The following is a 57,671-nucleotide window of genomic DNA, read 5'->3' as shown; positions in this document are numbered from 1 at the left end:
ACCGCGTTGAATGGCGGTACAGTAATGGTGATTAATGGCGACCACATTGAGTTGACAAACGAGGGTAAAACAGAGGCTGTTGGCGAAGGTTCAGTGGTCGGTATTCTGACCGGCGATAATATAACCATTAATAATAACGGTGAGACGGTTGTCGATGGTGGCACGGCGGTTATCGTCAATGGCGATCGTACAATATTTAATAACACCGGCGACTCCACTGTCATTAATGGTGGAACAGGGGCGGTTATCACCGGTAATGATGTCAGAGTCAATAATAAAGGCAATATGTCTGTTGATGGGGAAAATTCAACAGGCAGTAAAATCACTGGTAATAACGCGACGGTTAAACAGGAAGGGGATTTATACGTTAGTAATGCTGCATTGGGCATTTATATTGACGGCGATGACGCGATAGTCAGCAACAAAGGCAATATAACGGTGGTTGATGAAAAATCGACCGGCGTTTCTCTTAGCGGCGATGCGTCGACGTTTATTAATATGGGGGATATATCTGTTAGTAATGGCAGTTCAGAGGCCAATGCGACAGGGATTCTGATTGAGGGCAATCATTCTACCCTTATCAATGTGGGTGACATTATTTCGAATAATTTCAGTACCGGGATTCGCGTCGCTGGAGATGACGGTCAGATTTCTCTGGCTGGCCGTATGGATGTAGGGAATTATTCAACCGGTCTGGATGTATCTGGAAATAATAACGCCATGAAGCTGGCGACGAATGAGCTTAATGTGACCGGCAATATGGCTACCGGAGTAAATATTTCGGGTGATGGTAATAATATCGACATTACCGGAAATATTCTGGTGGATAAAGATCAGACGGCTGATAATGCAGCAGATCACTTTTTCGACCCTTCCGTGGGCATTCGTGTTTCGGGAAACAGTAATGACCTGATGCTTGATGGTCAGTTAACTTTGAAGGTTGATAGCGAACTTGCGCAACACGCCTATGGTAATTTCAGTGGTAGTCAGGAAAACATCAGTGGGTTGGTGGTTTCGGGAGATGACAATAGCGTTACCTTACGGGGTGGTATTCAACTGATTGGTGAAGCATCGTCCATGACGGACGGTTCAGCCCCTGCCGCCAGTCGTACAGGCTATGGTGATATTCCGCTCATACAGGTCGATGGTCATTCGTCGGTTTATCTGGGGGGAGACTCCGTAATCAGCGGTGAATTTCCTGTGGGCTATACCGATATTATTCAGACAAGCAATAATGCCTTTCTTGAAATCACGGATGATGCGACCTTCAGTATGAAGGACATTGATGTTTATGCGCATTATAACAATTCGACATCAGCAATACTTAGCGCCAGTTCAGGATCGCAAGTCATCAATAACGGGTTTGTTGAACTCTGGAATATTGGGTTTGCCGAAATATCGGGTACGGGATCCGTTGCGACGAATAACGGCACTGTTTTACTTGAACAATATGATTACTCATCCGAAATCGATGTATCGCCGGAATCCTCCAGTAGGGCCTTTTTTAGCTACGTAGGCGGAACTGCGGTGAATAACGGTACCATCACGGCTAAAGTGATGGAACAGTATAGCGTTTTGAATATGTTCAATGCTTTGTCATTGAGCGACCCCTCAGTTTTTAATAATAGCGCTATTAGTATGACGGGCATGACTGCTCAGGATGATGGTTCAGCACTGAATGGTGCGAATGGCGTAATTGATATGTATGGCCGGGGTAATGTCGGCATGCTGGCGATTAATAATTCAACTGTAAATAATGCGGGCCAGATTACCCTGGATACGCTCTGGGTAGATGAAAACGACACCACTACCTTACGCAACGATATCGGCAGCGGCAATGCGAGAAAGTATGGTGTCGGCATGGCGGTAGGAACGGACAGTTATGATGGGGCAAGGAAAAATGCCACCGCGTTTAATCAGCAGCCAGGCACGATCACTATCTACAATGCCGGGGCCGGGATGGCGGCATACGGTACCGATAACACCGTGGTTAATCAGGGTACCATCAACCTCGAGAAGAATGAGAACTTTGATGACAGCCTGGGGGCGAATAAACTCGTCGGTATGGCAGTTTATAATGGCGGTACCGCAGTTAATGACCAGACAGGCATCATCAATATCAATGCTGAAAACGGGCAGGCGTTCTATAACGATGGCACCGGGACTATTGTTAACTACGGAACTATCTGTACTTTTGGTATATGCCAGGATCAAAACGCCTATAACCCGACTGATGGGTTTGTTTCATTAAGCTGGAGAAACGGCGATATCATTACGGTCGAGGGGGAAACGCTTAACCTGTCTTCATATGGCGGTACTACTGATATCACGGCAACAGCCGAAACCCTGGTAACCAACGCGGGTACGGTTACCGGGGGGCCTGTCACCGTGGCTGGCTTTGGTCATCTGGTCAATGAAACCACGGGCAGTATAAACGAGGTTGATATTGCAACGGGTGGGGAATACACCAACCAGGGCACGACAAAAACCGTTTCTGTGGATGGCGGCGTGTTTACTAACGAAGGTGTAGTGACCGGGCAGGTAGGTACAACCGTTGCGGGTTCTGTTATCAACAACTCCGGCACTATCAACACTGTTGAACAATGGGCCAGTACATTTTATAACGCCGGGACGGTAACCGCCTGGAAAGGGGCCTCTGCTTCTACCGTGATGAATAACGAAGCGGATGGAACGGTCAATAAAGTGAATTTTTCTGCCGCAGCCACCTTCAATAACGCAGGAACGGTTCACAGTGGTTCGGTTGATAAAAACGCGACATTCAATAACCTGGACGGTGGTGTTGTCGATCTTCTTGATAACGGACTTTGGGCTGGGCATTTCAACAACTGGGGTACAGTGAATGGTGATGCTGATATCGCTACCGGCGGTAATGGGCATACGTTGTATAACGGTACGACAGGTGTGATTAACGGCCAGGTTACGACGTCAAATAATAACGCCGGTAGCCGGGCAATTAACGATGGCACTATCAATATTGATAGTGCCATCGCCATGAATGCGCACGGCAGCGCAAAAATGGTTAACAATGGCACCATCAATGTCGGCAGCGAAGGCACGACACAAACAGGCATGATTGGGATGCAATTAGCATCGGACGCCAAAGCGGATGGTGTGGTTGAAAACAACGGTACGATTAATATCTACGCCAATAACTCCTGGGCTTTCAGCAAGCTCGGGAGCAATGGTCACATTGTTAACAACGGCACTGTTTATATTGACGACAGCGTGAATGGTTCCGGATTGATTAAACAATCTGGCACGGCGATAGAGGGCAGTGGCGAAGGGGGAGACGGTACGGAAGTACACTATGTCGACTTTACCGCGCCGGAAGAACCCACCATTACGCCATACGACGGCAGCCATTCTTCTTCCGTTAGCCGTAACGATGGCATGAACAACCTCAATGGTTACGTGGTGGGAACGAACGCCGACGGTAGCGCCGGTAAGCTGATGGTCAACAACGCCAGTATGAAAGGCGTGGAGATCAACACCGCTTTTGCGGCGGGAACGGCGGACAAAACCGTCAGCTTTGATGATGTGGTGCAAGGCAGCAACCTGACTGATGCGCAAGCGATCACTTCGACATCTGTTGTCTGGCAGGCGACAGGCAGTACCGACGCCAGCGGCAACGTTGATGTGACCATGAGCAAAAACGCCTACACCGATGTGGCGACGGATGCCTCAGTGAATGACGTGGCAAAAGCGCTGGATGCGGGTTACACCAACAACGAGCTGTATACCAGTCTGAACGTCGGCACCACTGCAGAGCTGAACAGCGCGCTAAAACAAGTCAGCGGGAGCCAGGCTACCACGGTATTCCGTGAGGCGCGCGTGTTAAGTAACCGCTTCAGCATGTTGGCGGACGCAGCACCGAAGATGGGCAACGGTCTGGCATTTAACGTGGTGGCGAAAGGCGATCCGCGTGCTGAGCTGGGTAACAATACCGAGTACGACATGCTGGCGCTGCGTAAAACCCTCGACCTGAGCGAAAACCAGACCATGAGCCTGGAGTACGGTATCGCCCGTCTGGACGGCGACGGTGCGCAGAAAGCGGGTGATAATGGTGTTACAGGCGGCTACAGCCAGTTCTTTGGCCTGAAGCATCAGATGTCCTTTGACAACGGTATGAGCTGGAATAACGCGCTGCGTTACGATATCCACCAACTGGACAGCAGCCGTTCGGTGGCTTACGGCGACATCAGTAAGACGGCAGACACGAATGTGAAACAACAGTACCTGGAGTTCCGCAGCGAAGGGGCGAAAACCTTTGAACCGCGCGAAGGGCTGAAAATCACGCCATATGTGGGTGTGAAACTGCGTCACACGCTGGAAGGCGGTTATCAGGAGCGTAATGCCGGAGACTTCAACCTGAGCATGAACAACGGCAGCGAAACGGCGGTGGACAGCATCGTTGGGCTGAAACTGGACTACGCAGGGAAAGACGGCTGGAGTGCGAACGCCGCGCTGGAAGGTGGGCCGAACCTGAGCTACACGAAGAGCCAGCGCACGGCAAGCCTGGCAGGCGCAGGCAGCCAGCACTTTAAGGTCGATGATGGGCAGAAGGGCGGCGGTATCAACAGCCTGGCAAGCGTCGGCGTGAAGTACAGCAGCAAAGAGAGCTCGCTGAATCTGGATGCCTATCACTGGAAAGAAGACGGCGTCAGCGATAAAGGCGTGATGCTCAATTTCAAGAAAACGTTCTAATTTTTAGTATGTGATGCATAAACCGCAACGCTGATACAGGTTGCGGTTTTTTATTGCCGGATGCGGCGCTTGACGCGTTTTGTTTTGGTGTTTTTCAGGACAATAGAGGAACTCATCCAGTAATCTTGTTTACGCCTTCGCATTATTTATCTCTTTTCATTTCTATACTGATTTTTCTGAATTCGTTTTATTACAGGGCAGGGTGCGATGAGCAGCAACACATTTACTCTCGGTACAAAATCCGTTAACCGTCTTGGTTATGGCGCGATGCAACTGGCAGGTCCTGGGGTTTTCGGCCCGCCCAGAGATCGCCACGTCGCTATAACCGTTCTGCGCGAGGCGCTAGCATTGGGCGTCAATCACATTGATACCAGTGACTTTTATGGTCCGCACGTCACCAATCAGATTATCCGCGAAGCGCTTTATCCTTACTCTGACGACCTGACCATTGTTACTAAAATTGGGGCGCGGCGTGGAGAGGACGCCTCCTGGTTGCCCGCATTTTCTCCGGCAGAGTTGCAAAAAGCGGTACACGATAATCTACGTAATCTCGGACTGGACGTACTGGATGTGGTTAACCTGCGCGTTATGATGGGGGATGATCATGGCCCAGCGGAAGGATCGATTGAAGCCAGCCTGACCGTGCTGGCAGAGATGCGACAACAAGGCCTGGTAAAACATATTGGCCTGAGCAACGTCACACCGACGCAGGTTGCAGAGGCGCGTAAGATTACCGAAATTGTCTGTGTGCAAAACGAATACAACATTGCTCATCGTGCTGATGACGCAATGATTGATGCTTTGGCTCGTGACGGCATTGCCTACGTGCCGTTCTTTCCGCTCGGGGGCTTTACGCCGCTGCAATCCTCCACGCTTTCCGATGTTGCTGCGAGCCTTAATGCGACACCAATGCAGGTGGCGCTGGCGTGGCTGTTACAACGTTCACCGAATATTTTGCTGATCCCAGGAACGTCTTCTGTTGCTCATTTACGGGAGAATATGGCCTCAGAAAAATTGCATCTTTCTGCGGACGTGTTGTCTACGTTGGATGGTATTTCGCGAGAATAACGAATATACAAAAGGGAAAGATGCATTTCCCTTTTGTTTCTTTTTTAATGGCATGGAGTGCATATGTTTAAGGCCAGGATTTGCGGCTGGATACGTTTACTTCCCCTGTTTATCCTGAGTCTTCCAGTACAGGCGGAACTTCGATGTGTTGCAAATGCAGTTGATATTAATCCATTTTTATCTGCGGCTACCGCTGAAGATAAACAGCAAGTTGAACAAGCTATCAACAGTAGCGTGAATCTTGTCCCCTTCGGTTTATCTGCATCGGACTGGAAAGTGCATCGTGGCGATTTAGTGGTAGACGGTAATATAGAAAGTAATGAAAAGTTGATTGTCCTTGGTAATTTGACAGTCAAAGGAAATATTTCCACTTTCTCACTTTCTAATCCATGGGTTATTCTCGGTAACGTGACGGCAACGAATATAGTTACAGATTCGCCACTGTTAATTACCGGTTCGATAAATGCAAGTGGACTGGTATTCATCGACTCATATTACGATAATCCGTCTACGATTAAGGGGAGTATTAATGCGCGTGGGATATTTATCAATGACATAATTGCACCTGTTATTGCGTCTTCGACAAATAGTGAATTCATGGTCCGTGCGAGTGATAAAAATGACACTGAAAATGTCAAAAAAGCGCTGATGATAATAAATCCTGATGCATATTATTGGGGTCTAATAAATGATGAAGATGCTCTGAAAGAAATTTTTAAGCGAAGCAATATTCGCATGGCAGGGAATGTCTGTAATCAGATGAAAAAAGAAGCGCTGTTTCGCCCTAAGCCTTCTCCTGAGTTAGTGCAGGAATTGCAAATGCTGGATGAAGGCAACGTTGCTGCATTTGAAGGACGAGATATTGCGACATTTGATCTTGCCATAATGCGAACTCTCCCAAGGCTTAAAGGAATTTCAGCTAACCTACGCAAACAACTTATTAATAGCAATGATGGACAAACGATTGCAAGTATGGCGAGATATATGCCTGACAATGAGATTCTGGAGTTGACCGATCAGCAATTGGGTTACCAGCCTGTTGTTCTGGGGTTGCTCGACCGTGAACCGCTCTCTGTCGAAATAATGACGCGAATGAGTCATCTACCTGATGGTGTCGGTCCGTTGAATCTTGCGCTACGTGAAAATCTCCCTCTGGATATCGTCATGACTCTGGCGAAAAGAGATTGGGATATGATCATTCAGGAGCTTTATAAAGATGCGTGGTTATTGCCCGAATCCATTATTGATGGCTATATCCGCAGTGATGATCCCTCTATTCGTCAGGTCGGTGCTGGAGGACAACTCACCTACAATCAGGCAATGCAGTTGGCGAACGATTCATCAAACAATGTTGTCACAAGCTTAGCGTTCAAGCTGGCAGAGATGAAACACCATGGTCAATTATTGCGGATGACGCCACAAGAGAGTGACAAAGTTGCAGTATATTTATACCAAAAATTCGAGAATGACGATGATCTAATACGTGTGTTATTTTTAGCATTGCCAGATAACTTACAGTTTAATTTTGTTAAAAGGATGGAGAAAAAATCCCCTGCCTACTTTTGCTGTCGGGATATGCAGGTAATTCACTCTGACGCTGCTCTACAACGGTTATTGACACGTTTCAACGATCCTGAGGGGTGGAGTAATCTGGCGAAAAATCAGTATCTGAGCACGTCGATGAAACAAAAAATTTGGCAACGTGCTTTATCGCATCGGAAAAATAATCCCAAAGCAGATTCAGATGCATATGAAACCAGCGCTGATATGATTTTGTCTGAGCTTATCAGCTACGGTGAAGTTGATGACCAGATGCTATTAAATGCCACCTCTCTGATACGTTCGGACGACTGGGACTTTTTAGAGAGTGCATTAATTAGTTGGGATAATTTACCCGCTGTTGTTCTCAAGGAATTACAGCAAAACACGCCACGCAATGATATTTGGGCGAAGTTTTTTCTGAGGCAGGAAAACAGTTCCCGTGCGCAGGTTAACGAAGCGTTACGTGTTTATTATGCACTCGACCCCGATGCGTTAGCACAACTGGATGTACTGGCAAAACAACCGGATCGTATATGGTGGAGTACACTGGCGAAAAGCAATCTCACATTTTTCAAGTTCGGCGCACTTAGCAACCGCCACACCCCCCCTGCGGCACTGGCGGCAGAAATTGATCCCGAGTGGTGGATTGTGGCGATGAATAATCCCCGCTTTCCAGTTGATGTATTGAAGGCGAGGCTGAAACGTAATCCTTTGCTGGCGTTAGAGCTTGTTAACCCTGAACTAGATTTAGTTCGCCAGCTGGCGCTTAACGGTAAGACGCGCGCAATACGGGAACAAGCGATGAGAAAACTTGATGAGTTGTATTGATCCACAACGTAATGTTTCTTAACCATTTGATTAATTGGGGATAATCATTCCTGGCAGTGAGTCCCCAATACCTTGATATATTCTGAATTTTTAATGAAGCGGCGTGTTGCGATATCTCCGTCAGGGGAATTGATGCACCATAGCGCAAACCGAATTATCAAGGATTGATAATGACGCTCTACCAGATAAAACCGCTCTTTCAGTCGCTGTTAAGGCCGACGATGTTTTGGCTTTATAAGCACCATGTTACAGCGAATCACATCACTCTTGCTGCACTGGCGCTTTCTCTTCTTACCGGATTGCTGTTGATGTTGGTGGCACGACCCATCCTCTTTTTGCTATTGCCCATCGTGCTTTTTGTCCGTATGGCACTCAATGCGCTGGATGGCATGATGGCGCGTGAGTGTAATCAGCAAACACGTCTTGGGGCGATTTTGAATGAAACTGGCGATGTTATTTCCGATATTGCGCTCTATTTACCGTTTTTATTTTTACCGGAAAGTAACGCATCACTCGTAATACTCATGTTATTTTGCACCCTATTGACTGAGTTTTGCGGTTTACTCGCGCAGACGATTAACGGTATTCGCAGTTATGCCGGTCCATTTGGCAAAAGCGATCGTGCGTTAATATTTGGTTTGTGGGGGCTGGCCGTTGCCATTTATCCACAGTGGATGCAATGGAATAATCTTTTATGGAGCATTGCTTCAATTCTGCTTCTCTGGACTGCGATTAATCGTTGTCGAAGCGTGCTCCTTATGAGCGCTGAAAAGTAATGCTGGAAAAATCTCTGGCAATACTTTTCGTGTTGTTAATTTTAGCAACGCTGATAAACCGTTTTCTGGTATGGCGGTTACCGGAGAGAAAAGGAGATGAAGTTACATTACGTATTCGTACCTGGTGGAGCATCGTTATTTGTTTTTCACTAGTGATTTCAGGTCCACGCTTGATGACATTGACGTTTTTTGCGCTGATAAGTTTTCTGGCATTGAAAGAATATTGTACGCTTGTATTCGTACATTTTCCGCGTTGGTTATATTGGGTTATTCCTCTTAACTATTTGCTTATCGGTTTTAATTGCTTTGAGCTGTTTCTGTTATTTATACCTTTGGCTGGGTTTCTGATATTAGCCACCTGGCGAGTTTTTGTGGGTGACCCCTCCGGTTTTCTGCATACCGTGAGCGCCATTTTTTGTGGCTGGATAATGACCGTTTTCGCCTTGAGTCATGCCGCCTGGTTATTAATGTTGCCAACCACAAATATCCAGGGCGGGGCGTTACTGGTGTTATTCCTTTTGGCATTAACCGAGTCAAACGATATTGCACAGTATTTATGGGGAAAATCCTGCGGCAGAAGAAAAGTGGTCCCTAAAATCAGCCCGGGAAAAACATTGGAAGGTCTGATGGGCGGCGTAATCACCACCATGATTGCGTCACTGATTATTGGACCGTTGCTGACACCGCTAGATACATTACAGGCATTATTAGCGGGTTTGTTAATTGGTATTAGTGGTTTTTGCGGCGATGTAGTGATGTCAGCCATCAAACGAGATATTGGTGTTAAAGATAGTGGAAAACTATTACCAGGACATGGCGGACTCCTTGACAGGATTGACTCATTAATTTTCACCGCTCCGGTATTTTTTATTTTATTCGCTACTGCTGTTACTGAAGGAAAATAGAGAAAATGGAAAATTCACGCATCCCTGGGGAACATTTTTTTACCACCAGTGATAATACAGCGTTGTTTTATCGGCACTGGCCCGCTTTACAGCCAGGGGTGAAAAAGGTCATCGTCTTATTTCATCGCGGTCATGAACATTCTGGTCGTCTACAACATATCGTTGATGAACTGGCGATGCCAGATACTGCTTTTTATGCATGGGATGCCCGAGGGCATGGACAAACTTCGGGGCCGCGTGGTTATAGCCCATCTCTTATGCGCTCTGTGCAGGATGTCGATGAATTTGTCCGTTTTGCTGCCAGCGACAGCCAGGTTGGACTGGAAGAGGTGGTTGTGATCGCGCAAAGTGTCGGCGCAGTGCTGGTTGCCACATGGGTTCATGATTATGCGCCTGCAATTCGCGGGCTGGTGCTGGCTTCTCCTGCCTTTAAGGTTAAATTGTATGTGCCGCTGGCACGTCCTGCGCTGGCGTTATGGCATCGTCTGCGTGGTCTGTTTTTTATTAATTCCTATGTGAAAGGATGCTATTTGACCCACGATTGGGAACGGGTAGCGAGTTTCAATAATGATCCGCTGATCACACGGGCGATTGCCGTCAATATCTTGCTCGATCTCTATAAAACGTCTGAACGTATTGTTAGCGATGCGGCGGCGATTACGCTCCCCACGCAACTATTGATATCGGGCGATGACTATGTGGTACATCGCCAACCGCAGATTGATTTTTATCAGAGATTACGTAGCCCTCTGAAAGAGCTGCATCTGCTGCCGGGCTTTTATCACGACACGTTGGGTGAAGAGAACAGGGCGCAGGCATTTGAAAAAATGCAAAGTTTTATCAGCCGTTTATATGCTAACAAGTCGCAAAAATTTGATTATCAGCATGAAGACCGCACAGGACCATCTGCGGATCGATGGCGGCTCCTTTCTGGTGGACCCGTGCAATTATCGCCAGTTGATTTGGCGTATCGCTTTATGCGAAAGGCGATGAAACTGTTCGGGGCGCAATCTGCGGGCCTGCATCTCGGAATGAGCACCGGCTTTGATTCAGGCAGTTCGCTGGATTATGTTTATCAAAATCAACCGCAAGGCAGTAACGCATTCGGGCGTTTTATCGACAAAATCTACCTGAACAGTGTTGGCTGGCGCGGTATTCGCCAGCGCAAAGCCCATTTACAAATGCTGATTAAACAAGCCGTTGCCGATCTCCACGCCAAAGGTTTAGCCGTCCGCGTGGTTGACATTGCCGCAGGGCATGGGCGCTATGTACTGGATGCGCTGGCAAACGAGCCTGCCGTAAGCGATATTTTGTTACGTGATTACAGTGAGTTAAATGTTGCACAGGGGCAAGAGATGATTGCCCAAAAGGGAATGTCTGGGCGGGCGCGTTTTGAACAGGGCGATGCGTTTAATACGGCAGAACTCAGCGCGTTAACTCCGCGGCCTACGTTGGCGATTGTCTCTGGCCTGTATGAGCTTTTTCCCGAAAACGAGCAGGTAAAAAACTCCCTCGCTGGTCTTGCCAATGCCATCGAACCGGGTGGCATTCTTATCTACACCGGGCAGCCGTGGCACCCACAACTGGAGCTGATTGCCGGGGTGTTAACCAGTCATAAAGATGGTAAACCGTGGGTAATGCGCGTGCGTTCGCAAGGGGAGATGGATTCGCTCGTGCGTAATGCAGGATTTGATAAATGCACACAACGGATTGATGAGTGGGGTATTTTTACGGTTTCGATGGCGGTGCGTCGTGATAACTGAACGCCGGAGCGTATTGCTACAAGGAGCTGGCTGGTTATTGGTGCTGGCCCCGTTTTTCTTCTTCACATATGGATTTCTTAATCAGTTCACCGCGTTTCAGGATCTTAACAATCATGATATCCCCAGTCAGGTATTCGGTTGGGAAACGGCGATCCCTTTTCTTCCCTGGACTATTGTTCCTTACTGGAGTCTGGATCTTTTATATGGATTTTCGCTGTTCGTTTGTCGCTCGACATTCGAACAGCGCCGACTGGTCCACCGGCTTATTCTGGCAACGGTAATGGCCTGTTGCGGTTTTTTGCTCTATCCGCTGAAGTTTAGTTTTATCCGCCCTGAAGTGAGTGGGGTGACGGGATGGCTATTTTCGCAACTTGAACTGTTTGATCTGCCTTATAACCAGTCCCCTTCGCTGCATATTATTCTCTGCTGGCTACTTTGGCGTCACTTTCGTCAGCATCTGGCTGTGAGGTGGCGTAAAGTCTGTGGCGGATGGTTTTTACTCATCGCCATTTCGACGCTGACGACCTGGCAGCATCATTTTATTGATGTCATCACAGGGCTGGCAGTAGGTATGTTGATTGACTGGATGGTGCCCGTCGACCGTCGCTGGAATTATCAGACACCTGATCAACGTCGAATCAAAATAGCACTGCCATATGTCGTAGGCGCGTGTTCGTGCATAGTATTGATGACGCTAATGATGATGAATCAGTTACGGTGGTCAGTCTGGTTATGTTGGCCAGTATTATCGCTACTCATTATTGGCCGTGGGTACGGTGGGCTTGGCGCGATAACAACAGGGAAAGATAGTCAGGGGAAACTCCCGCCTGCCGTTTACTGGCTGACGTTGCCCTGGCGCATCGGTATGTGGATATCGATGCACTGGTTTTGTCGTCGGCTGGAGCCGGTGAGCGAAATTACTGCGGGTGTTTATTTAGGGACGTTTCCACGACATATTCCGGCACAGAATGCAGTTCTGGACGTCACCTTTGAATTCCCTCGCGGACGCGCGACAAAAGATCGACTCTATTTTTGTGTACCGATGTTGGATCTGGTGGTTCCGGAAGAGGGGGAGCTCCGACAGGCCGTGGCGATGCTGGAAACATTACGCAAAGAGCAAGGCAGCATTCTGGTCCATTGCGCGTTGGGATTATCGCGCAGTGCGCTGGTGGTGGCCGCATGGCTGTTATGTTACGGACACTGTAAAACCGTTGATGAAGCGATTAACTATATTCGCGTCAGACGCCCGCAGATTGTGCTGACAGACGAGCACAAAGCGATGCTGAGATTGTGGGAAAACAGGTAAGTGGATTGAGATGTGGACTGAATATCTACAGTCCACATCAAAATAGTGTCCGGTTATGCAGCAACAATACTGTCGATGGCTGCTTTCGCGTCAGACTGCGCTTTCGCTGCCATTTCCGGGCCGTACGCGATCCCTTCGGCGAAGACAAATTTCACATCGGTAATGCCGATAAAGCCCAGGAATGTGGACAGATACGGCGTTACCAGATCCGTTGGGCCATCTTTATGGATCCCACCGCGGCTGGTAATCACGATGGCTTTTTTACCCGTTACCAGACCTTCCGGACCGTTCTCGGTATAGCGGAAAGTAACGCCTGCACGTGCCACCAGGTCAAAATAGTTTTTCAACTGAGTTGAGATGTTGAAGTTATACATCGGTGCCGCAATAACGATAACGTCGTGGGCTTTCAGCTCGGCAATCAGCTCATCGGAAAGCGCCAGAGCTTCCTGCTGACGCGGAGTCAGCGGCGCATCGCTCGGACGCAGTGCACCAACCAGTTCGCCATCCAGTACCGGAATCGGATTTGCAGCCAGGTCACGCACGGTGATTTCATCAGCGGAGTGCTTTTCGCGCCATTGTTCAACAAAATAATCGGACAACTGATTAGACTGAGAGTACCCTGCCAGGATGCTGGATTTAAGAACTAATACCTTGCTCATGGTGTTTCCTTATAGATGTTTGAATGGGCGATGCCCCGTTGCTTGTTGACACTTTATTCACAATCCTGCCACAGAGATAGCGCAATAAATCGAAGCCTATGTTCGAATTTATTGAACAACGCATAGAAAGCCGCGATGTGGTACTCTATATCTATCATTTAAAAGAAAATTAATCAGGCAGCCTACTGCCCACTAACGTTATGACAGAACAACAAAAATTGACCTTTACGGCCTTGCAGCAACGGTTGGATTCGCTGATGCTGCGTGACAGACTGCGTTTTTCCCGCCGTCTGCACGGCGTGAAGAAGGTTAAAAATCCTGATGCACAACAGGCCATTTTCCAGGAGATGGCGAAAGAGATTGACCAGGCGGCAGGGAAAGTCCTGCTGCGTGAAGCAGTACGACCGGAAATCACTTATCCAGACAATTTGCCGGTTAGTCAGAAAAAGCAGGACATTCTCGAAGCAATCCGTGATCACCAGGTGGTGATCGTCGCCGGGGAAACGGGTTCCGGTAAAACGACTCAGCTACCGAAAATCTGTATGGAGCTGGGCCGCGGGATTAAAGGGCTGATCGGCCATACCCAGCCGCGTCGTCTGGCGGCACGAACGGTGGCGAACCGTATTGCGGAAGAGCTGAAAACGGAGCCGGGCGGTTGCATCGGGTATAAAGTGCGTTTCAGCGATCACGTAAGTGATAACACGATGGTCAAGCTGATGACCGACGGTATCCTGCTGGCGGAGATCCAGCAAGACCGCCTGCTGATGCAGTACGACACCATCATTATTGACGAAGCGCACGAACGCAGCCTGAATATCGATTTTCTGCTCGGCTATTTGAAAGAGTTGCTGCCGCAGCGTCCTGACCTAAAAATCATTATCACTTCCGCGACTATCGACCCGGAACGCTTTTCGCGCCACTTTAATAATGCGCCGATTATCGAAGTCTCCGGTCGGACCTATCCGGTGGAGGTGCGCTATCGCCCGATTGTTGAAGAAGCTGATGACACCGAGCGCGACCAGTTGCAGGCGATTTTCGATGCCGTAGATGAACTGAGCCAGGAAAGCCCTGGCGACATTCTGATTTTTATGAGCGGCGAGCGAGAAATTCGCGATACCGCCGATGCGCTGAACAAGCTGAACTTACGCCATACGGAAATTCTTCCGCTTTATGCACGGCTTTCGAACAGCGAGCAGAACCGCGTCTTCCAGTCGCACAGCGGACGGCGCATTGTGCTGGCGACTAACGTCGCTGAAACGTCGCTGACCGTGCCGGGGATTAAATACGTTATCGACCCAGGTACGGCGCGTATCAGCCGCTACAGCTATCGCACCAAAGTGCAGCGTTTGCCGATTGAGCCCATTTCGCAGGCTTCAGCTAATCAGCGTAAAGGCCGCTGTGGTCGTGTGTCAGAAGGGATCTGCATTCGTCTTTATTCCGAAGACGATTTCCTCTCGCGCCCGGAGTTTACCGATCCGGAGATTCTGCGTACCAACCTGGCCTCGGTTATTTTGCAGATGACCGCGCTGGGGCTGGGCGATATCGCCGCGTTCCCGTTTGTCGAAGCGCCGGATAAACGCAATATCCAGGATGGCGTGCGTCTGCTCGAAGAGCTGGGCGCGATCACCACTGATGAACAGGCCAGCGCCTATAAACTGACGCCGCTCGGTCGCCAGCTCTCGCAACTGCCTGTCGACCCACGTCTGGCGCGAATGGTGCTGGAAGCGCAGAAACATGGCTGCGTGCGTGAGGCGATGATTATCACGTCCGCGCTCTCTATTCAGGACCCGCGTGAGCGGCCAATGGACAAGCAGCAGGCATCGGACGAAAAACATCGTCGCTTCCACGATAAAGAATCCGACTTCCTGGCGTTTGTAAATCTGTGGAATTATCTCGGCGAGCAGCAAAAGGCGCTCTCTTCAAACGCCTTCCGTCGCCTGTGCCGTACCGATTACCTTAACTATCTGCGCGTGCGCGAATGGCAGGATATCTACACCCAGTTGCGCCAGGTGGTGAAAGAACTTGGCATTCCGGTTAACAGCGAACCGGCGGAGTATCGCGAAATTCACATCGCCTTACTGACAGGTTTGCTTTCGCATATCGGCATGAAAGATGCCGATAAACAGGAATATACCGGCGCACGTAACGCGCGTTTCTCCATCTTCCCCGGTTCTGGTTTATTCAAGAAGCCGCCGAAATGGGCAATGGTGGCGGAACTGGTAGAAACCAGCCGCCTGTGGGGGCGCATTGCGGCACGTATCGATCCGGAATGGGTAGAGCCAGTTGCCCAGCATTTGATTAAACGCTCCTACAGCGAACCGCACTGGGAACGGGCGCAGGGCGCGGTGATGGCAACGGAAAAAGTCACCGTTTACGGGTTGCCGATTGTTGCTGCGCGTAAGGTCAACTACAGCCAGATTGATCCTGCGTTGTGCCGTGAACTTTTTATTCGCCACGCGCTGGTGGAAGGTGACTGGCAGACGCGTCACGCATTCTTCCGTGAAAACCTGAAACTACGGGCAGAAGTGGAAGAACTGGAACACAAATCACGTCGCCGCGATATTCTGGTGGATGACGAAACGTTGTTTGAGTTCTACGACCAGCGCATCAGCCATGATGTGATCTCTGCACGTCACTTTGATAGTTGGTGGAAAAAAGTCAGCCGCGAAATACCTGATTTGCTCAACTTTGAAAAGAGCATGTTGATCAAAGAAGGGGCGGAAAAAATCAGCAAGCTGGATTACCCGAACTTTTGGCATCAGGGTAATCTCAAGCTGCGTTTAAGCTATCAGTTTGAGCCGGGGGCGGATGCTGACGGTGTGACCGTGCATATTCCGCTGCCGTTACTTAACCAGGTTGAGGAAAGCGGGTTTGAGTGGCAGATCCCCGGCCTGCGCCGTGAACTGGTGATTGCTCTAATCAAATCGTTGCCGAAACCGGTACGGCGTAATTTTGTGCCCGCGCCAAACTACGCCGAAGCGTTTTTAGGTCGCGTCACGCCGCTGGAACTGCCGTTGCTCGACAGCCTTGAGCGCGAGCTACGGCGGATGACCGGCGTTACCGTTGACCGCGAAGACTGGCACTGGGATCAGGTGCCCGATCACCTGAAAATCACCTTCCGTGTGGTGGATGACAAAAATAAGAAGCTAAAAGAAGGGCGCTCATTACAGGATCTGAAAGACGCCCTGAAAGGCAAAGTGCAGGAAACGCTTTCCGCCGTTGCCGATGATGGTATTGAGCAAAGCGGGTTACATATCTGGAGCTTCGGTAATTTACCGGATCACTACGAGCAGAAACGTGGCAACTACAAAGTGAAGGCCTGGCCTGCGCTGGTGGATGAGCGTGACAGCGTAGCGATTAAGCTTTTTGATAACCCGCAGGAACAACAGCAGGCTATGTGGCGTGGTTTGCGTCGCTTGCTGCTGCTGAACATTCCGTCGCCAATTAAATATCTGCATGAGAAACTGCCGAACAAAGCAAAGCTGGGTCTCTACTTTAACCCGTACGGTAAAGTGCTGGATCTCATTGACGACTGCATCTCCTGCGGTGTTGATAAATTGATTGATGAGGCGGGCGGCCCGGTCTGGACGGAAGAAGGCTTTGCTGCGCTTCATGAAAAAGTGCGCGCTGAACTGAACGACACGGTGGTGGATATTGCGAAGCAGGTAGAGCAAATCCTTACGGCGGTGTTCAATATCAACAAACGCCTGAAAGGGCGGGTGGATATGACCATGGCGCTGGGGCTTTCTGACATTAAAGCGCAGATGGGCGGGCTGGTGTATCGCGGTTTTGTCACTGGCAACGGTTTTAAACGGCTGGGCGACACGCTGCGTTATTTACAGGCGATTGAAAAACGTCTGGAAAAACTGGCGGTTGATCCACATCGCGACCGCGCCCAGATGCTGAAAGTTGAAAACGTCCAGCAGGCGTGGCAGCAATGGATCAACAAACTGCCGCCCGCACGTCGTGAGGATGAAGACGTGAAAGAGATACGCTGGATGATAGAGGAGTTGCGCGTCAGCTATTTTGCCCAACAACTCGGTACACCTTATCCGATTTCAGATAAGCGTATTCTACAGGCGATGGAGCAGATTAGCGGTTAACGCTGCTATTTGCCTGATAAATCTAAAACCCGGTAAGCATTTAGCGCCGGGTTTTTTATTAATTCTAAAACGGTAAGGGCAAAAATTCAGGAATTCAGAAAAATACAATTCTCAGCTGCAAGATGAATAATGTTTATCTACAGCATTTCCTTAAAAGATATGTCAGGCTTGCGGAGTGGCGGTTAAGTAAATACGACTTCCTCCTTTCAGAGGTCTCCGCTTCTCATTATTATCTCACGCAGTATTCTTAAGGGAACGATAAGGAGGAACCATGAACATTACCCCGTTTCCCAAACTTTCGACTGCAACCATAGATGCCATAAATGTTATCGGTCAGTGGCTGGCGCAGGATGATTTCTCCGGTGAGGTGCCGTATCAGGCCGATTGCGTGATCCTTGCAGGCAATGCGGTTATACCGACTATCGATGCGGCATGTAAGATTGCCCGCGATCAGCAAATTCCTCTACTGATTAGTGGTGGTATCGGTCACTCGACAACTTTTTTGTATAGCGCCATCGCACAGCATCCGCACTACAACACTATCCGCACCACTGGCAGAGCAGAAGCTACCATCCTGGCGGATATCGCTCATCAGTTCTGGCACATTCCGCATGAAAAAATCTGGATTGAAGACCAGTCAACAAACTGCGGTGAAAACGCACGCTTTAGCATTGCTCTACTGAATCAGGCCGTAGAAAGAGTTCATACGGCTATCGTTGTTCAGGACCCCACCATGCAGCGGCGCACAATGGCGACGTTCCGTCGTATTACCGGTGACAATCCAGACGCACCTCGTTGGTTAAGTTATCCCGGATTCGTTCCTCAGTTGGGAAATAACGAAGACAGTGTAATCTTTATTAACCAGTTAGAAGGATTATGGCCGGTTGAGCGTTATCTATCACTGCTTACCGGTGAGATGCCACGTTTACACGATGATAGTGATGGCTATGGTCCCCGTGGGCGAGATTTTATCGTTCACGTTGATTTTCCTGCAGAAGTCACCCAGGCATGGCAAAGGCTGAAACACGATGCTGTGCTTATCGAGGCGATGGAAAGTCGCTCGTTACGTTAAAAATTGCCCGTTTGTTAACCATTTGTTTGCAAACGGGCATGACTCCTGACGTTTATTTCTGCCTTTTATTCCTTTTACACTTGTTTTTATGAAGCCCTTCACAGAATTGTCCTTTCACGATGCCGTCTCTATGATGATTGATGTTAATTAACAATGCATTTACCAAAAACAAACATATAAATCACAGGAGTCTCCCATGTCAGTACCCGTTCAACATCCTATGTATATCGATGGACAGTTTGTTACCTGGCGTGGAGACGCATGGATTGATGTGGTTAACCCCGCAACAGAGGCGGTCATTTCCCGCATTCCCGATGGTCAGGCTGAAGATGCCCGTAAGGCAATCGATGCAGCAGAACGTGCACAACCAGAATGGGAAGCGTTGCCTGCCATTGAACGCGCCAGTTGGTTGCGCAAAATCTCCGCCGGGATCCGCGAACGCGCCGGTGAAATCAGTGCGCTGATTGTTGAAGAAGGGGGCAAGATTCAGCAGCTGTCTGAAGTCGAAGTGGCTTTTACTGCGGACTATATCGATTACATGGCGGAGTGGGCACGGCGTTATGAAGGCGAGATTATTCAAAGCGATCGTCCAGGAGAAAATATTCTTCTGTTTAAACGTGCACTTGGCGTGACTACCGGCATTCTGCCGTGGAACTTCCCGTTCTTCCTCATTGCCCGCAAAATGGCTCCCGCTCTTTTGACCGGTAATACCATCGTCATTAAACCCAGTGAATTTACGCCAAACAATGCGATTGCTTTTGCCAAAATTGTCGATGAAATAGGCCTTCCACGCGGTGTGTTTAACCTTGTGCTGGGGCGTGGTGAAACTGTTGGGCAAGAACTGGCGGGTAACCCAAAGGTCGCAATGGTCAGTATGACAGGCAGCGTCTCTGCAGGTGAAAAGATCATGGCGACTGCAGCAAAAAATATCACAAAAGTGTGTCTGGAATTGGGTGGTAAAGCACCAGCTATCGTAATGGACGATGCCGATCTTGAACTGGCAGTCAAAGCCATCGTTGATTCACGCGTCATTAATAGTGGGCAAGTGTGTAACTGTGCAGAACGTGTTTATGTACAGAAAGGCATTTATGATCAGTTCGTCAATCGGCTGGGTGAAGCGATGCAGGCGGTTCAATTTGGTAATCCCGCTGAACGCAACGACATTGCGATGGGGCCGTTGATTAACGCCGCGGCGCTGGAAAGGGTCGAGCAAAAAGTGGCGCGCGCAGTCGAAGAGGGGGCGAGAGTGGCGTTGGGGGGCAAGGCAGTAGAGGGGAAAGGATATTATTATCCGCCGACATTGCTACTGGATGTTCGTCAGGAAATGTCGATTATGCACGAGGAAACCTTTGGCCCGGTGCTGCCAGTGGTCGCATTTGACACGCTGGAAGAGGCTATCGCAATGGCTAATGACAGTGATTACGGCCTGACCTCATCACTCTATACCCAAAATCTGAACGTCGCGATGAAAGCCATTAAAGGGCTGAAGTTTGGTGAAACTTACATCAACCGTGAAAACTTTGAAGCTATGCAAGGCTTCCACGCCGGATGGCGTAAATCCGGTATTGGCGGAGCAGATGGTAAACATGGCTTACATGAATATTTGCAAACCCAGGTGGTTTATTTACAGTCGTAATGAGAGAAAGAGGCGGAGGTATTTTCCTCCGCCTGTGCGCGTCAGAGTTTAGCGAATTTTTCGAGGGTGCGAATAAGCTGTGTGACGAAGCCATATTCGTTATCGTACCAGGCGACCGTTTTCACCAGTTGTAAATCGCCCACGGCGGTAATTTCCGTTTGCGTGGCATCAAACACCGAACCGAAATGGCTGCCAATGATATCGGAAGAAACTATTTCTTCATCGGTATAACCAAATGACTCGTTATTATTTGTCGCCTTTTTAAGCGCGCTGTTCACCTCTTCGGCAGTCACTTTTTTTCCGAGAATGGAAACCAGCTCAGTGACCGAACCTGTTTTCACGGGTACGCGTTGCGCATGACCTTTCAGTTTGCCGCTCAGTTCTGGGATCACCAGACCAATGGCTTTTGCCGCGCCTGTAGTGTGGGGAATGATATTTTCTGCCGCTGCACGTGAAGCTCGTAGATCTTTACCTCGCGGGCCATCCACCAGTGACTGGGTGCCAGTATAGGCATGAATGGTCGTCATCGTGCCGACTTCTATTCCGAAACTGTCGTGCAAGGCTTTGGCCATCGGTGCAAGACAGTTAGTGGTGCATGACGCCACGGAAACAATGGTGTCGTTGCCATCCAGTGTGTCGTCATTGACGTTATAAACGATGGTTTTCATTTCACCGGCAGGGGCGGAAATCAACACCTTCTTCGCACCAGCATCAAGGTGCGCCTGCGATTTCTCGGCGGAGGTATAAAAGCCAGTACATTCGACAATGATTTCTGCGCCTTTCGCTTTCCATGGAATATTTTTAGCCTCTTTTTCGGCGTAAACCGCGATACTTTTTCCATCAACGATAAGTGAATCTTCCGTAAAATCAACGCTCCAGGGGAACGGTCCGTAGTTTGAATCATGTTTCAGCAGGTAGGCGAGAATTTTTGGGGAAGTGAGATCATTAATAGCGACAATGTCTATGTTACTTTTGACTTCAAGTAATCGACGCAACACCAGTCGACCGATACGACCAAAACCGTTAATACCAACTTTACTCATGGTCTTCTCCTGTCAGGAACGTTCGGATGAAAATTGATCCTTTCCAGGCTTAGACCAGGATGGCGGGATGGGCAATCTACATTCTTGCCGTGGAACGTAACGTACTGAAAACGGGTGAACAATATTTAATGAAATTTTAAGAAAAGCTCGTTATGTTAACGGCAAATTGTTTTAAAGCAGGAAATGTTATGGAAAATAAATACTCAAGGTTACAAATCAGCATTCACTGGCTGGTCTTTTTGTTGGTTATCGCAGCGTATTGCGCAATGGAGTTTCGTGGTTTCTTCCCACGTAGCGATCGGCCGCTCATCAACATGATTCATGTTTCCTGTGGCATCTCAATTCTCGTGCTGATGGTTGTTCGTCTTTTGTTAAGGCTTAAAAACCCGACTCCGCCGATTGTACCTAAACCAAAACCGATGATGACGGGACTGGCACATTTGGGACATTTGGTGATCTATCTCCTGTTTATTGCGCTGCCAGTGATTGGTTTGGTCATGATGTATAACCGGGGCAACCCGTGGTTTGCGTTTGGTATGACAATGCCTTACGCAGCAGAGGCCAATTTCGAACGGGTTGATAGCTTAAAGTGGTGGCATGAGACGCTGGCGAATCTGGGATATTTTGTCATCGGGTTGCACGCTGCAGCTGCACTGGCACACCACTATTTCTGGAAGGACAACACACTTCTACGCATGATGCCGCGTAAACGTTCCTGAAGGATCTTTAAAGAAAACGCCTGTACTAAAACCGACCCGCGGTACAGGCGAAGAGTACGGGCCTACATCGGAAGCGCCTATTATATTTATTTGTATGACAAATAAAACCATAATCCTTGTCCATACGTCCATCTGGCTTATCTTTAATCAATTCACCCGATCTTTGATCTCATCACGGTATCAAAATAAACCAGCGTATAATGTTCAAATCGAACATAAGATTCGATAAATCATGGAGGTTATATGAAAAAACTGGCACTTATCTTGTTTATGGGAACGCTTGTTTCCTTTTATGCCGATGCCGGGCGCAAACCCTGTTCTGGTTCGAAAGGGGGGATCTCTCACTGTACAGCAGGCGGCAAATTTGTCTGTAATGATGGTTCTATTAGTGCATCGAAAAAAACATGCACTAACTGAAGTATAAAAGGGGTGCCATGAGAAAATGAATCTGCTAGTCAGATGCGCGGGGAAAATCCCCGCGCTTGCCCTTACCTGGACGTGCAGGCCATGAGCGCAGCAACCTCCTTATCACCGTCCCGGAACCGCAGTTCGTAGAGCGTTTGTCGGGTCAGGAGTGTGAATGTCAGAATCGTAATGCAGATAATGAGCAGACACACCACCAGAGGGTTGCGCTTCATAGCCTTTCTCCTTGCCGGATGGCGGGTAAGAGGCTAACATCTGAATTGCTTGGTTCATTCGTTGGCCTCGGTTGATAGAAATATCGGTCGGGGCCTTCGTCTTTCTGATTCCCGGTTAGCCTGAAAACAGAAAGTCTCAGGCACCCGCAGGCATCCTATGTGGTTTCCTTAGGGACGAAAATAATCACTTGACGAAATTGCGTGCTGTTTTCCAGAATTTTTCGTCATTCGGTTTAGCCGTTCGTTACTCTCTTCATTCCAATGGCATTATTCTTCTCTGCCATAATTGTTGTAAAAATGTGACGCAAAGAGGTTTTTGGTCATAAGTAATTACCGTCAAGTGCCGATGACTTTCTATCAGGAGTAAACCTGGACGAGAGACAACGGTAATGAATACAACTCCCTCACAGCGATTAAGTTTTTTGCATCACATCAGGCTGGTTCCGTTATTTGCCTGCATTCTTGGCGGTATCTTACTTCTGTTTGCCTTGAGTTCAGCCCTGGCTGGCTATTTCCTCTGGCAGGCCGATCGCGATCAGCGTGATGTGACTGCGGAGATTGAGATTCGGACCGGGTTAGCGAACAGCTCAGATTTTTTGCGTTCGGCCCGGATCAATATGATTCAGGCCGGGGCGGCGAGTCGTATTGCGGAAATGGAAGCAATGAAGCGAAATATTGCGCAAGCCGAATCGGAGATTAAACAGTCGCAGCAAGGTTATCGGGCTTACCAGAGTCGGCCGGTGAAAACACCTGCTGATGAAGCTCTCGACGCTGAATTAAATCAACGTTTCCAGGCTTATATCACGGGTATGCAACCTATGTTGAAATATGCCAAAAATGGCATGTTTGAAGCGATTATCAATCATGAAAGTGAGCAGATCCGACCGCTGGATAATGCTTATACCGATATTTTGAACAAAGCCGTTAAGATACGTAGCACCAGAGCCAACCAACTGGCGGAACAGGCCCATCAGCGTACCCGCCTGGGTGTGATGTTTATGATTGGCGCGTTTGTGCTTGCCGTGGTCATGACGCTGATAACATTTATGGTGCTACGTCGGATCGTCATTCGTCCACTGCAACATGCCGCACAACGGATTGAAAAAATTGCCAGTGGCGATCTGACGATGAATGATGAACCGGCGGGTCGTAATGAAATCGGTCGCTTAAGTCATCATTTACAGCAAATGCAGCATTCACTGGGGATGACAGTCGGGACTGTTCGACAGGGCGCGGAAGAGATTTATCGTGGCACCAGCGAAATTTCCGCTGGCAATGCGGACCTTTCATCTCGCACCGAAGAACAAGCGGCGGCAATCGAACAAACTGCCGCTAGCATGGAGCAACTCACTGCGACGGTGAAACAGAATGCGGATAACGCGCATCATGCCAGCAAACTGGCGCAAGAGGCTTCCATTAAAGCCAGCGATGGCGGGGAGACGGTTTCCGGTGTAGTTAGAACGATGGGAGCAATCTCCACGAGTTCAAAGAAAATTTCCGAGATCACCGCCGTCATCAACAGCATTGCTTTCCAGACAAATATTCTAGCGCTGAATGCTGCCGTTGAAGCCGCGCGAGCGGGTGAGCAAGGACGTGGATTTGCCGTTGTCGCCAGCGAAGTACGGACACTCGCAAGTCGCAGCGCCCAGGCGGCGAAAGAGATTGAAGGCTTGATCAGTGAATCAGTCAGGTTAATTGATCTGGGGTCGGTTGAAGTGGCAACGGCAGGGAAAACCATGAGCACGATTGTTGATGCCGTCGCGAGTGTCACACATATCATGCAGGAGATTGCCGCCGCCTCGGATGAACAAAGTAGAGGCATAACGCAGGTGAGCCAGGCGATTTCCGAAATGGATAAGGTGACGCAACAGAATGCTTCTCTGGTAGAAGAGGCTTCTGCGGCGGCGCTATCCCTTGAAGAACAGGCTGCACGATTAACTGAGGCGGTAGACGTTTTCCGCCTGAACAAACATTCTGTGTTGGCAGAACCACGCGGAGCTGGTGAGTCTGTTAGTTTCGCAACAGCGTGAAAATATCAAAGAAGGGATCGAAAGATCCCTTACTTTTCAGAACGGCATTGATTTTCGAATAGCGTTAATCATCAATTGGCAACCGGAAGAGAACGTCGCATCTACGCGGGTCAATATTCCGATCGGTTCGCCTGCACCATGCCCCGGAACAGGCAGGGCCACCAGCGTGGCATGACGCAGGTCGTCTTTTACAGCGCCAGATGGAACAAACCACACGTAGTCGTATTCAACCGTAAGCTGGCGAGATAGCGAAGCAGACAGCGTTTCGATACAGCCCGAAGGAATTTTACAGCCCTGGCTCTGCACTAATGCATCTGAATGCTGGCGTGGTGCAGTACCTTCTGGTGATACAACGACCGGCCATTCCAGCACCCGACTTAGCGTTACGTTCTCTTGAAGCAGTGGGTGATTGGGACGAACGACCAACTTCAGCGATTCAAGAAACAGCAATTCATAATTAAGCCCGGTCATCAGTTCGGGATCTGACATTCGACCAATCCCGATATCGATTTCGCCGGTCTTCAAACCCGCCAGAATCATAGGGTTACTCATTGTCGCAACTTGCAAGGTCGTCTCTTTTTGTTGCTGATGAAACTGACCTATAACTGAAGGTAATATCCCCAGCGCCGCGGTAGGTAATGCACCTACCCTGACGACATCATTGTTAAGACCTTCTTTACGATGAAGCGACTGTCCGGCAGTGTTAATAGCGTCAAGAACTCTGACTGCATGAGTTAAAAATTGTTCGCCGGGTAAGGTAAGTTGCGCCCCCTGACGACCACGCTCAAACAAGCGAGCACCTGTCAATTGCTCTAGTTCATTCAATGTCTTGGAGAGCGCAGGTTGACTCAAATTAAGGGTTTCAGCTGCGCGCCCCAAAGTTCCTTGTTGTGCAACAGCTACGAATGTATGAAGGTGGCGCAAACGGATGCGCTGACTAAACAGACTATTTTTTTCCATAAGCGATGTTAAAAACGAAGCGGTGTCGCTGACAAGTGAAGTTGTTTGATTATGATAACTTGATTGCAAAATATTATTAACAATTAAAGCAATTGCGTTACAGGAAAATGGATAATATTGATGTTTTCGCGGCGAGATCACAGTTTGTAAATTCTTCCCGCCAGAGTGAATGTGGTTACCTACACTCCAGATTACTGACCAATGGAGGCAGACATTATGGCGAACAGCATCACGGCGGATGAGATTCGGGAACAGTTTTCGCAGGCAATGTCAGCCATGTACCAGCAAGAAGTTCCGCAGTACGGCACGCTGCTGGAACTGGTAGCTGATGTGAATCTGGCTGTGCTGGAAAACAATCCTCAACTGCACGAAAAAATGGTAAATGCAGACGAGCTGGCGCGACTGAATGTTGAACGTCATGGGGCAATTCGCGTTGGGACTGCACAAGAGCTTGCTACTCTTCGGCGGATGTTTGCCATTATGGGGATGTACCCGGTGAGCTATTACGATCTCTCGCAGGCGGGCGTGCCGGTACATTCCACGGCATTTCGGCCCATTGATGATGCTTCTCTGGCGCGTAATCCCTTCCGCATTTTTACCTCATTACTCCGCCTTGAGCTTATCGAGAACGAAATCTTGCGTCAGAAAGCGGCGGAGATTCTATGTCAGCGCGATATCTTTACCCCACGTTGTCGACAACTGTTAGAGGAGTATGAGCAGCGGGGCGGTTTTAACGAAACACAGGCACAGGAGTTTGTGCAGGAAGCCCTGGAAACGTTTCGCTGGCACCAGTCAGCAACGGTGGATGAAGTAACCTATCGCGCCTTGCATAACGAACATCGGCTGATTGCTGATGTGGTCTGTTTTCCTGGATGCCATATCAACCACCTGACGCCACGCACGCTGGATATTGACCGGGTGCAGTCGATGATGCCTGAATGCGGAATTGAACCCAAAATTCTGATCGAAGGGCCACCGCGCCGCGAGGTACCGATTTTACTACGCCAGACCAGCTTTAAAGCACTGGAAGAGACGGTGTTGTTTGCGGGGCAGAAACAGGGCACGCATACCGCGCGCTTTGGTGAAATAGAGCAGCGTGGCGTGGCATTAACGCCGAAAGGACGACAACTGTATGATGATTTACTGCGGAACGCTGGAACCGGGCAGGATAATCTCACTCACCAAATGCATTTACAGGAAACCTTCCGCACTTTTCCTGACAGTGAGTTTTTAATGCGTCAGCAAGGGTTGGCATGGTTCCGGTACCGTCTGACGCCTTCAGGTGAGGCGCATCGTCAGGCGATTCATCCCGGAGACGATCCACAGCCCTTAATTGAACGTGGTTGGATAGTGGCGCAACCCATTACCTATGAAGATTTCTTGCCCGTTAGCGCGGCGGGGATCTTCCAGTCAAATCTGGGTAATGAAACGCAGGCACGCAGTCACGGTAATGCCAGTCGCGAAGCATTTGAGCAGGCGTTGGGCTGCCCGGTTTTGGATGAGTTCCAGCTTTATCAGGAAGCGGAAGAACGCAGTAAACGTCGCTGTGGTTTGCTTTAAATTCTGACCATCCGCCTTTGCAAAAATTTGCCTGATTTTACAAACGAATCAGGCTCATCCCATCGACATAAAAAAATTGCCGATTAATGCATATTCTCTGAGTTCAACAATTGGATTATTAATAAATATTGTCTAGAGTGAGCGGTCATAAATAAGCACTTTCTTGCCGCTGAAAACGACCAGCGCGGGACCATTCACAACACCAGAAGGACTCACTTTCAGGTATGGATCGTAGACGATTTATTAAAGGTTCAATGGCTATGGCCGCCGTGTGCGGTACCAGCGGCATTGCTTCTCTTTTTTCTCAGGCGGCATTCGCGGCAGATTCTGATATTGCCGACGGGCAAACCCAGCGTTTTGACTTCTCCATTCTACAGTCAATGGCGCACGACTTAGCGCAAACCGCGTGGCGTGGTGCGCCGCGTCCGTTACCTGACACTCTGGCGACAATGACGCCGCAGGCTTATAACAGTATTCAATACGACGCCGAAAAATCGCTCTGGCATAACGTTGAGAACCGTCAACTGGACGCTCAGTTCTTCCATATGGGAATGGGATTCCGTCGCCGCGTTCGTATGTTTTCTGTTGATCCCGCAACACATCTGGCGCGTGAAATTCACTTTCGCCCGGAGTTGTTCAAATACAACGATGCGGGTGTTGATACCAAACAATTAGAAGGGCAAAGCGATCTCGGTTTTGCCGGTTTTCGCGTGTTTAAAGCCCCCGAACTGGCGCGCCGTGATGTCGTATCATTCCTCGGTGCGAGTTATTTCCGCGCGGTTGATGATACATATCAATACGGTTTGTCGGCTCGCGGCCTGGCGATCGACACTTACACCGACAGTAAAGAAGAGTTCCCCGACTTTACCGCCTTCTGGTTTGATACGGTAAAACCGGGGGCAACCACCTTTACCGTTTATGCGTTGCTCGATAGCGCCAGCATTACTGGTGCCTATAAGTTCACTATCCATTGTGAGAAAAGTCAGGTGATTATGGATGTGGAAAATCACCTGTATGCGCGCAAAGACATTAAACAGCTGGGCATTGCGCCGATGACCAGCATGTTCAGCTGCGGCACTAATGAACGTCGGATGTGCGACACCATTCATCCGCAAATCCATGACTCTGATCGTCTGTCCATGTGGCGGGGCAACGGCGAGTGGATTTGCCGTCCGCTGAATAATCCGCAAAAATTGCAGTTCAATGCTTACACCGACAACAACCCGAAAGGGTTTGGTTTATTGCAACTGGATCGTGATTTCTCTCATTATCAGGACATTATGGGCTGGTATAACAAACGCCCAAGTCTGTGGGTGGAACCGCGTAACAAGTGGGGTAAGGGCACCATCGGCCTGATGGAAATCCCAACAACGGGCGAAACGCTGGATAACATTGTCTGCTTCTGGCAGCCAGAAAAAGCTGTAAAAGCGGGTGATGAGTTTGCATTCCAGTATCGTCTGTACTGGAGTGCGCAACCGCCTGTTCATTGCCCATTAGCGCGCGTTATGGCAACGCGTACCGGCATGGGCGGTTTCCCGGAAGGTTGGGCGCCTGGTGAACACTATCCCGAAAAATGGGCGCGTCGTTTTGCCGTCGATTTCGTTGGTGGTGATCTGAAAGCTGCCGCACCAAAAGGCATTGAGCCGGTGATTACGCTTTCTAGTGGGGAAGCGAAGCAAATCGAAATTCTCTATATTGAACCCATTGATGGTTATCGTATTCAGTTTGACTGGTATCCGACTTCGGACTCCACTGATCCGGTCGATATGCGGATGTATCTGCGTTGTCAGGGGGACGCTATCAGTGAAACATGGCTGTATCAGTATTTCCCGCCAGCGCCGGATAAACGTCAGTATGTTGACGACCGCGTGATGAGTTAATCGTTTTTTCTTCGGCACCTTCTTCGGGAGGTGCCGTCTGGTTAAACACGATCCCGCTCGCATTTTTCCCTAAGTTAAATGAGTAATCTGATAGTGTGTATTTCAGATACACCTTGTCAGCCACTAACAGGGAGTGCGTATGTTTCCAGAATACCGAGATTTAATATCCCGTCTGAAAAACGAAAATCCTCGCTTTATGTCCTTGTTCGATAAACACAATAAACTTGATCATGAAATTGCCAGAAAGGAAGGTTCCGACGGTCGAGGATACAATGCGGAAGTGGTCCGCATGAAAAAACAAAAGCTACAGTTAAAAGATGAGATGCTCAAAATCCTGCAGCAGGAGAGCGTCAAAGAGGTGTAAACTTTCCTAAGCCGCCAGCCAGGCGGCTTTTTTAACAACTGCATGGATTGACTGGAGATAAGATGGCTGAAACGATAAAAGTAAGTGAATCACTTGAATTACATGCTGTTGCAGAAAGTCATGTCACACCTCTTTATCAGTTAATCTGTAAAAATAGAACCTGGTTACAGCAGTCGCTAAACTGGCCGCAGTTTGTTCAAAGTGAAGAGGACACGCGAAAAACGGTGCAGGGCAATGTAATGTTGCATCAACGCGGCTATGCCAAAATGTTCATGATTTTCAAAGAAGATCAACTTATCGGCGTTATCTCGTTTAATCGTATTGAACCACTGAATAAAACCGCTGAAATCGGCTACTGGCTGGACGAATCTCATCAGGGGCAGGGGATCATTTCTCAGGCGCTGCAGGCATTGATTCATCATTACGCTCAGTCTGGTGAACTTAGACGCTTCGTGATCAAATGTCGGGTGGATAATGCGCAAAGCAACCAGGTCGCTTTGCGCAATGGTTTTATCCTTGAAGGTTGCCTGAAACAGGCTGAGTTCCTGAATGATGCCTATGATGATGTGAACTTATACGCGCGTATTATCGATTCACAATAACCCTGCCAGCGGCGTTCGCGCAATGCGCTCTTCGCCGTTAATGACTTTTGGACCACGGACATGAACCGTGTCGCCATCAAAGGCTTCAACGACGGCGTGGTCGGTCAACTCCACATGGTTTTCAATTATCACCGCACCTGTAATACGGCTCTCACCTTGTATTACAACGTGTTCGTCGAGCAGAATCGGTCCGCCACGTACCACTGCCTTTCCGCCAATCAAGACATGATGTTTTAACACACAATCACCTTCCACAATGGCATATTCCGCTACCTGCGAACTGTAATGAATTGTCGGAATGGCATCTTCTTCTATGCCAGCTTTCACCTGCGCGTGACCGTAGACTTTAGCGCAATCGCATAGCCAGACGTTGTTCTCTTCATTACCTTCAATACTGGCAAAATCAAAAACTTCGGCGCGATGTTCAATAAAAGCATACCGGACGACGGCATCGCCATAAATTTGTGCCTGGTGGACAATACGCGAGGCGCTAACCTTTGCGCGATCATAAATTTGTAGCAGGAGTTGATGGTCGGAGGTTAAGCCTTGCGCGGCGACGATCATAGAATGTTGATCAATTAAGGCGTGACCAAATATTCTACATTGACCGCAAACTAATGAGTCACGAATGGTGACACTGTCACTTATATATGCATCCTGACTGACTTCACTATTATCGATCCAGACGTTATCCGTTGCGTAAACCTCTCCCCAAAGGACGCTGGTGCCGGTGATACGCGTATTACCGGAAATCACCGTTCCGCCGAACGCAATAGCATTCTGGTCGTAAATCCAGCAATTTCCTTCCTGTGCTAACACCGTTTCGCGATCGATCCAGCCGCCAGCGGTTCCTGCTATCACATCGTTAAAATCGCTCATGGCGATAATTTGCCGTAATAACACACTTTTTTTAGTGCCATCATCCTGATAACTAAAGGCTCGCTGTTCTTCACTTAGACGATATTTGCGCATAGCGTTTTCCCACAGGTGACTTACTATAACCGTAGCAAATTCTGCGGCTCTGGCTATGCTCGAGAAAATTCCATAAAATGTATTTCAAATATACTTTATAAATTAAACAAAATGAGTAAGAAGATGCAGAGCGATAAAGTGCTCAATTTGCCGGCAGGCTACTTTGGTATTGTGTTGGGGACGATAGGGATGGGATTTGCCTGGCGCTATGCCAGCCAGGTTTGGCAGGTCAGCCACTGGTTAGGGGATGGGCTGGTAATTCTGGCGATGATCATCTGGGGATTATTGACTAGCGCATTTATTACCCGACTCATACGCTTTCCGCATAGCGTGCTGGCGGAAGTGCGCCATCCAGTGATGAGCAGTTTTGTGAGTTTGTTTCCTGCAACGACGATGCTGGTAGCGATTGGTTTTGTTCCGTGGTTTCGCCCACTGGCTGTGTGCCTGTTCAGTTTTGGTGTCGTGGTTCAGTTGGCTTATGCCGCCTGGCAAACTGCGGGATTATGGCGCGGATCACACCCTGAAGAAGCTACCACGCCTGGACTGTATCTGCCGACAGTTGCCAACAACTTTATCAGCGCAATGGCCTGTGGTGCGTTGGGCTACACCGACGCCGGTCTGGTGTTTTTAGGCGCAGGCGTTTTCTCATGGTTAAGCCTGGAACCGGTGATCTTGCAGCGTCTGCGCAGTTCGGGAGAATTACCCACGGCGCTGCGGACATCACTCGGCATTCAGCTCGCTCCTGCGCTGGTGGCCTGTAGTGCCTGGCTGAGCGTCAACGGCGGCGAGGGTGACACGCTGGCGAAAATGCTTTTCGGTTATGGGCTGCTGCAACTGCTGTTTATGCTACGTCTGATGCCATGGTATCTCTCCCAGCCATTTAATGCTTCATTCTGGAGTTTCTCGTTCGGCGTTTCCGCACTGGCAACCACCGGTTTGCATCTGGGGAGTGGCAGCGATAATGGATTTTTCCATACCCTGGCGGTGCCGCTGTTTATCTTTACCAATTTTATAATTGCAATACTGCTCATCCGAACTTTCGCGCTTCTGATGCAGGGGAAATTGTTAATCAGAACCGAGCGCGCCGTTTTAATGAAAGCTGAGGACAAAGAATGATCATTCGTGACGAAAACTATTTTACTGATAAGTATGAATTAACCCGCACACACTCTGAAGTACTGGAAGCGGTGAAAGTGGTTAAACCCGGTAAAACGCTGGATCTGGGCTGTGGCAATGGTCGTAACAGTCTTTACCTGGCAGCCAATGGTTATGAAGTTGACGCATGGGATAAAAATGCCATGAGTATCGCCAACGTCGAGCGCATTAAATCCATTGAAAATCTGGATAATTTACATACCCGGGTCGTTGATCTGAATAACCTCACGTTTGATGGGCAATACGATTTTATTCTTTCGACTGTGGTGCTGATGTTCCTTGAGGCTAAAACCATCCCTGGGCTGATTGCCAATATGCAACGTTGCACTAAACCTGGCGGTTACAACCTGATTGTGGCGGCGATGGATACCGCTGATTATCCATGTACCGTCGGCTTCCCGTTTGCCTTCAAAGAGGGAGAATTACGTCGATATTACGAAGGCTGGGAGATGGTGAAATACAATGAAGACGTCGGCGAGCTGCACCGCACCGACGCCAACGGTGATCGGATTAAACTGCGTTTCGCCACGATGCTGGCACGTAAAAAATGACCCGGTAGAACAAGGCGCGTGAAAATGCCCCGCGTTGAGATGGTTAACCGTTGTTCTTTTCGGTAAGCATATTTTTAATCAAAAGGATGTGAAATTAATCACGGTAGTCGAAGTTTTTCATCAGCTTAACGCACTGATATTTAACTACTGATGATTGACTTAGCCCCTTTTTCGGCATTGACTATGTCGTCTGAAAAGGGGCTGAAAAATTTATTTTCACCAACACTTTTTTTGCCACAACACGAAGCGGCGCTTTTTGCTATAACTTAGAAAGTAATATAATCATCTCAGGAAACTATTCATGCGTACCACATCAATTGCGAAAGTTGCAGCTTTATGCGGCTTGTTGGCTCTGTCTGGTTGTGCCTCTAAAATCACCCAGCCAGATAAATATTCTGGTTTTTTAAACAATTACTCTGATTTAAAAGAAACAACCTCAGCAACAGGTAAACCTGTTTTACGTTGGGTAGACCCGAGTTTTGATCAAAGTAAATATGACAGCATCGTCTGGAACCCAATCACTTATTATCCGGTACCGAAACCATCTACCCAGGTAGGGCAGAAAGTTCTGGATAAAATTTTGAGTTATACCAACACCGAAATGAAAGAAGCGATTGCGCAGCGTAAACCACTGGTTACCACCGCTGGGCCGCGTAGTCTGATTTTCCGTGGGGCCATTACCGGTGTAGATACCAGCAAAGAAGGGCTGCAATTCTATGAAGTGGTTCCTGTCGCATTAGTGGTCGCGGGGACGCAAATGGCGACGGGCCACCGTACCATGGATACTCGCCTGTATTTTGAAGGTGAGCTGATTGATGCAGCTACTAATAAACCGGTTATCAAAGTCGTTCGTCAGGGCGAAGGTAAAGACCTGAATAATGAAAGTACGCCAATGGCTTTCGAGAATATTAAGCAAGTTATTGATGACATGGCGACCGATGCCACTATGTTTGACGTTAACAAAAAGTAATTCCAGCCGCGCCATCGTAAGATGGCGCTTTTTATTATCGGTTTCTGTCAGCGATTAAATTCAACACCACGTAACAAACGCCTCCGGCAATTAATCCCCAGAACGCAGAACCAATCCCGACCAGCGTCAATCCACTTGCCGTTACCAGAAATGCCACCACCGCCGCGTCTCGCTCACGCTCATTATGCAGCGCCTGATACAAACTGCCGCCAATGGTACTTAACAGCGCCAGACCTGCCAGCATCTGGATCCAACTTACGGGCAGGGCAGCCATCATCCCGGTAATAGCACTACCAAAAAGACCTGCGAGCAAATAAAAAATGCCTGCAACGGCAGCTGCCAGCCAACGTTGATCTTTATCCGGATGCGCTTCCGGGCTTTGACAAATAGCTGCGGTGATTGCAGCAATACCGACGGAATAAACCCCGAAAGGGGAAAATACCAGCGCCAGCAATCCAGTAAATACAATCAACGGCGAAACAGGAGCCGAATACCCGGCCGCTTTCATTGCCGCAATACCCGGTGCGTTTTGCGATGCCATCGTCACCAGAAAAAGGGGGAGCGCAACGCTCAGACTGTGAGCAAACGAAAATTCAGGGGCAATATAAGCGGGGAGAACGGGTTTAAAGACAACATCATTTGTGACAATGTCACCTTGCGCGATAACGATCACGATCCCAATAATCATCGCGGCAATTACCGCATAGCGCGGCGCAACGGCCCTTGTTGCCAGCCATACCAGCAACATACTGCCACATAACGTAAACTGACCATCCAGACTTGCAAACGCCTGTAAACCAAAGCGTAACAAAATTCCGGCCAGCATCGCCGCTGCCAGCGAGTGCGGAATAATACGCATCAGACGGGCGAATAATCCCGTCATACCACAGAGGACTATTAACGCGTTGGTGACAATAAAAACACCGATGGCTTGGTTAAGTGTCAGTCCCTGCAATCCGGTAACCAGCAAAGCTGCGCCCGGCGTTGACCATGCAGTGAGAACAGGCACACGGTACCACAATGTCAGAGCCAGCGTACTGACGCCCATTGCCAATCCCAGCGCCGTCATCCAGCCAGAGATTTGTGCAGTGGTGGCTCCGGCGACAATCGCTGCTTGCCAGATTATTGCCGCTGAACTGGCGTAGCCAATTAATACCGCCAGAAACCCCGCCAGTAGCGTGGGTGGAGGAATAGAAAACAGACGCATGGTCACCTCGTGCGTTATAGCGTACAGGTACCGTAGCATTTGTCCGTTATAACGCACAAGTGATAAACTTCCGCTTTGCCGGAGGAGTCACATGGAAAATCTCACTCGCTTTTTATCCACCACACTTAAACAACTACGTCAGCAGCGCGGCTGGAGTCTTTCGCGACTGGCAGAAGCGACGGGGGTTTCTAAAGCGATGTTAGGGCAGATTGAGCGTAATGAGTCCAGCCCGACGGTCGCGACATTATGGAAAATTGCCACCGGGTTGAATGTGCCATTTTCGACATTTATTTCTCCGCCGCAGTCCGCTACGCCTTCAGTTTATGATCCGCAACAGCAGGCGATGGTGATCACTTCGCTGTTTCCTTATGATCCACAACTCTGCTTTGAACACTTCTCCATTCAGATGGCACCTGGTGCAATAAGTGAATCGACGCCCCATGAGAAGGGAGTAATCGAACATGTTGTCGTCATTGATGGGCAACTTGATCTGTGCGTTGATGGTGAATGGCAGAGCCTTAATTGTGGAAAAGGCGCTCGATTTGCTGCAGACGTTACGCATGTCTATCGTAATGGTGGGGAGCAAATCGTACATTTTCATTCCCTCATCCATTACCCACGCAGTTAAGCGGGAAAACTATTTCGCAACGTCGCGCTTGTGGCTAAAATAGCCGCCATTTTTCAGCTACTGGATAAGAATGTGACCGTATCTTCTCATCGACTTGAACTGTTAAGCCCGGCACGCGATGCCGCCATTGCCCGCGAAGCTATTTTGCACGGTGCCGATGCTGTTTATATCGGCGGCCCTGGTTTTGGTGCCCGTCATAATGCCAGTAATAGCCTGAAAGATATTGCCGAACTGGTGCCGTTTGCCCATCGTTATGGTGCAAAAATTTTCGTCACGCTTAACACCATTTTGCATGATGATGAGCTGGACCCTGCGCAACGGCTGATTACCGACCTCTACCAGACCGGCGTCGATGCGCTGATTGTTCAGGATATGGGGATTCTGGAACTTGATATTCCGCCGATTGAACTGCACGCCAGTACGCAGTGCGATATTCGCACAGTAGAAAAAGCGAAGTTCCTCTCTGATGTTGGCTTTACGCAGATTGTGCTGGCGCGAGAGCTGAATCTTGAGCAGATCCGCGCGATTCACCAGGCCACGGACGCGACCATTGAATTCTTTATTCATGGTGCATTGTGCGTGGCCTATTCTGGTCAGTGCTACATTTCTCATGCGCAAACAGGGCGTAGCGCCAACCGTGGCGATTGCTCGCAGGCATGCCGTTTGCCATACACGTTGAAAGACGATCAAGGGCGAGTGGTTTCCTATGAAAAACATTTGCTGTCGATGAAAGATAACGATCAGACTGCCAACCTCGGCGCGCTGATTGATGCTGGCGTGCGCTCCTTCAAGATTGAAGGGCGTTACAAAGATATGAGCTACGTGAAGAATATCACCGCGCATTATCGCCAAATGCTGGACGCCATTATTGATGAACGTGGCGATCTGGCGCGCGCTTCATCAGGTCGTACTGAACATTTCTTTGTTCCATCGACGGAAAAGACTTTCCACCGTGGTAGCACAGATTATTTTGTGAATGCCCGTAAAGGCGATATTGGCGCGTTCGATTCGCCGAAATTTATCGGCCTGCCGGTGGGCGAAGTATTGAAAGTAGCGAAAGATCATATTGATGTTGCCGTTACCGAGCCACTGGCAAATGGCGATGGCCTGAACGTGATGATTAAACGTGAAGTCGTCGGTTTTCGTGCGAATACGGTAGAGAAAACCGGAGAAAATCAGTACCGCGTCTGGCCCAATGAAATGCCAGCAGATTTGCACAAAATTCGCCCGCATCACCCACTAAACCGTAATCTTGATCATAATTGGCAGCAGGCGTTGACCAAAACATCCAGCGAACGTCGCGTAGCGGTAGACATTGAACTGGGCGGCTGGCAGGAACAACTGATTCTGACCCTGACCAGTGAAGAGGGCGTCAGCGTCACGCATACGCTGGATGGACAATTCGACGAAGCTAATAACGCCGAAAAAGCGCTTAATAACCTGAAAGATGGTCTGGCTAAGCTGGGGCAAACCATCTATTACGCCCGCGATGTGCAAATTAACCTGCCTGGTGCGCTGTTTGTACCGAACAGTCTGTTAAATCAGTTCCGCCGTGAGGCCGCCGAAATGCTGGATGCTGCGCGTCTTGCCAGTTATCAGCGCGGCAGTCGTAAACCGGTTGCTGACCCTGCGCCGGTTTATCCGCAAACGCATCTGAGTTTCCTCGCGAACGTATACAACCAGAAAGCGCGTGAATTTTATCATCGCTATGGTGTGCAACTGATTGACGCGGCGTATGAGGCACATGAAGAGAAGGGCGAAGTGCCGGTGATGATCACCAAGCATTGTCTGCGCTTTGCCTTCAATCTGTGCCCGAAACAGGCGAAAGGCAATATCAAAAGCTGGAAGGCGACGCCAATGCAACTGGTTAACGGCGATGAAGTGTTAACGCTAAAGTTTGATTGCCGCCCATGCGAGATGCACGTCATTGGCAAAATCAAAAATCACATACTGAAAATGCCGTTACCGGGAAGCGTAGTGGCATCCGTTAGTCCGGATGAGCTGCTGAAAACATTGCCGAAGCGAAAAGGGTAAAACGCCAGTTTTCTGGTTACTCACAACTTATTGAATCTGCATGATCTTGTCGGCCGGGTAAGGCGTTATGCCGCATCCGGCAACAAATGACTCAACGCTGTCCCGCTTCTGGTTTGCGCGATTTTTGCCAGTAAAAATGCTCGCGCAAACCTTCCGCCGACTCTTCCGCCACAGCACGCAATTCATCGCTGTCCGCTTCATGACGCAGCTGATGATCCACATTCTTTACCCACATAAATTCATGTCCTTTGTGCCCTGCCATGAGTTGTCCTGAGAACAGTGCACACGTTAATAAGACAACCGATAACGCCTTCGAAAACATCTCGCCACCTTTTTCTGACCTTTTGCCGCTATGATGCCGATCGTTTCTTGAGGTTATTATTCAGTTTTGCAAATTAGCGCAAAGAAATTCTGGAATCTTCCTTCCTGATTTTGCATTGCATTCTGCCGTTGCGGCGATTTAGTGCTATTTTCGAGCACATTACACACGGAGGTAAACTTCGCCATTAAATAGTCACGATCACTTTATTGAAGTGCCTTTGAGCGTCGCCTCTAAGGTATTGCTGTTAAATGCTTTTTTACAGTCAGAAATCACTCAGCAAGAGTTAGCCAGGCGAATTGGCAAACCTAAACAGGAAATTACTCGCTTATTTAACTTGCACCATGCGACAAAAATCGACGCCGTCCAGCTTGCGGCTAAGGCGCTTGGCAAAGAGTTATCGCTGGTGATGGTTTGATAACAGTTAATGAAAAGTTGTCATTTTTAACAACTGATATAGACTGCCGAATCACCTGCACATAATAACGATTCGATAATGAAAAAATACCAGCAGCTTGCAGAACAATTACGCGAGCAGATTGCGTCGGGGATCTGGCAACCCGGAGATCGTTTGCCTTCGTTGCGTGACCAGGTGGCGCTTTCTGGCATGAGCTTTATGACCGTCAGCCATGCCTATCAGTTGCTCGAAAGTCAGGGACATATTATCGCGCGACCGCAGTCGGGTTATTACGTTGCGCCACAGGCAATAAAAATGCCGAAAGCGCCAGTCATTCCAGTCACTCGAGATGAAGCAGTCGATATCAACACCTATATTTTTGATATGTTGCAGGCCAGTCGCGATCCGTCGGTAGTTCCGTTTGCCTCGGCCTTTCCCGACCCGCGACTTTTCCCCCTCCAACAACTAAACCGCTCGCTGGCGCAGGTAAGCAAAACCGCCACGGCGATGAGCGTGATTGAAAACTTACCGCCAGGAAACGCAGAACTGCGTCAGGCTATTGCTCGTCGCTATGCCTTACAGGGCATCACTATTTCTCCTGATGAAATTGTCATTACCGCCGGGGCGTTAGAGGCATTAAACCTCAGTTTACAAGCGGTAACGGAACCAGGCGATTGGGTGATAGTAGAGAATCCTTGTTTCTACGGCGCGTTGCAGGCGCTGGAGCGGTTACGGCTGAAGGCGTTATCGGTGGCGACGGACGTTAACGAAGGGATCGATCTTCAGGCGCTGGAACTGGCGTTGCAGGAGTATCCGGTGAAAGCGTGCTGGCTGATGACTAATAGCCAGAATCCACTCGGATTTACCTTAACGCCGCAGAAAAAAGCGTGGCTGGTAGCGTTGCTCAATCAGTACAACGTAACGCTGATTGAAGATGACGTTTACAGCGAACTTTATTTTGGACGGGAAAAACCGCTGCCTGCGAAAGCGTGGGATCGCCACGATGGCGTTTTGCATTGCTCTTCGTTTTCGAAATGTCTGGTGCCAGGTTTTCGTATTGGTTGGGTCGCCGCCGGAAAACATGCACGTAAAATTCAACGCTTGCAATTGATGAGTACGCTTTCGACCAGTTCACCGATGCAGCTTGCGCTGGTGGATTATCTTTCCACGCGCCGTTACGACGCCCATCTTCGTCGTTTACGTCGTCAGCTTGCGGAACGTAAACAACGTGCCTGGCAGGCGCTGCTGCGTTATCTGCCTGCGGAAGTGAAAATTCATCATAATGACAGCGGTTATTTTCTCTGGCTGGAACTCCCCGCGCCGTTAGATGCGGGCGAATTAAGCCTTGCGGCACTGACGCATCATATCAGTATTGCGCCGGGTAAAATGTTTTCTACCGGTGCAAACTGGTCACGTTTTTTTCGTTTTAATACTGCATGGCAGTGGGGCGAGCGCGAAGAACAGGCGGTTAAACAATTAGGCAAACTTATTCAAGAACGGCTGTAATAGCGTTTAATTTAATTCCTCTTAGGTTGGGTAATATGAATTTCGAATAGCAGTCATATTTCCTAACCCCTTGTCTATACTCCAGAAGATAACCTCACAGACGGCATAATGCGCGGTAGCTCACAACCTGATTAAATTTTCTCAGGGGCGAAGGTGTGCCTGCAAGCCGCCGTCTATGGTTAAACAAGGAGATATTTTTACGGCACGGCGGCTGAACAATTAATTTCGACAGGAGTAAGACCTTATGAGCAAGACATTTGCCCGCAGCAGCCTGTGCGCGCTCACCATGACAATAATGACCGCTCACGCCGCCGAACCACCTACCAATTTAGATAAACCGGAAGGGCGACTGGATATTATCGCCTGGCCGGGATACATCGAACGCGGACAAACCGATAAACAATACGACTGGGTAACGCAATTCGAAAAAGAGACAGGTTGCGCGGTGAATGTAAAAACCGCCGCGACGTCCGATGAAATGGTCAGTCTGATGACCAAAGGGGGTTACGATCTGGTTACGGCATCCGGCGATGCCTCGCTGCGTTTGATTATGGGTAAACGCGTGCAGCCGATTAATACCGCATTGATTCCCAACTGGAAAACGCTAGATCCGCGTGTGGTTAAAGGCGACTGGTTTAACGTTAGTGGCAAAGTTTATGGCACACCTTACCAATGGGGGCCGAACCTGCTGATGTACAACACTAAAACCTTCCCGACCCCGCCGGATAGCTGGCAAGTGGTTTTTGTTGCGCAGAATCTGCCGGACGGCAAGAGTAATAAAGGCCGCGTTCAGGCTTATGATGGCCCTATTTATATTGCGGACGCTGCGTTGTTCGTTAAAGCCACTCAGCCGCAGTTGGGCATCAGCGATCCGTATCAACTCACCGAAGAACAGTACCAGGCGGTGCTGAAAGTGCTGCGCGATCAACATAGTTTGATCCATCGCTACTGGCATGACACTACCGTGCAAATGAGTGATTTCAAAAACGAGGGTGTGGTTGCTTCCAGTGCATGGCCTTATCAGGCCAACGCCTTGAAAGCCGAGGGTCAGTCTGTCGCTACCGTATTCCCGAAGGAGGGCGTTACCGGTTGGGCTGATACCACCATGCTACATAGCGAAGCGAAACATCCGGTTTGCGCCTACAAATGGATGAACTGGTCATTAACGCCAAAAGTGCAGGGCGATGTGGCGGCCTGGTTTGGTTCGTTACCGGTAGTGCCGGAAGGGTGTAAAGCCAGTCCGTTATTAGGCGAAAAAGGTTGTGAAACAAACGGTTTTAACTATTTCGATAAAATCGCCTTCTGGAAAACGCCTATAGCAGAAGGGGGCAAGTTTGTTCCCTACAGTCGCTGGACGCAGGATTATATTGCCATTATGGGCGGCCGCTAACTTCGCTGGGGTGTTTTATGACGTACGCAGTGGAGTTTGACAACGTATCGCGACTGTATGGTGATGTGCGCGCGGTAGATGGTGTCAGTATTGCGATAAAAGATGGTGAGTTTTTCTCAATGCTGGGGCCGTCTGGCTCCGGCAAAACCACCTGCCTGCGCCTGATTGCTGGATTCGAACAGCTTTCCGGCGGGACTATATCTATCTTTGGTAAACCCGCCAGCAATCTGCCACCGTGGGAGCGGGACGTGAATACCGTTTTCCAGGACTACGCGCTTTTTCCGCATATGTCGATTCTTGACAACGTGGCCTATGGGCTGATGGTCAAAGGGGTGGATAAAAAACAGCGACACGTAATGGCGCAAGAGGCGCTGGAGAAAGTGGCGCTCGGATTTGTACAGCAACGTAAACCGTCACAACTTTCTGGTGGTCAGCGTCAGCGGGTTGCCATTGCCAGAGCGTTAGTGAATGAACCGCGCGTATTGCTGCTGGATGAACCGCTCGGCGCACTGGATCTTAAGCTGCGTGAGCAGATGCAACTGGAGCTAAAAAAGCTGCAACAGTCTCTCGGTATCACATTTATTTTCGTCACCCACGATCAGGGCGAGGCATTATCGATGTCAGATCGTGTTGCGGTATTCAACAACGGTCGTATTGAGCAGGTCGATTCCCCGCGCGATCTCTATATGCGTCCGCGCACGCCGTTTGTTGCGGGATTCGTCGGGACATCCAACGTTTTTGAGCCGCTAATGGCCGAGAATCTTTGCGGCATGATAGGCAGTTTTGCCCTGAGACCGGAACATATCCGCCTCAACACCCCCGGCGAAGTGCAAGTTAATGGCACGATCCAGGCGGTGCAGTATCAGGGCGCGGCGACCCGTTTTGAACTGAGACTGAATGGCGGTGAAAAACTGCTGGTGAGTCAGGCCAATATCACAGGCGAAGAACTGCCAGCCACGCTCACGCCCGGACAACAGGTGATGGTTTCCTGGTCGCGCGATGTGATGGTGCCGCTGGTTGAGGAGAGGTGAATGGCGATGAACGTATTGCAATCACCTTCACGTCCAAATCTGGGTAAGGTGTCAGGATTCTTCTGGCGGAAACCGGGACTGGGGCTGTTTTTGCTGCTGCTTGGTCCGCTGATGTGGTTTGGTATCATCTATTTCGGCTCGCTGCTGACGCTATTATGGCAGGGCTTTTATACCTTTGACGATTTCACCATGTCGGTAACGCCAGAACTGACGCTGGCGAATATCCGTGCGCTGTTTAATCCGGCGAATTACGACATCATCCTCCGCACGCTAACCATGGCTGTGGCTGTCACTATCGCCAGCGCCATTCTGGCTTTTCCGATGGCGTGGTATATGGCGCGCTATACCAGCGGGAAAATGAAAGCGTTCTTCTATATTGCGGTGATGCTGCCAATGTGGGCAAGCTACATTGTTAAAGCTTATGCCTGGACATTATTGCTGGCAAAAGATGGCGTGGCGCAGTGGTTTTTACACCATCTGGGGTTGGAGCCGCTACTCACGGCGTTCCTTACGTTACCCGCGGTGGGTGGCAATACGCTGTCAACGTCAGGATTGGGACGCTTTCTCGTGTTTCTTTATATCTGGCTGCCGTTCATGATCCTGCCCGTGCAGGCGGCGCTTGAGCGTTTGCCGCCGTCACTGTTGCAGGCGTCGGCTGATCTTGGCGCTCGTCCTCGACAAACTTTCCGCTATGTAGTGTTGCCGCTGGCGATCCCGGGTATTGCCGCTGGCTCTATCTTTACCTTCTCGCTCACACTGGGCGATTTTATCGTCCCACAACTGGTTGGCCCTCCGGGGTATTTTATTGGCAATATGGTCTACTCTCAGCAAGGGGCGATTGGCAATATGCCGATGGCGGCGGCTTTTACTCTGGTGCCGATTGTTCTCATCGCACTGTACCTGGCGTTCGTGAAACGTCTGGGAGCATTCGATGCACTCTGAACGCGCACCGTTTTTCCTTAAACTGGCGGCCTGGGGCGGCGTGGTTTTCCTTCATTTTCCCATCCTGATTATCGCCGCCTATGCTTTTAATACCGAAGATGCAGCATTTAGTTTTCCACCGCAAGGCCTGACATTGCAATGGTTTAGCGTGGCAGCACAGCGTAGTGACATTCTTGATGCCGTGACACTGTCACTTAAAGTGGCGGCGCTGGCGACATTAATTGCGCTGGTATTAGGAACGCTGGCAGCTGCCGCGCTGTGGCGACGAGACTTTTTCGGCAAAAACGCCATTTCGTTGTTACTTCTGCTGCCCATTGCGCTGCCGGGCATTGTCACTGGTCTGGCGCTATTAACCGCTTTTAAAACCATCAATCTGGAGCCGGGATTTTTCACCATCGTGGTCGGTCATGCGACTTTTTGCGTAGTGGTGGTGTTTAACAATGTCATCGCCCGTTTTCGCCGCACCTCCTGGAGTCTGGTTGAGGCGTCAATGGATCTTGGGGCCAATGGCTGGCAAACCTTCCGCTACGTGGTGTTGCCGAATCTCAGTTCGGCGCTACTGGCAGGAGGAATGCTGGCGTTTGCCTTGTCGTTCGATGAAATCATCGTTACGACCTTTACGGCAGGTCATGAACGAACGTTACCGTTGTGGTTGCTCAATCAGCTTGGGCGACCACGTGATGTACCGGTAACCAACGTGGTGGCACTGCTGGTTATGTTGGTAACAACCTTGCCGATCCTGGGGGCTAACCCGCGAAGGCGACAATGGTCAATAACCACTGATACAGGAATATGCTATGCAACATAAGTTACTGATTAACGGAGAACTGGTTAGCGGCGAAGGGGAAAAACAGCCTGTCTATAATCCGGCAACGGGGGACGTTTTACTGGAGATTGCCGAGGCATCCGCAGAGCAGGTGGATGCTGCTGTTCGCGCGGCAGATGCAGCATTTGCCGAATGGGGGCAAACCACGCCGAAAGCGCGTGCGGAATGCCTGCTGAAACTGGCCGATGTTATTGAAGAAAATGGTCAGGTTTTTGCCGAACTGGAGTCCCGTAATTGTGGCAAACCGCTGCATAGTGCGTTCAATGATGAAATTCCGGCGATTGTCGATGTCTTTCGCTTTTTCGCTGGTGCGGCGCGCTGTATGAATGGTCTGGCGGCAGGTGAATATCTTGAAGGTCATACTTCGATGATCCGTCGCGATCCGTTGGGGGTCGTGGCTTCTATCGCACCGTGGAATTATCCGCTGATGATGGCAGCGTGGAAACTGGCTCCGGCGCTGGCGGCAGGGAACTGCGTAGTGCTCAAACCATCAGAAATTACCCCGCTGACCGCGTTGAAGCTGGCAGAGCTGGCGAAAGATATCTTCCCGGCAGGCGTGATTAACATACTGTTTGGCAGAGGCAAAACGGTGGGCGATCCGCTGACCGGACATCCCAAAGTGCGGATGGTGTCGCTGACGGGCTCTATCGCCACTGGGGAACACATCATCAGCCATACCGCGCCGTCCATAAAGCGTACTCATATGGAACTTGGTGGCAAAGCGCCAGTGATAGTTTTTGATGATGCGGATATTGAATCGGTGGTCGAAGGTGTACGTACTTTTGGCTATTACAATGCCGGACAGGATTGTACTGCGGCTTGTCGGATCTACGCGCAAAAAGGTATTTACGATACGCTGGTGGAAAAACTTGGTGCTGCTGTGGCAACGTTAAAATCTGGTGCACCGGATGATGAGTCTACGGAGCTTGGACCTTTAAGCTCGCTGGCGCATCTCGAACGTGTCAGCAAGGCGGTAGAAGAGGCGAAAGAGACAGGGCACATAAAAGTGATCACCGGTGGTGAAAAGCGCAAGGGTAATGGTTATTACTACGCGCCTACGCTGCTGGCTGGCGCGTTACAGGACGATGCCATCGTGCAAAAAGAGGTATTTGGTCCGGTGGTGAGCGTGACGGCCTTTGACAATGAAGAACAGGTGGTGAACTGGGCGAATGACAGCCAGTACGGACTTGCATCTTCGGTATGGACTAAAGATGTGGGCAGGGCGCATCGTGTCAGCGCACGGCTGCAATATGGTTGTACCTGGGTCAATACCCATTTCATGCTGGTAAGTGAAATGCCGCACGGTGGACAGAAACTTTCTGGTTACGGCAAGGATATGTCACTTTATGGGCTGGAGGATTACACCGTCGTCCGCCATGTCATGGTTAAACATTAAGTTAAATGCTAGTGGCTGTTATATGAAATTATATGATGGCCACTATCGTTTGAAGTTTTGAGTCATTGGCGATTAATAAGAATGAATACATTAAAACGAGTGGAAAAGTTAAACGACTATTATGCGCTAAAGGTATGATGGTGATTTTTCATCCTGTCATGGTTGATTCATAGAAGACTTTAGAGTATCGTTATTCAACTAATAATTTATAAGTAAAAGTAGATATCTTTAGTATGAACGTACAGTTATATAAATTCACGGAAGATAAAAATAAAACCATTACCTTTAGGTGGACGAAAAAACACTTTGAATTTTGCATGGATAATAAAATATTTTTAAATCATAAAGGGAAGAAGTCTTACAAAGAAAGGAATTTATTTCTTTTCTCAAAAGGTGACAAAATATCAATTGAAGAGAATGTTATTGCTGAAGAATATTCAACAATGCCTGTAAAAAATTTTTCCAGTGTAGGTGCATTTTCATTTCCAACTTGTCATTTTTCGGGGAATATACATATAGGACGATTTTGTAGTATAGCATCAAATGTAAAAATAATGGGTGGAAATCATCCTATGAATCGTTTTACTACTCACATGATGACTTATAACGGTGAATTTGATAAATTTGCCTTGAGTGAGTTCGAGCGGCCCTGGACATTGAAACCATTCATTACCAAACCTGAAAATCCGATTATAGGAAACGATGTCTGGATAGGAAATGATGTTGTATTGAAAGGTGGTATCGCAATAGGTGATGGTGCTGTTATTGCTGCCAATTCTGTTGTTACGAAAAATGTACCTCCCTACGCCATAGTTGCAGGGGTACCTGCAAAAATAATCAGATTTAGATTTGATTCAAATATTATTGATGAATTGTTGAGAATAAAGTGGTGGAATTATAATTACTCAGATCTTCCGGATAATAACAAATGTGATGATATAAATTACTTTGTTGAAGAGATGAATCGATTGATATCAAATGGAAATATTCAAGAGAGGGACTATAAAAAATTCAATCTTTCTGAGATATTCAGAGATCTATAATTGTCTGTTTTACATGATAAATGGGCAGATAACCAGTGCGGGGTTTGCAATTTCAATGGGACAGCGTCCTCAAGGAGGTTGCAAACATCCTGTCATGCATATACTTTATGCCATCTTTTTATATTTACTTTATTCCCTGAAAGTATAAAGCATTTATAGACCCCGCGCGTCTAAAGTAATGATGATAGAAAAATGTGAAAACAAAGTTCCCTTTGAATCAGTAAGCTGTCTGTAAGGACGATAGGAGGGGGATATTTTCTACTTATTTCAATGTAGATGTCAGCAAAAAGAAGTAAATATTAAGGATAATGTTGTAAACCTGGAGAGTATGAGATGATCTTGCGTACTGTCAGAGCACTGATTTCTCTGACAGTACGTGCTGCGTGCAAAATCACTACATCAAATAAACCAGCCAAATCTCATAGAGATAAGAGTAAACAAACCAACAGCAGCAAAGACATTTATCAGTACTACAGTTCTACTGGAAACATTCATTTTTGCCACCTTTTATCATTGCCCCTATGTGTATAGTACGGGTTAAGAAAATCCGCAATAATACTTATTCTGAAGATGGATAAGGGCAAGTTGCTGTTGATGATTTTTTCTCAAACTGGTGAAAAAACTTGATGTACGTCAAAAAATGACGCATATTTGCGCGCGTTTTATTCATCTGGCTGGACGCCCGTACATGTCTCTCTATCAACACATGCTTGTTTTTTATGCGGTTATGGCAGCAATCGCATTTCTTATCACCTGGTTTCTTTCTCACGATAAGAAACGCATCCGTTTCTTAAGCGCCTTTCTGGTGGGGGCAACATGGCCGATGAGTTTCCCGGTGGCGCTGTTGTTTTCACTGTTTTAAATCTTACGCACTGGCTTGACGGCACCACGCAGACTTATATCATTTGGATGAATCGATAAATTTCACAAGTGGCTAAGGAGAAAGTATGTCGCATCTGGATGAAGTCATCGCGCGCGTGGATGCCGCGATTGAAGAGAGCGTCATTGCCCATATGAACGAATTATTAATCGTCCTGAGCGATGACGCGGAGTTAAGTCGGGAAGATCGCTACACCCAGCAGCAACGTCTGCGCACAGCGATCGCCCATCACGGTCGCAAGCATAAAGAAGATATGGAAGCGCGCCACGAACAGTTAACCAAAGGCGGCACCATCCTCTGATTAAAATGCGCGTCTGGCCACCAGCCAGGCGCCAACCACAAGTAAAATTGCGCCACAAATTGGGCCGATCAACGCCCGTAGTGGTACGCCCTGGCTGCGGAAGATATCCAGCACCAGACCGCCAATTAGCTGGCTGGCGACCAGTACTGCAATAGTTGTCGCCGCTCCCAAATTCTGATATCCGCTGATACTGGCGAAGACAAAAAAAGATCCAAGCAAGCCGGGTATAAGTGTCCACCAGCGTACGCTGGACACCAGTTCGCCAAACCCCGCCATGCCTTGTTTAAACCATAAAATAGAAACAAAGAGCACAATCCCTACCAGTGAGTTCAGCAACATGGCGATGAGAATGGTAGAGGAGGTCTGGGTGATGCGCACCATTAGCGTGTTCTGGACGACCAGACCAATCCCTGCGGCAATCAAAAAGGCAAGGGTAAGCGACTGATTCATCAGATTGCGTCCGGTTCACTGCGTTCGTCAAGTTGCAACTGCATAAATGTCAGATCCAGCCAGCGCCCAAATTTAGTGCCCACCTGCGGCATTTGTGCGGTGATGACAAATCCCAGCGACTGGTGCAGATGCAGCGAAGCCTGATTTTGCGATTCGATCCCGGCGACCATGACATGCTTCCCGCAATCCCGCGCTTCATCAATCAATCGGCTTAACAATTTACGCCCAAGACCTTTGCCCTGATGATCGGGATGGACATAAACCGAATGCTCCACGGTATGGCGAAAACCATCGAAACTACGCCAGTCGCCAAACGAGGCATATCCCGTCACTACGCCATCTTCTTCACTCACCAGCACCGGATAACCTGCTATGGTCCGCGCTTCAAACCAGGCAATGCGGTTATCTGCATCCACCGTTTGGTCATTCCAGATAGCCGCCGTATACAACACGGCGTGGTTATAAATTTCCGCAATGGCAGCACAGTCGGCTTTGCGGGCAAAACGGATGGACATGTCTGGCCTCGATAAAATAATGATAATGACGTTATCAATACTATCGAAAACAGCCCGAAGCAACGGATTCCTCGATGAAATTATTGCGTGTTGCAGAGGGGATGTGACGACTGCAAACAAAACCAATCCTGCGAGCCTGCTACTATTGATGGATTCATGCCAAAAGCACAGGAGAGCATTATGGGGCAACAAAAGCAGCGTAATCGACGTTGGGTTCTGGCCTCGCGTCCGCATGGCGCGCCGGTTCCGGAGAATTTTCGTCTTGAAGAAGATGATGTCGCCACACCGGGTGAAGGACAGGTATTACTGCGCACAGTTTATTTGTCACTGGACCCGTATATGCGTGGACGTATGAGCGATGAGCCATCTTATTCACCGCCGGTTGACATTGACGGCGTGATGGTCGGCGGTACGGTGAGCCGTGTCGTGGAGTCAAATCATCCTGATTACCAGCCTGGTGACTGGGTGCTGGGCTACAGTGGATGGCAGGACTATGACATATCCAGTGGTGATGATTTGGTGAAACTTGGCGATCATCCGCAAAATCCATCGTGGTCGCTGGGTGTGCTGGGGATGCCAGGCTTTACCGCTTATATGGGCCTGCTGGATATCGGTCAGCCCAAAGAAGGCGAAACGTTGGTGGTAGCTGCAGCGACAGGACCAGTGGGGGCGACGGTGGGGCAAATCGGCAAACTTAAAGGTTGCAGAGTGGTGGGGGTAGCTGGTGGCGCGGAAAAATGCCGCCATGCTACCGAGGTGTTGGGCTTCGATGTCTGCCTTGACCATCACGCGGATGATTTTGCCGAGCAACTGGCGAAAGCGTGCCCAAAAGGTATCGATATTTATTATGAAAACGTTGGCGGTAAGGTATTTGATGCGGTGCTACCGTTACTCAATACATCCGCGCGCATTCCCGTCTGCGGCTTAGTGAGCAGCTATAACGCTACAGAGCTACCACCCGGTCCGGATCGTTTACCCCTGTTGATGGCAACGGTGCTGAAAAAACGCATTCGCTTGCAAGGGTTTATTATTGGTCAGGATTATGGTCACCGTATCCATGAGTTTCAGCAGGAGATGGGACAATGGGTGAAAGAGGGGAAAATTCACTATCGTGAACAAATTACCAACGGTTTGGAGAACGCCCCACAGACGTTTATCGGCCTGCTGAAGGGTAAAAACTTTGGCAAAGTGGTGATCCGCGTGGCGGATGATGATTAAAGTTTCAACGGCGGCGTAAGGCCGCCATAAAAATCCAGGCAAAAAGCTTATTTTCAGCTTTAATTAACTGACCACATCATTGTTCTGCTGCTAATAACTACAAAGGTGAGTGGCTTATGATTATTCATTTTAACACACCAGGTGAACGCCTTCTGCTATGCAGGCAGGGTCGGAAAGAAAACACGCGAAGGAAGTAAAATGCCTGGAACGGAAAAAATGAAACATGTCAGTTTGACTATGCAGGTTGAGAACGACCTGAAACATCAACTAAGTATTGGCGCACTAAAACCTGGCGCACGCCTGATTACTAAAAATCTGGCGGAGCAATTAGGTATGAGTATTACACCTGTGCGTGAAGCATTATTACGTCTGGTTTCGGTGAATGCGCTTTCTGTCGCACCAGCGCAAGCATTTACAGTTCCGGAAGTGGGGAAACGTCAATTAGACGAAATCAATCGGATCCGCTACGAGCTGGAATTAATGGCAGTTACTCTGGCTGTTGAATACCTCACCCCGCAAGACCTGGCGGAACTAGAGGAATTGCTCGAGAAATTACAGCAGGCGCAAGAAAAGGGCGACATGGAACAAATCATTAATGCGAACAGGTTATTTCGCTTAGCGATTTATCATCGTTCAAATATGCCCATCCTGTGTGAGATGATTGAGCAACTGTGGGTCAGGATGGGACCTGGTTTACATTATCTTTATGAAGCGATTAATCCAGCGGAATTACAGGATCGTATAGAAAGCTATCATGAACTACTCGCCGCGTTGAAAGTAAAAGACAAAGAGCGATGCAGACATTGTCTTGCTGAAATTATGCAACAAAATGTTGCTATGTTATACCAGCAATATAATCGTTAAATTAAATGCCCGGCAAATACCGGGCATCAAGATAATCACTCAAATCGCCACGCAACATTCACGCCGATACCATAATTTCGCCCGGGCGCAGGTTCGTAATATCGCCCGTTCGACTCATTGACAATGACAGAACCAACGTATTCTTTATCGAATAAATTATCGACACGACCAAATAAATCCACAGTTAAATTGTGGAAATTGTATTTATACCCGGAGAATAAGCCGACGAGAGTATAAGACGGCGCTTTGGCCGTATTTTCATCATCGGCCATAATATCGCCCATATAACGCGCTTCCGTACCTGCATACCAGCCATCTTCCGGTACATAACCTATCGACGCAAAGCCCATATTACGGGCGATCCCTGGCATCCGGTTACCGTTACAATCATGTTCATTGCACACATTGCTGCGATAGGTCGCATCAAGCCAGGTCCAGGACGCTTTTACGCGAAAATCTCCCGCGAAACGTTGATCCCATGCCAGTTCAGCGCCTTGACGACGGGTCTTTCCGGCATTTTTGTAAGTCGTACGCCCACCGCTACTGTTATCGACAACAATTTCATCATCGGTGTCGGTCTGGAACAATGCGAGACTAAGCAGCCCATTACCAATACGCGTTTTACTGCCGATCTCAATTGTATCGTTGGTGGATGGTTTTAAACCAAAGTTCATACCGCTTTGACCGTCAGCACGATAAGACAGCTCATTAATCGTCGGCGTTTCAAAACCACGCCCGGCTGCCAGATAGATATTCCAGGCATCGGTCATTGCATATTTTAACGATCCGGCTGGTAGCCATTTGTGATAACTGGCATCACCACTGTCATCGCCGTTACCCGGAGTAATGTAATGATCGTTGGAATCAAACCATACGGAGCTGTAGCGCACGCCAGCATCCAGCGACAGTTTTTCGCTCAGCTGCCACTGCGTTTGTAAATAAGGATCGACGTTCCACATCAGATTGCGTTCGTCGCGGCGCAACTCACCTTTTTGCCCGTACTCCGGCACACCGCTGTTCAGGCGGAAGTTGTTGTAGCCTTTACGGTTTTCACTCATGTTTTCGTAGTTCAGGCCGGTAGTGAACGTGACCGGAACACCCAGTTCGCCACGGTGTGTCCAGCGGCTGTCTATCCCCTGGTAATGACGTTGTAGAGTAATCACACCGCCCGCATGCGATGGGTTAAGTTGGGGGGCCATTGGGATTGACTGGTACTGGGTCGTTTCTCGTTCTCCGGCATACATCATCACACTCATATCATCCTGCGAACTTAGGCTACGTTCATAGAGCAACCCAGCCTGAGTTTGCTTGATGGTTTTTCGCGTGTCGTACTGTTCAGCGCGTGGCGCTTGTTGCGGATTCGCCTTCCATTCTGCTTCGGTTAGCCCACCTGGGTCATCTGCTTTGATATCCACACTATTGAAAATCAGGCTTAATTTGCTGGCGTCATCAATGCGAACGCCCAGTTTGGCATTGGCTAAATTTTTCTGTGCGCCACTATGATCACGATAGCCGTGGGTCGTAAAACGCGTGGTTGAGACGGTGTAATCGACATCACCGGGCTGTGTGCCGTCTCCCGTTGCGCCCGTTGCTTTCAGCCCATAGCGCCAGCTGCCAAAACTGCCGTAGTAACTACTGGCTTCAATGGTTGGTGGCTGTTGTCCGGTCTGGGTGGTGACATTCATTACACCGCCAGACGCGTTGCCATACAGGGCAGAGAAGGGGCCACGCAGCACTTCCACATTTTGCACACTGCTTAAATCGATGTTGGATGTTTGCCCTTGCCCGTCGGGCATGGTGGCGGGAATACCGTCCACATACAGGCGAATACCGCGAATACCGTAAGTGGAGCGGGAGCCAAATCCGCGAATCGACAGCTGTAAATCTTGCGCATAGTTCTGCCGGTTTTGTACCTGCAAACCAGGCACGCCGGTCAGTGATTCGGACAAGTTAATGCGCGGTGTTGCCAGGCGCATCTCCTCGCCATCCACCACGCTTACTGCTGCTGGGGTATCCAGTTCTGAAACCACCTGCGGTGCGGCACTGACAATCATAGTCTGTTCATCAGCGGCAAAAACAACGGGGGAAAGGACAAGCAGTGCGGGCAAAACGGTCTGTCGGACGGAAAAAATCTTCATGAAAAAAGCCAGGTTAAGAATGGGAAAACGCCGTCATGGTAATGAAATTGTAAATTTATGGAAAATGAAACGGCACAATACGTTAAGTAATTGAGAAAATTGTAGTCGTAACGGCAAGAAATGCTCCACATTTGAGAAAATAATGATTACCATTCCCATTTATAACAAGAGCGTAACGATGATTACGCTTAGCGAAGCATTGTGAAGCAGCAAAAATATCGGTTCATCAAAGGGAGTCGTCATGCATTTACGTCATCTGTTTTCATCGCGCCTGCGTGGTTCATTACTGTTAGGTTCATTGCTTGTTGCTTCATCATTCAGTACGCAGGCCGCAGAAGAAATGCTGCGTAAAGCGGTAGGTAAAGGTGCCTACGAAATGGCTTATAGCCAGCAAGAAAACGCGCTGTGGCTCGCCACTTCGCAAAGCCGCAAACTGGATAAAGGTGGCGTGGTTTATCGTCTTGATCCGGTCACTCTGGAAGTGACGCAGGCGATCCATAACGATCTCAAGCCGTTTGGTGCCACCATCAATAACACGACTCAGACGTTGTGGTTTGGTAACACCGTAAACAGCGCGGTCACGGCGATAGATGCCAAAACGGGCGAAGTGAAAGGCCGTCTGGTGCTGGATGATCGTAAGCGCACGGAAGAGGTGCGCCCGCTGCAACCGCGTGAGCTGGTAGCTGATGATGCCACGAACACCGTTTACATCAGTGGTATTGGTAAAGAGAGCGTGATTTGGGTCGTTGATGGCGAGAATATCAAACTGAAAACCGCCATCCAGAACACCGGTAAAATGAGTACCGGTCTGGCGCTGGATAGCAAAGGTAAACGTCTTTACACCACTAACGCTGACGGCGAATTGATTACCATCGACACCGCCGACAATAAAATCCTCAGCCGTAAAAAGCTGCTGGATGACGGCAAAGATCACTTCTTTATCAACATCAGCCTTGATACCGCCAGGCAGCGTGCATTTATCACCGATTCTAAAGCCGCAGAAGTGCTAGTGGTCGATACCCGTAATGGCAATATTCTGGCGAAGGTTGCGGCACCGGAATCACTGGCTGTGCTGTTTAACCCAGCGCGTAATGAAGCCTACGTAACGCATCGTCAGGCAGGTAAAGTCAGTGTGATTGACGCGAAAAGCTATAAAGTGGTGAAAACGTTCGATACGCCGACTCATCCGAACAGCCTGGCGCTGTCTGCCGATGGTAAAACGCTGTATGTCAGTGTGAAACAAAAATCCACTAAACAGCAGGAAGCTACCCAGCCGGATGATGTGATTCGTATTGCGCTGTATTAGGTATGGCGAGGGTGAAAACTGAGAGACTTGCCTGACTTTTATCACGCCGCATCCGGCACCCTCGCTTCTAATCTGAATTTGCCCGGCACATAGCCGGGCAATTTTGCAATTAACTCGCCGTCTCTGGCTTAAACACAATTTCCTGTTTTTCTTCATCTTCCTCGACGACTGGCGCAGTGCTGTGTATTTCTGCAACGCGTTTGCGTACACCAAACCAGCCTACAACCAGCAGAATACCGATAATCGGCAGCGCCGCGATAGTATAAGTCCCGTTCGGGTAATCGAACGCCATCAGCACAAGGACACTCAGTAAAAACAGTAATGTCAGCCAGGAAGTGAAGGGCGCGCCAGGCAGTTTAAAACTGACATCCGCTGCTTTGCCTTCTTTAATCGCTTTACGCAGGCGCATCTGGCACACGATGATAAACGCCCATGAAGCGATGATTCCCAGCGACGCGAAGTTCAACACAATCTCAAATACGCGCGACGGCACCAGATAGTTAAGGAATACGCCAACAACATAAACGACCAGCGTCGCCAGGATCCCGGCATAAGGCACATGCTGACGACTCATTTTCGCCATGAAACTTGGTGCAGAGCCGCCCATCGCCATTGAGCGCAGAATACGTCCGGTGCAGTACAGACCTGAGTTCAGGCTGGAGAGGGCAGCGGTCAGCACCACAATGTTCATAATGCTGCCGATGTACGGCACACCCAGTTTAGAGAAAAACGTCACGAACGGACTTTGCCCCGCCTGATACGCGCTCCACGGCAATAACATAACCAGCAACACCACGGAGCCGACGTAAAACAGGCCAATACGCCAAATCACACTGTTAATGGCTTTAGGCACCATGGTCTGCGGATCTTTACATTCTCCGGCAGCTGTACCCACCATTTCAATGGAGGCAAAAGCAAACACTACACCCTGAATCAACACCAAAGCAGGCAGTAAACCGTGGGGAAAGAAACCGCCATTATCGGTAATTAAATGAAAGCCAGTGGTGTTGCCATCCAGCGGCTGACCGCTACCGAGGAACACTGTACCCACGACCAAAAAGGTCACGATGGCGAGCACTTTAATAAGCGCAAACCAGAACTCCATCTCCGCAAACCATTTCACACCAATCATATTCATGGTGCCAACGATGGTCAGCGCAGCGAGCGCAAAGACCCACTGCGGCACGCCGCCAAACGCACCCCAGTAATGCATATACAGAGCGACGGCGGTAATATCGACAATCCCCGTCATCGCCCAGTTGATGAAGTACATCCAGCCTGCAACGTAAGCGGCTTTCTCTCCTAAAAACTCGCGGGCATAAGAGACAAAACTGCCACTGGAAGGGCGGTGTAGCACCAGCTCACCCAATGCACGCAGAATAAAAAATGAAAACAGGCCGCAGATTAAATAGACCAGTGCCAGTGCTGGCCCCGCCATTTGCAGTCGGGCTCCAGCGCCTAAAAACAAGCCGGTGCCAATCGCGCCGCCGATGGCGATCATCTGTACCTGGCGATTGCCCATCGCTTTGTGATACCCCTCTTCGTGGGCATTAAGCCAGCGGCGTTTCGCGGCGTGCTGATCTGAAGTGTCGGTGTCGTGTTTACTCATTGCTCTCCCTGATTGCTTTAATGAAAAAGTCATATAAGTTGCCATGAACAATGTTTATTCATCCTGGCGATGATAGTTATCACCATTATTCTTTATGGGTATAAAACTATCGGCGCAGCATCCTACCCGTTATCGATAAACGATGCAAAACATCCCCTTACAATCCTGAAGGGGAATAATACAACTGACGAAAAAATGACAAATCCTTTTGCTGGTTAACCTGTGTACTGTCCTACACTTAATCTTTAAAAGATTGTGAGGGGCATATGATTAAGGTGTATGGCGTACCCGGATGGGGCTCTACAATCAGTGAGCTGATGCTATCACTGGCTGATATTCCTTATCAGTTCGTTGATGTCAGTGGTTTTGACCACGAGGGAACTTCACGCGAGTTATTGAAAACCCTGAACCCGTTGTGTCAGATTCCGACATTGGCGCTGGAAAATGACGAGATTATGACGGAGACAGCGGCGATTGCATTGATGGTTCTCGATCGTCGCCCGGACCTTGCGCCACCGGTTAGGCGCGCCGAACGTCAGCAGTTTCAACGGCTATTGGTCTGGCTGGTTGCTAATGTCTATCCAACGTTCACTTTCGCCGATTACCCTGAGCGTTGGGCTCCTGACGCGCCTGAACAGTTAAAGAAGAATGTTATTGAATATCGCAAATCGCTTTATATCTGGCTGAATTCACAACTGACCGCTGAACCTTATGCGTTTGGTGAGCAACTAACGCTGGTGGACTGTTATCTTTGCACAATGCGCACATGGGGGCCTGGGCATGAATGGTTTCAGGATAATGCCACGAATATCAGTGCGATTGCTGATGCTGTATGTCAGATACCAAAGTTACAAGAAGTACTAAAAAGGAATGCCATTATTTAACAACAATGCCGGAGATTAATGTTAATGAATCACTGGCGTAGTTAACTGGATATCCATTTGTTTGCTATGAATAGTAATTAAAGTTGGCACAACTATTTATATGATTGATGTAATTTCGTTTTTTATATGAAATATCAATTTAATATAATCCGAAAATAAAACATCTTTTCGCATGTAGAGAAACATGTCGATATGATAGTGCAGTGCAGATCATGTCATCAGGGTAGGGCGGTAGCGTATTTAATCAGGGAAAGATTACGCAACGCTGCTTTTTTGTATTGAACGATTCGCATTTTATGTTTAAAAATTGCGATATTCCTTATTTCCTGAAGCTGTTTTTATTGCTTATACATGATCAAATACTCCTTACATAATTAAGGAGAACAAAATGGAACTTAATACACGCCAACAATTTGTATTACTTAAATAGACCAGTGAAGGTACGTATCAGAATATCCGGTGAAGTGATTAATATTTCGTTGAATATTTCTCCGGATTTTTGAAACCTGCTGCTGTAGAAATTCTGAACAGGAGGAATTATGCCTTTAGCAGCCAAACTTACCGACAAAGGCACCCAGCACGACGGTTATTACGAGACCGTCATCACCGCCGGGTCATCCACCGTTTTTATCGATGGTCTCCCCGCAGCCCGTCAGGGAGATCCGCTGACGCCGCATGCTAAACCGAAGCATCCCCCTCATCCCCGTAAAATCGCCAGAGGTTCTTCAACCGTCTTTATTGACGGCCTGCCCGCCGCCAGAACCGGTGATGCTGTTGACTGCGGCGGCGTGGTTATTGGTGGCGGCACGGTAAATATAGGCTGATATGTCTGAGAGGTATTTATGACCTTAAAAGGTCTTCGCTTTACGCTGGAGGTTGACGGCCAGGAGCCGGACACCTTTGCAGTGGTGAGCTTCCGGTTAGTCCAGAACCAGTCATATCCGTTTGTGATGAGTGTGG

General features: G+C 48.9%; 47 protein-coding genes and 4 pseudogenes (1 of these 51 running past the window's edge). 39 read left to right on the top strand and 12 right to left on the bottom strand.

Annotated features, from left to right (window positions below):
- The 7 genes and pseudogenes from FQ015_RS21060 to FQ015_RS21030 all read left to right on the top strand — a co-directional run.
- Positions 1 to 4,725: the 3' portion of a BigA/YdbA N-terminal beta-barrel domain-containing protein gene (locus FQ015_RS21060; RefSeq protein WP_160524465.1), read on the top strand. 822 nt of this gene lie to the left of the window's left edge; the window shows 4,725 of its 5,547 coding nt (coding positions 823-5,547); the start codon falls outside the window, past its left edge; its stop codon occupies positions 4,723 to 4,725.
- 207 nt (positions 4,726 to 4,932) lie between these two features.
- Positions 4,933 to 5,793 carry a pyridoxine 4-dehydrogenase gene (pdxI, locus tag FQ015_RS21055; protein ID WP_160524464.1) on the top strand — a complete coding sequence of 287 codons (861 nt, stop codon included), beginning with the start codon at positions 4,933 to 4,935 and terminating at the stop codon, positions 5,791 to 5,793.
- A gap of 63 nt (positions 5,794 to 5,856) precedes the next feature.
- Positions 5,857 to 8,163, top strand: coding sequence for a DUF2773 domain-containing bactofilin (locus FQ015_RS21050; RefSeq protein ID WP_160524463.1), 2,307 nt, complete (start codon positions 5,857 to 5,859; stop codon positions 8,161 to 8,163).
- Between the two features lie 170 nt (positions 8,164 to 8,333).
- The gene (locus FQ015_RS21045) at positions 8,334 to 8,939 is read left to right on the top strand and encodes a CDP-alcohol phosphatidyltransferase family protein (protein ID WP_160524462.1); all 606 of its coding nucleotides are present in this window, start codon (positions 8,334 to 8,336) and stop codon (positions 8,937 to 8,939) included.
- Positions 8,939 to 9,834, top strand: a pseudogene (locus tag FQ015_RS21040) (phosphatidate cytidylyltransferase). The gene FQ015_RS21045 and the pseudogene FQ015_RS21040 overlap by 1 nt, the downstream one beginning before the upstream one ends.
- 15 nt (positions 9,835 to 9,849) lie before the next feature.
- A complete protein-coding gene (locus FQ015_RS21035; RefSeq protein ID WP_039020847.1) occupies positions 9,850 to 11,607 on the top strand; it encodes a bifunctional alpha/beta hydrolase/class I SAM-dependent methyltransferase in 1,758 nt (585 codons plus the stop codon).
- Positions 11,597 to 12,913 carry a phosphatase PAP2/dual specificity phosphatase family protein gene (locus FQ015_RS21030; RefSeq protein ID WP_160524460.1) on the top strand — a complete coding sequence of 439 codons (1,317 nt, stop codon included), beginning with the start codon at positions 11,597 to 11,599 and terminating at the stop codon, positions 12,911 to 12,913. The genes FQ015_RS21035 and FQ015_RS21030 overlap by 11 nt, the downstream gene beginning before the upstream one ends.
- Before the next feature lie 53 nt (positions 12,914 to 12,966).
- On the opposite strand, the gene azoR is transcribed toward FQ015_RS21030, so the two are convergent.
- Positions 12,967 to 13,572 (bottom strand): FMN-dependent NADH-azoreductase, encoded by a 606-nt coding sequence (azoR, locus tag FQ015_RS21025; RefSeq protein WP_000048948.1) that lies wholly within the window; start codon positions 13,570 to 13,572, stop codon positions 12,967 to 12,969.
- A gap of 200 nt (positions 13,573 to 13,772) precedes the next feature.
- On the opposite strand from azoR, the gene hrpA reads away from it, so the two are divergent.
- The 3 genes from hrpA to aldA all read left to right on the top strand — a co-directional run bounded on the left by hrpA (position 13,773) and on the right by aldA (position 20,383).
- A complete protein-coding gene (gene hrpA, locus FQ015_RS21020; RefSeq protein ID WP_160524459.1) occupies positions 13,773 to 17,675 on the top strand; it encodes an ATP-dependent RNA helicase HrpA in 3,903 nt (1,300 codons plus the stop codon).
- A gap of 271 nt (positions 17,676 to 17,946) precedes the next feature.
- Positions 17,947 to 18,747 (top strand): DUF218 domain-containing protein YdcF, encoded by an 801-nt coding sequence (gene ydcF, locus FQ015_RS21015; protein ID WP_160524458.1) that lies wholly within the window; start codon positions 17,947 to 17,949, stop codon positions 18,745 to 18,747.
- Positions 18,748 to 18,943: 196 nt separating this feature from the next.
- Entirely contained in the window at positions 18,944 to 20,383 is a 1,440-nt protein-coding gene (gene aldA / locus FQ015_RS21010; protein ID WP_039020852.1) for an aldehyde dehydrogenase, read from the top strand.
- A 41-nt stretch (positions 20,384 to 20,424) separates the two neighbouring features.
- On the opposite strand, the gene gap is transcribed toward aldA, so the two are convergent.
- On the bottom strand, positions 20,425 to 21,426 hold the full coding sequence (gene gap / locus FQ015_RS21005) for a type I glyceraldehyde-3-phosphate dehydrogenase (protein ID WP_105278868.1): 1,002 nt from the start codon (positions 21,424 to 21,426) through the stop codon (positions 20,425 to 20,427).
- A 188-nt stretch (positions 21,427 to 21,614) separates the two neighbouring features.
- Between gap and cybB the strand changes: the two genes are divergently transcribed.
- The 3 genes from cybB to yncP all read left to right on the top strand — a co-directional run bounded on the left by cybB (position 21,615) and on the right by yncP (position 22,656).
- Positions 21,615 to 22,145 (top strand): cytochrome b561, encoded by a 531-nt coding sequence (gene cybB / locus FQ015_RS21000; protein WP_039020854.1) that lies wholly within the window; start codon positions 21,615 to 21,617, stop codon positions 22,143 to 22,145.
- 243 nt (positions 22,146 to 22,388) lie between these two features.
- Positions 22,389 to 22,562 (top strand): periplasmic protein, encoded by a 174-nt coding sequence (locus FQ015_RS20995; RefSeq protein ID WP_000731833.1) that lies wholly within the window; start codon positions 22,389 to 22,391, stop codon positions 22,560 to 22,562.
- A gap of 25 nt (positions 22,563 to 22,587) precedes the next feature.
- Positions 22,588 to 22,656 carry a hypothetical protein gene (yncP, locus tag FQ015_RS24410; RefSeq protein ID WP_212591405.1) on the top strand — a complete coding sequence of 23 codons (69 nt, stop codon included), beginning with the start codon at positions 22,588 to 22,590 and terminating at the stop codon, positions 22,654 to 22,656.
- On the opposite strand, the gene hokB is transcribed toward yncP, so the two are convergent.
- Positions 22,634 to 22,783, bottom strand: a complete 150-nt coding sequence (gene hokB, locus FQ015_RS20990; protein WP_001309484.1) for a type I toxin-antitoxin system toxin HokB — start codon at positions 22,781 to 22,783, stop codon at positions 22,634 to 22,636. The two genes, yncP and hokB, sit on opposite strands and share 23 nt — an antisense overlap.
- Positions 22,784 to 23,172: 389 nt before the next feature.
- On the opposite strand from hokB, the gene trg reads away from it, so the two are divergent.
- Positions 23,173 to 24,813 (top strand): methyl-accepting chemotaxis protein Trg, encoded by a 1,641-nt coding sequence (gene trg, locus FQ015_RS20985; protein ID WP_039020855.1) that lies wholly within the window; start codon positions 23,173 to 23,175, stop codon positions 24,811 to 24,813.
- 36 nt (positions 24,814 to 24,849) lie between these two features.
- Here the strand turns inward: trg and FQ015_RS20980 are convergent, their stop codons facing one another.
- Positions 24,850 to 25,773: a LysR substrate-binding domain-containing protein gene (locus FQ015_RS20980; protein ID WP_000414564.1), complete on the bottom strand. Its 924-nt coding sequence runs from the start codon at positions 25,771 to 25,773 to the stop codon at positions 24,850 to 24,852.
- A gap of 216 nt (positions 25,774 to 25,989) precedes the next feature.
- Here FQ015_RS20980 and hglS point away from each other — a divergent pair, with 216 nt between their 5' ends.
- The 4 genes from hglS (at position 25,990) to rimL (ending at position 30,179) form a co-directional block, all read left to right on the top strand.
- Positions 25,990 to 27,333 carry a 2-oxoadipate dioxygenase/decarboxylase HglS gene (gene hglS, locus FQ015_RS20975; protein WP_160524457.1) on the top strand — a complete coding sequence of 448 codons (1,344 nt, stop codon included), beginning with the start codon at positions 25,990 to 25,992 and terminating at the stop codon, positions 27,331 to 27,333.
- A gap of 224 nt (positions 27,334 to 27,557) precedes the next feature.
- The gene (gene opgD, locus FQ015_RS20970; RefSeq protein WP_000375956.1) at positions 27,558 to 29,213 is read left to right on the top strand and encodes a glucan biosynthesis protein OpgD; all 1,656 of its coding nucleotides are present in this window, start codon (positions 27,558 to 27,560) and stop codon (positions 29,211 to 29,213) included.
- A 139-nt stretch (positions 29,214 to 29,352) separates the two neighbouring features.
- Complete coding sequence (locus tag FQ015_RS20965) at positions 29,353 to 29,577, top strand: YdcH family protein (RefSeq protein WP_001296778.1); 225 nt, start codon at positions 29,353 to 29,355, stop codon at positions 29,575 to 29,577.
- A 62-nt stretch (positions 29,578 to 29,639) separates the two neighbouring features.
- The gene (gene rimL / locus FQ015_RS20960) at positions 29,640 to 30,179 is read left to right on the top strand and encodes a 50S ribosomal protein L7/L12-serine acetyltransferase (protein WP_160524456.1); all 540 of its coding nucleotides are present in this window, start codon (positions 29,640 to 29,642) and stop codon (positions 30,177 to 30,179) included.
- Here the strand turns inward: rimL and ydcK are convergent.
- Positions 30,171 to 31,151 carry a YdcK family protein gene (ydcK, locus tag FQ015_RS20955; RefSeq protein WP_160524455.1) on the bottom strand — a complete coding sequence of 327 codons (981 nt, stop codon included), beginning with the start codon at positions 31,149 to 31,151 and terminating at the stop codon, positions 30,171 to 30,173. The genes rimL and ydcK overlap by 9 nt on opposite strands.
- 123 nt (positions 31,152 to 31,274) lie before the next feature.
- On the opposite strand from ydcK, the gene tehA reads away from it, so the two are divergent.
- From tehA to FQ015_RS20940, 3 genes are all read left to right on the top strand, one after another.
- The gene (gene tehA, locus FQ015_RS20950; RefSeq protein WP_001376850.1) at positions 31,275 to 32,267 is read left to right on the top strand and encodes a dicarboxylate transporter/tellurite-resistance protein TehA; all 993 of its coding nucleotides are present in this window, start codon (positions 31,275 to 31,277) and stop codon (positions 32,265 to 32,267) included.
- Entirely contained in the window at positions 32,264 to 32,857 is a 594-nt protein-coding gene (tehB, locus tag FQ015_RS20945) for a tellurite resistance methyltransferase TehB (RefSeq protein WP_039020859.1), read from the top strand. The genes tehA and tehB overlap by 4 nt, the downstream gene beginning before the upstream one ends.
- A gap of 301 nt (positions 32,858 to 33,158) precedes the next feature.
- The gene (locus tag FQ015_RS20940) at positions 33,159 to 33,827 is read left to right on the top strand and encodes a DUF3313 domain-containing protein (protein ID WP_001261032.1); all 669 of its coding nucleotides are present in this window, start codon (positions 33,159 to 33,161) and stop codon (positions 33,825 to 33,827) included.
- A 34-nt stretch (positions 33,828 to 33,861) separates the two neighbouring features.
- On the opposite strand, the gene ydcO is transcribed toward FQ015_RS20940, so the two are convergent.
- Complete coding sequence (gene ydcO, locus FQ015_RS20935; RefSeq protein ID WP_072039601.1) at positions 33,862 to 35,073, bottom strand: BenE family transporter YdcO; 1,212 nt, start codon at positions 35,071 to 35,073, stop codon at positions 33,862 to 33,864.
- 52 nt (positions 35,074 to 35,125) lie between these two features.
- On the opposite strand from ydcO, the gene sutR reads away from it, so the two are divergent.
- Together sutR and rlhA are read left to right on the top strand one after the other, a co-directional pair.
- Positions 35,126 to 35,662 carry a DNA-binding transcriptional regulator SutR gene (sutR, locus tag FQ015_RS20930; RefSeq protein WP_096984131.1) on the top strand — a complete coding sequence of 179 codons (537 nt, stop codon included), beginning with the start codon at positions 35,126 to 35,128 and terminating at the stop codon, positions 35,660 to 35,662.
- 72 nt (positions 35,663 to 35,734) lie between these two features.
- Positions 35,735 to 37,696 (top strand): 23S rRNA 5-hydroxycytidine C2501 synthase, encoded by a 1,962-nt coding sequence (gene rlhA, locus FQ015_RS20925; RefSeq protein ID WP_160524454.1) that lies wholly within the window; start codon positions 35,735 to 35,737, stop codon positions 37,694 to 37,696.
- Between the two features lie 91 nt (positions 37,697 to 37,787).
- Here rlhA and FQ015_RS20920 read toward each other — a convergent pair whose 3' ends face one another.
- On the bottom strand, positions 37,788 to 38,018 hold the full coding sequence (locus FQ015_RS20920) for a DUF2554 family protein (protein WP_000491567.1): 231 nt from the start codon (positions 38,016 to 38,018) through the stop codon (positions 37,788 to 37,790).
- Between the two features lie 178 nt (positions 38,019 to 38,196).
- Here FQ015_RS20920 and hicB point away from each other — a divergent pair.
- The 8 genes and pseudogenes from hicB to FQ015_RS20880 form a co-directional block, all read left to right on the top strand.
- Positions 38,197 to 38,433, top strand: a pseudogene (hicB, locus tag FQ015_RS20915) (type II toxin-antitoxin system antitoxin HicB); the annotation flags it as partial.
- A gap of 78 nt (positions 38,434 to 38,511) precedes the next feature.
- Complete coding sequence (locus FQ015_RS20910) at positions 38,512 to 39,918, top strand: aminotransferase-like domain-containing protein (protein WP_160524453.1); 1,407 nt, start codon at positions 38,512 to 38,514, stop codon at positions 39,916 to 39,918.
- Positions 39,919 to 40,162: 244 nt separating this feature from the next.
- On the top strand, positions 40,163 to 41,308 hold the full coding sequence (gene ydcS / locus FQ015_RS20905) for a putative ABC transporter substrate-binding protein YdcS (protein WP_000047459.1): 1,146 nt from the start codon (positions 40,163 to 40,165) through the stop codon (positions 41,306 to 41,308).
- Positions 41,309 to 41,325: 17 nt separating this feature from the next.
- On the top strand, positions 41,326 to 42,339 hold the full coding sequence (locus FQ015_RS20900; protein ID WP_160524452.1) for an ABC transporter ATP-binding protein: 1,014 nt from the start codon (positions 41,326 to 41,328) through the stop codon (positions 42,337 to 42,339).
- On the top strand, positions 42,340 to 43,281 hold the full coding sequence (locus FQ015_RS20895) for an ABC transporter permease (RefSeq protein WP_160524451.1): 942 nt from the start codon (positions 42,340 to 42,342) through the stop codon (positions 43,279 to 43,281).
- Positions 43,271 to 44,057, top strand: a pseudogene (locus FQ015_RS20890) (ABC transporter permease). Before FQ015_RS20895 ends, FQ015_RS20890 begins: the two are co-directional and overlap by 11 nt.
- A 21-nt stretch (positions 44,058 to 44,078) precedes the next feature.
- Entirely contained in the window at positions 44,079 to 45,503 is a 1,425-nt protein-coding gene (gene patD, locus FQ015_RS20885; RefSeq protein ID WP_160524449.1) for an aminobutyraldehyde dehydrogenase, read from the top strand.
- Between the two features lie 233 nt (positions 45,504 to 45,736).
- Positions 45,737 to 46,546 carry a CatB-related O-acetyltransferase gene (locus FQ015_RS20880; protein ID WP_160524448.1) on the top strand — a complete coding sequence of 270 codons (810 nt, stop codon included), beginning with the start codon at positions 45,737 to 45,739 and terminating at the stop codon, positions 46,544 to 46,546.
- A 399-nt stretch (positions 46,547 to 46,945) separates the two neighbouring features.
- Here the strand turns inward: FQ015_RS20880 and yncL are convergent, their stop codons facing one another.
- Positions 46,946 to 47,041, bottom strand: coding sequence for a stress response membrane protein YncL (gene yncL, locus FQ015_RS20875; protein ID WP_001303494.1), 96 nt, complete (start codon positions 47,039 to 47,041; stop codon positions 46,946 to 46,948).
- 193 nt (positions 47,042 to 47,234) lie between these two features.
- On the opposite strand from yncL, the gene ortT reads away from it, so the two are divergent.
- Positions 47,235 to 47,408 (top strand): orphan toxin OrtT, encoded by a 174-nt coding sequence (gene ortT / locus FQ015_RS20870; protein WP_000061178.1) that lies wholly within the window; start codon positions 47,235 to 47,237, stop codon positions 47,406 to 47,408.
- Between the two features lie 85 nt (positions 47,409 to 47,493).
- A complete protein-coding gene (gene ydcY / locus FQ015_RS20865) occupies positions 47,494 to 47,727 on the top strand; it encodes a DUF2526 family protein YdcY (protein WP_160524447.1) in 234 nt (77 codons plus the stop codon).
- Here ydcY and FQ015_RS20860 read toward each other — a convergent pair whose 3' ends face one another.
- Positions 47,728 to 48,177: a DMT family transporter gene (locus FQ015_RS20860; protein ID WP_001076530.1), complete on the bottom strand. Its 450-nt coding sequence runs from the start codon at positions 48,175 to 48,177 to the stop codon at positions 47,728 to 47,730.
- Entirely contained in the window at positions 48,177 to 48,692 is a 516-nt protein-coding gene (locus FQ015_RS20855; protein WP_000027557.1) for a GNAT family N-acetyltransferase, read from the bottom strand. The genes FQ015_RS20860 and FQ015_RS20855 overlap by 1 nt, the downstream gene beginning before the upstream one ends.
- Positions 48,693 to 48,872: 180 nt before the next feature.
- Between FQ015_RS20855 and curA the strand changes: the two genes are divergently transcribed.
- Positions 48,873 to 49,910 carry an NADPH-dependent curcumin/dihydrocurcumin reductase gene (gene curA, locus FQ015_RS20850; protein ID WP_024212169.1) on the top strand — a complete coding sequence of 346 codons (1,038 nt, stop codon included), beginning with the start codon at positions 48,873 to 48,875 and terminating at the stop codon, positions 49,908 to 49,910.
- 198 nt (positions 49,911 to 50,108) lie between these two features.
- Complete coding sequence (gene mcbR, locus FQ015_RS20845) at positions 50,109 to 50,774, top strand: colanic acid/biofilm transcriptional regulator McbR (RefSeq protein WP_001119578.1); 666 nt, start codon at positions 50,109 to 50,111, stop codon at positions 50,772 to 50,774.
- 35 nt (positions 50,775 to 50,809) lie between these two features.
- Here the strand turns inward: mcbR and pqqU are convergent, their stop codons facing one another.
- Positions 50,810 to 52,912 (bottom strand): TonB-dependent receptor PqqU, encoded by a 2,103-nt coding sequence (gene pqqU, locus FQ015_RS20840; RefSeq protein ID WP_160524446.1) that lies wholly within the window; start codon positions 52,910 to 52,912, stop codon positions 50,810 to 50,812.
- A 241-nt stretch (positions 52,913 to 53,153) separates the two neighbouring features.
- Between pqqU and yncE the strand changes: the two genes are divergently transcribed.
- Positions 53,154 to 54,218 carry a 7-bladed beta-propeller protein YncE gene (yncE, locus tag FQ015_RS20835; protein ID WP_160524445.1) on the top strand — a complete coding sequence of 355 codons (1,065 nt, stop codon included), beginning with the start codon at positions 53,154 to 53,156 and terminating at the stop codon, positions 54,216 to 54,218.
- 109 nt (positions 54,219 to 54,327) lie between these two features.
- On the opposite strand, the gene ansP is transcribed toward yncE, so the two are convergent.
- The gene (ansP, locus tag FQ015_RS20830; protein ID WP_089663153.1) at positions 54,328 to 55,827 is read right to left on the bottom strand and encodes an L-asparagine permease; all 1,500 of its coding nucleotides are present in this window, start codon (positions 55,825 to 55,827) and stop codon (positions 54,328 to 54,330) included.
- Between the two features lie 266 nt (positions 55,828 to 56,093).
- Here ansP and FQ015_RS20825 point away from each other — a divergent pair, with 266 nt between their 5' ends.
- The 3 genes and pseudogenes from FQ015_RS20825 to FQ015_RS24780 all read left to right on the top strand — a co-directional run.
- On the top strand, positions 56,094 to 56,711 hold the full coding sequence (locus FQ015_RS20825) for a glutathione S-transferase family protein (protein ID WP_039020874.1): 618 nt from the start codon (positions 56,094 to 56,096) through the stop codon (positions 56,709 to 56,711).
- 539 nt (positions 56,712 to 57,250) lie between these two features.
- Positions 57,251 to 57,535 carry a type VI secretion system PAAR protein gene (locus FQ015_RS20820; RefSeq protein ID WP_001127495.1) on the top strand — a complete coding sequence of 95 codons (285 nt, stop codon included), beginning with the start codon at positions 57,251 to 57,253 and terminating at the stop codon, positions 57,533 to 57,535.
- A gap of 18 nt (positions 57,536 to 57,553) precedes the next feature.
- Positions 57,554 to 57,671 (top strand): annotated as a pseudogene (locus FQ015_RS24780) (hypothetical protein); the annotation flags it as partial.

The sequence above is a fragment of the Escherichia sp. HH26CH genome, from assembly GCF_009820205.1.
Taxonomy (GTDB): domain Bacteria; phylum Pseudomonadota; class Gammaproteobacteria; order Enterobacterales; family Enterobacteriaceae; genus Escherichia; species Escherichia coli_F.
The sequence above is the reverse complement of the archived record's forward strand: the minus strand, read 5'-3'. Positions and strand labels throughout refer to the sequence as shown.

What these genes read in the sequence shown, in the direction of transcription:
- FQ015_RS20825 (WP_039020874.1), top strand. Translation starts at nt 56,094, where the DNA reads ATGATTAAGGTGTATGGCGTACCCGGATGGGGCTCTACAATCAGTGAG.
- FQ015_RS20860 (WP_001076530.1), bottom strand. Translation starts at nt 48,177, where the DNA reads ATGAATCAGTCGCTTACCCTTGCCTTTTTGATTGCCGCAGGGATTGGT.
- patD (WP_160524449.1), top strand. Translation starts at nt 44,079, where the DNA reads ATGCAACATAAGTTACTGATTAACGGAGAACTGGTTAGCGGCGAAGGG.
- FQ015_RS21050 (WP_160524463.1), top strand. Translation starts at nt 5,857, where the DNA reads ATGTTTAAGGCCAGGATTTGCGGCTGGATACGTTTACTTCCCCTGTTT.
- FQ015_RS20900 (WP_160524452.1), top strand. Translation starts at nt 41,326, where the DNA reads ATGACGTACGCAGTGGAGTTTGACAACGTATCGCGACTGTATGGTGAT.
- gap (WP_105278868.1), bottom strand. Translation starts at nt 21,426, where the DNA reads ATGAGTAAAGTTGGTATTAACGGTTTTGGTCGTATCGGTCGACTGGTG.
- FQ015_RS20820 (WP_001127495.1), top strand. Translation starts at nt 57,251, where the DNA reads ATGCCTTTAGCAGCCAAACTTACCGACAAAGGCACCCAGCACGACGGT.
- yncE (WP_160524445.1), top strand. Translation starts at nt 53,154, where the DNA reads ATGCATTTACGTCATCTGTTTTCATCGCGCCTGCGTGGTTCATTACTG.
- hglS (WP_160524457.1), top strand. Translation starts at nt 25,990, where the DNA reads ATGGCGAACAGCATCACGGCGGATGAGATTCGGGAACAGTTTTCGCAG.
- aldA (WP_039020852.1), top strand. Translation starts at nt 18,944, where the DNA reads ATGTCAGTACCCGTTCAACATCCTATGTATATCGATGGACAGTTTGTT.
- ydcK (WP_160524455.1), bottom strand. Translation starts at nt 31,151, where the DNA reads ATGCGCAAATATCGTCTAAGTGAAGAACAGCGAGCCTTTAGTTATCAG.
- FQ015_RS21045 (WP_160524462.1), top strand. Translation starts at nt 8,334, where the DNA reads ATGACGCTCTACCAGATAAAACCGCTCTTTCAGTCGCTGTTAAGGCCG.
- tehB (WP_039020859.1), top strand. Translation starts at nt 32,264, where the DNA reads ATGATCATTCGTGACGAAAACTATTTTACTGATAAGTATGAATTAACC.
- hrpA (WP_160524459.1), top strand. Translation starts at nt 13,773, where the DNA reads ATGACAGAACAACAAAAATTGACCTTTACGGCCTTGCAGCAACGGTTG.
- FQ015_RS20980 (WP_000414564.1), bottom strand. Translation starts at nt 25,773, where the DNA reads ATGGAAAAAAATAGTCTGTTTAGTCAGCGCATCCGTTTGCGCCACCTT.
- FQ015_RS21035 (WP_039020847.1), top strand. Translation starts at nt 9,850, where the DNA reads ATGGAAAATTCACGCATCCCTGGGGAACATTTTTTTACCACCAGTGAT.
- ydcY (WP_160524447.1), top strand. Translation starts at nt 47,494, where the DNA reads ATGTCGCATCTGGATGAAGTCATCGCGCGCGTGGATGCCGCGATTGAA.
- trg (WP_039020855.1), top strand. Translation starts at nt 23,173, where the DNA reads ATGAATACAACTCCCTCACAGCGATTAAGTTTTTTGCATCACATCAGG.
- FQ015_RS20920 (WP_000491567.1), bottom strand. Translation starts at nt 38,018, where the DNA reads ATGTTTTCGAAGGCGTTATCGGTTGTCTTATTAACGTGTGCACTGTTC.
- ydcO (WP_072039601.1), bottom strand. Translation starts at nt 35,073, where the DNA reads ATGCTACGGTACCTGTACGCTATAACGCACGAGGTGACCATGCGTCTG.
- mcbR (WP_001119578.1), top strand. Translation starts at nt 50,109, where the DNA reads ATGCCTGGAACGGAAAAAATGAAACATGTCAGTTTGACTATGCAGGTT.
- sutR (WP_096984131.1), top strand. Translation starts at nt 35,126, where the DNA reads ATGGAAAATCTCACTCGCTTTTTATCCACCACACTTAAACAACTACGT.
- FQ015_RS20965 (WP_001296778.1), top strand. Translation starts at nt 29,353, where the DNA reads ATGTTTCCAGAATACCGAGATTTAATATCCCGTCTGAAAAACGAAAAT.
- ydcF (WP_160524458.1), top strand. Translation starts at nt 17,947, where the DNA reads ATGAACATTACCCCGTTTCCCAAACTTTCGACTGCAACCATAGATGCC.
- ortT (WP_000061178.1), top strand. Translation starts at nt 47,235, where the DNA reads ATGTCTCTCTATCAACACATGCTTGTTTTTTATGCGGTTATGGCAGCA.
- tehA (WP_001376850.1), top strand. Translation starts at nt 31,275, where the DNA reads ATGCAGAGCGATAAAGTGCTCAATTTGCCGGCAGGCTACTTTGGTATT.
- ydcS (WP_000047459.1), top strand. Translation starts at nt 40,163, where the DNA reads ATGAGCAAGACATTTGCCCGCAGCAGCCTGTGCGCGCTCACCATGACA.
- cybB (WP_039020854.1), top strand. Translation starts at nt 21,615, where the DNA reads ATGGAAAATAAATACTCAAGGTTACAAATCAGCATTCACTGGCTGGTC.
- FQ015_RS20855 (WP_000027557.1), bottom strand. Translation starts at nt 48,692, where the DNA reads ATGTCCATCCGTTTTGCCCGCAAAGCCGACTGTGCTGCCATTGCGGAA.
- pdxI (WP_160524464.1), top strand. Translation starts at nt 4,933, where the DNA reads ATGAGCAGCAACACATTTACTCTCGGTACAAAATCCGTTAACCGTCTT.
- pqqU (WP_160524446.1), bottom strand. Translation starts at nt 52,912, where the DNA reads ATGAAGATTTTTTCCGTCCGACAGACCGTTTTGCCCGCACTGCTTGTC.
- curA (WP_024212169.1), top strand. Translation starts at nt 48,873, where the DNA reads ATGGGGCAACAAAAGCAGCGTAATCGACGTTGGGTTCTGGCCTCGCGT.
- yncL (WP_001303494.1), bottom strand. Translation starts at nt 47,041, where the DNA reads ATGAATGTTTCCAGTAGAACTGTAGTACTGATAAATGTCTTTGCTGCT.
- FQ015_RS20910 (WP_160524453.1), top strand. Translation starts at nt 38,512, where the DNA reads ATGAAAAAATACCAGCAGCTTGCAGAACAATTACGCGAGCAGATTGCG.
- FQ015_RS20880 (WP_160524448.1), top strand. Translation starts at nt 45,737, where the DNA reads ATGAACGTACAGTTATATAAATTCACGGAAGATAAAAATAAAACCATT.
- azoR (WP_000048948.1), bottom strand. Translation starts at nt 13,572, where the DNA reads ATGAGCAAGGTATTAGTTCTTAAATCCAGCATCCTGGCAGGGTACTCT.
- FQ015_RS20940 (WP_001261032.1), top strand. Translation starts at nt 33,159, where the DNA reads ATGCGTACCACATCAATTGCGAAAGTTGCAGCTTTATGCGGCTTGTTG.
- rimL (WP_160524456.1), top strand. Translation starts at nt 29,640, where the DNA reads ATGGCTGAAACGATAAAAGTAAGTGAATCACTTGAATTACATGCTGTT.
- FQ015_RS20895 (WP_160524451.1), top strand. Translation starts at nt 42,340, where the DNA reads ATGGCGATGAACGTATTGCAATCACCTTCACGTCCAAATCTGGGTAAG.
- opgD (WP_000375956.1), top strand. Translation starts at nt 27,558, where the DNA reads ATGGATCGTAGACGATTTATTAAAGGTTCAATGGCTATGGCCGCCGTG.
- ansP (WP_089663153.1), bottom strand. Translation starts at nt 55,827, where the DNA reads ATGAGTAAACACGACACCGACACTTCAGATCAGCACGCCGCGAAACGC.
- hokB (WP_001309484.1), bottom strand. Translation starts at nt 22,783, where the DNA reads ATGAAGCGCAACCCTCTGGTGGTGTGTCTGCTCATTATCTGCATTACG.
- FQ015_RS20995 (WP_000731833.1), top strand. Translation starts at nt 22,389, where the DNA reads ATGAAAAAACTGGCACTTATCTTGTTTATGGGAACGCTTGTTTCCTTT.